Annotated in this window: 53 protein-coding genes, 1 tRNA gene and 1 pseudogene (2 of these 55 running past the window's edge); 21 read left to right on the forward strand and 34 right to left on the reverse strand. The window is 59.7% G+C overall.

Annotated elements, in window-relative coordinates; genetic code table 11:
* Both GGE33_RS22455 and hisC read right to left on the reverse strand, forming a co-directional pair.
* Window positions 1-904, reverse strand: partial view of a prephenate/arogenate dehydrogenase family protein gene (locus tag GGE33_RS22455; RefSeq protein ID WP_246436404.1) — the 5' portion only. Its footprint begins 26 nt before the window's first position; 904 of the gene's 930 nt are visible here — the first part of the coding sequence; it begins with the start codon at window positions 902-904; its stop codon lies beyond the left edge, outside the window.
* Complete coding sequence (gene hisC, locus GGE33_RS22460; protein WP_183828250.1) at window positions 904-2010, reverse strand: histidinol-phosphate transaminase; 1107 nt, start codon at window positions 2008-2010, stop codon at window positions 904-906. Before hisC ends, GGE33_RS22455 begins: the two co-directional genes overlap by 1 nt.
* 142 nt (window positions 2011-2152) lie before the next feature.
* Between hisC and GGE33_RS22465 the strand changes: the two genes are divergently transcribed.
* Entirely contained in the window at window positions 2153-2581 is a 429-nt protein-coding gene (locus GGE33_RS22465; RefSeq protein ID WP_183686324.1) for a YybH family protein, read from the forward strand.
* On the opposite strand, the gene GGE33_RS22470 is transcribed toward GGE33_RS22465, so the two are convergent.
* Entirely contained in the window at window positions 2572-3321 is a 750-nt protein-coding gene (locus GGE33_RS22470; protein ID WP_148148218.1) for a class I SAM-dependent methyltransferase, read from the reverse strand. The two genes, GGE33_RS22465 and GGE33_RS22470, sit on opposite strands and share 10 nt — an antisense overlap.
* An 89-nt stretch (window positions 3322-3410) precedes the next feature.
* Between GGE33_RS22470 and gloB the strand changes: the two genes are divergently transcribed.
* Both gloB and GGE33_RS22480 read left to right on the forward strand, forming a co-directional pair.
* The gene (gene gloB / locus GGE33_RS22475) at window positions 3411-4181 is read left to right on the forward strand and encodes a hydroxyacylglutathione hydrolase (RefSeq protein WP_183828253.1); all 771 of its coding nucleotides are present in this window, start codon (window positions 3411-3413) and stop codon (window positions 4179-4181) included.
* A 4-nt stretch (window positions 4182-4185) separates the two neighbouring features.
* Complete coding sequence (locus GGE33_RS22480) at window positions 4186-4626, forward strand: cupin domain-containing protein (RefSeq protein WP_183828256.1); 441 nt, start codon at window positions 4186-4188, stop codon at window positions 4624-4626.
* Here the strand turns inward: GGE33_RS22480 and yddG are convergent, their stop codons facing one another.
* Complete coding sequence (gene yddG / locus GGE33_RS22485; protein WP_183828259.1) at window positions 4627-5517, reverse strand: aromatic amino acid exporter YddG; 891 nt, start codon at window positions 5515-5517, stop codon at window positions 4627-4629.
* 51 nt (window positions 5518-5568) lie between these two features.
* Window positions 5569-6339: a DUF3108 domain-containing protein gene (locus GGE33_RS22490; RefSeq protein WP_183686326.1), complete on the reverse strand. Its 771-nt coding sequence runs from the start codon at window positions 6337-6339 to the stop codon at window positions 5569-5571.
* A gap of 243 nt (window positions 6340-6582) precedes the next feature.
* Here GGE33_RS22490 and rpmB point away from each other — a divergent pair, with 243 nt between their 5' ends.
* Window positions 6583-6873 carry a 50S ribosomal protein L28 gene (gene rpmB / locus GGE33_RS22495; RefSeq protein WP_148148213.1) on the forward strand — a complete coding sequence of 97 codons (291 nt, stop codon included), beginning with the start codon at window positions 6583-6585 and terminating at the stop codon, window positions 6871-6873.
* A gap of 109 nt (window positions 6874-6982) precedes the next feature.
* A complete protein-coding gene (locus tag GGE33_RS22500) occupies window positions 6983-7624 on the forward strand; it encodes a queuosine precursor transporter (protein WP_183828262.1) in 642 nt (213 codons plus the stop codon).
* A 29-nt stretch (window positions 7625-7653) separates the two neighbouring features.
* On the opposite strand, the gene GGE33_RS22505 is transcribed toward GGE33_RS22500, so the two are convergent.
* From GGE33_RS22505 to GGE33_RS22520, 4 genes are all read right to left on the reverse strand, one after another.
* Complete coding sequence (locus GGE33_RS22505) at window positions 7654-8598, reverse strand: esterase-like activity of phytase family protein (RefSeq protein WP_183828613.1); 945 nt, start codon at window positions 8596-8598, stop codon at window positions 7654-7656.
* A 49-nt stretch (window positions 8599-8647) separates the two neighbouring features.
* Window positions 8648-10558, reverse strand: a complete 1911-nt coding sequence (cobT, locus tag GGE33_RS22510; protein ID WP_183828265.1) for a cobaltochelatase subunit CobT — start codon at window positions 10556-10558, stop codon at window positions 8648-8650.
* Window positions 10559-10577: 19 nt separating this feature from the next.
* Complete coding sequence (gene cobS, locus GGE33_RS22515; protein WP_183828269.1) at window positions 10578-11570, reverse strand: cobaltochelatase subunit CobS; 993 nt, start codon at window positions 11568-11570, stop codon at window positions 10578-10580.
* Window positions 11571-11631: 61 nt separating this feature from the next.
* A complete protein-coding gene (locus GGE33_RS22520) occupies window positions 11632-12261 on the reverse strand; it encodes a J domain-containing protein (protein WP_183828272.1) in 630 nt (209 codons plus the stop codon).
* 105 nt (window positions 12262-12366) lie between these two features.
* Between GGE33_RS22520 and GGE33_RS22525 the strand changes: the two genes are divergently transcribed.
* The gene (locus GGE33_RS22525; RefSeq protein WP_183828275.1) at window positions 12367-12648 is read left to right on the forward strand and encodes a BolA family protein; all 282 of its coding nucleotides are present in this window, start codon (window positions 12367-12369) and stop codon (window positions 12646-12648) included.
* A 117-nt stretch (window positions 12649-12765) separates the two neighbouring features.
* Here the strand turns inward: GGE33_RS22525 and GGE33_RS22530 are convergent, their stop codons facing one another.
* From GGE33_RS22530 to GGE33_RS22545, 4 genes and pseudogenes are all read right to left on the reverse strand, one after another.
* Window positions 12766-13941, reverse strand: coding sequence for a GGDEF domain-containing protein (locus GGE33_RS22530; RefSeq protein WP_183828278.1), 1176 nt, complete (start codon window positions 13939-13941; stop codon window positions 12766-12768).
* Between the two features lie 107 nt (window positions 13942-14048).
* Window positions 14049-14921, reverse strand: a pseudogene (locus GGE33_RS22535) (CBS domain-containing protein); the annotation flags it as partial.
* Window positions 14922-14932: 11 nt separating this feature from the next.
* Window positions 14933-16063 (reverse strand): 3-dehydroquinate synthase, encoded by a 1131-nt coding sequence (gene aroB / locus GGE33_RS22540; RefSeq protein ID WP_183828286.1) that lies wholly within the window; start codon window positions 16061-16063, stop codon window positions 14933-14935.
* Entirely contained in the window at window positions 16060-16680 is a 621-nt protein-coding gene (locus tag GGE33_RS22545; protein WP_148148205.1) for a shikimate kinase, read from the reverse strand. Before GGE33_RS22545 ends, aroB begins: the two co-directional genes overlap by 4 nt.
* A gap of 156 nt (window positions 16681-16836) precedes the next feature.
* Between GGE33_RS22545 and GGE33_RS22550 the strand changes: the two genes are divergently transcribed.
* The 5 genes from GGE33_RS22550 to GGE33_RS22570 all read left to right on the forward strand — a co-directional run bounded on the left by GGE33_RS22550 (window position 16837) and on the right by GGE33_RS22570 (window position 20714).
* The gene (locus tag GGE33_RS22550; protein WP_183828289.1) at window positions 16837-16992 is read left to right on the forward strand and encodes a hypothetical protein; all 156 of its coding nucleotides are present in this window, start codon (window positions 16837-16839) and stop codon (window positions 16990-16992) included.
* Window positions 16993-17006: 14 nt separating this feature from the next.
* Window positions 17007-17951 carry a site-specific tyrosine recombinase XerD gene (xerD, locus tag GGE33_RS22555; protein ID WP_183828293.1) on the forward strand — a complete coding sequence of 315 codons (945 nt, stop codon included), beginning with the start codon at window positions 17007-17009 and terminating at the stop codon, window positions 17949-17951.
* Between the two features lie 63 nt (window positions 17952-18014).
* A complete protein-coding gene (locus GGE33_RS22560; protein ID WP_183828296.1) occupies window positions 18015-18968 on the forward strand; it encodes an acetyl-CoA carboxylase carboxyltransferase subunit alpha in 954 nt (317 codons plus the stop codon).
* A 178-nt stretch (window positions 18969-19146) separates the two neighbouring features.
* On the forward strand, window positions 19147-20469 hold the full coding sequence (locus tag GGE33_RS22565; RefSeq protein ID WP_183828299.1) for a L,D-transpeptidase family protein: 1323 nt from the start codon (window positions 19147-19149) through the stop codon (window positions 20467-20469).
* A complete protein-coding gene (locus GGE33_RS22570; RefSeq protein WP_183828303.1) occupies window positions 20466-20714 on the forward strand; it encodes a sulfurtransferase TusA family protein in 249 nt (82 codons plus the stop codon). Before GGE33_RS22565 ends, GGE33_RS22570 begins: the two co-directional genes overlap by 4 nt.
* Here GGE33_RS22570 and GGE33_RS22575 read toward each other — a convergent pair.
* Window positions 20704-21894, reverse strand: a complete 1191-nt coding sequence (locus GGE33_RS22575) for a CobW family GTP-binding protein (RefSeq protein WP_183828305.1) — start codon at window positions 21892-21894, stop codon at window positions 20704-20706. The genes GGE33_RS22570 and GGE33_RS22575 overlap by 11 nt on opposite strands.
* A gap of 12 nt (window positions 21895-21906) precedes the next feature.
* The gene (locus tag GGE33_RS22580; protein ID WP_281388871.1) at window positions 21907-23004 is read right to left on the reverse strand and encodes a D-alanyl-D-alanine carboxypeptidase family protein; all 1098 of its coding nucleotides are present in this window, start codon (window positions 23002-23004) and stop codon (window positions 21907-21909) included.
* A gap of 259 nt (window positions 23005-23263) precedes the next feature.
* On the opposite strand from GGE33_RS22580, the gene GGE33_RS22585 reads away from it, so the two are divergent.
* Window positions 23264-24427: a M20 aminoacylase family protein gene (locus GGE33_RS22585; RefSeq protein ID WP_183828311.1), complete on the forward strand. Its 1164-nt coding sequence runs from the start codon at window positions 23264-23266 to the stop codon at window positions 24425-24427.
* 55 nt (window positions 24428-24482) lie between these two features.
* Window positions 24483-24559 (forward strand) — tRNA-Arg (locus GGE33_RS22590).
* A 33-nt stretch (window positions 24560-24592) separates the two neighbouring features.
* On the opposite strand, the gene GGE33_RS22595 is transcribed toward GGE33_RS22590, so the two are convergent.
* From GGE33_RS22595 to GGE33_RS22605, 3 genes are all read right to left on the reverse strand, one after another.
* Window positions 24593-24751: a hypothetical protein gene (locus GGE33_RS22595; RefSeq protein WP_183686332.1), complete on the reverse strand. Its 159-nt coding sequence runs from the start codon at window positions 24749-24751 to the stop codon at window positions 24593-24595.
* A gap of 226 nt (window positions 24752-24977) precedes the next feature.
* The gene (locus GGE33_RS22600) at window positions 24978-26900 is read right to left on the reverse strand and encodes a hybrid sensor histidine kinase/response regulator (protein ID WP_183828314.1); all 1923 of its coding nucleotides are present in this window, start codon (window positions 26898-26900) and stop codon (window positions 24978-24980) included.
* 24 nt (window positions 26901-26924) lie between these two features.
* Entirely contained in the window at window positions 26925-27665 is a 741-nt protein-coding gene (locus tag GGE33_RS22605; protein WP_148148197.1) for a helix-turn-helix domain-containing protein, read from the reverse strand.
* 117 nt (window positions 27666-27782) lie between these two features.
* Here GGE33_RS22605 and GGE33_RS22610 point away from each other — a divergent pair, with 117 nt between their 5' ends.
* Window positions 27783-28511: a response regulator gene (locus tag GGE33_RS22610; RefSeq protein ID WP_148148196.1), complete on the forward strand. Its 729-nt coding sequence runs from the start codon at window positions 27783-27785 to the stop codon at window positions 28509-28511.
* Here GGE33_RS22610 and GGE33_RS22615 read toward each other — a convergent pair.
* The 3 genes from GGE33_RS22615 to GGE33_RS22625 all read right to left on the reverse strand — a co-directional run bounded on the left by GGE33_RS22615 (window position 28484) and on the right by GGE33_RS22625 (window position 30949).
* Complete coding sequence (locus tag GGE33_RS22615) at window positions 28484-28948, reverse strand: hypothetical protein (protein WP_183828317.1); 465 nt, start codon at window positions 28946-28948, stop codon at window positions 28484-28486. The two genes, GGE33_RS22610 and GGE33_RS22615, sit on opposite strands and share 28 nt — an antisense overlap.
* A gap of 131 nt (window positions 28949-29079) precedes the next feature.
* The gene (locus GGE33_RS22620) at window positions 29080-29628 is read right to left on the reverse strand and encodes a DUF2937 family protein (RefSeq protein WP_343062632.1); all 549 of its coding nucleotides are present in this window, start codon (window positions 29626-29628) and stop codon (window positions 29080-29082) included.
* A 91-nt stretch (window positions 29629-29719) separates the two neighbouring features.
* The gene (locus tag GGE33_RS22625) at window positions 29720-30949 is read right to left on the reverse strand and encodes an FAD-dependent oxidoreductase (protein ID WP_183828323.1); all 1230 of its coding nucleotides are present in this window, start codon (window positions 30947-30949) and stop codon (window positions 29720-29722) included.
* A 127-nt stretch (window positions 30950-31076) separates the two neighbouring features.
* On the opposite strand from GGE33_RS22625, the gene dxr reads away from it, so the two are divergent.
* Complete coding sequence (gene dxr / locus GGE33_RS22630) at window positions 31077-32264, forward strand: 1-deoxy-D-xylulose-5-phosphate reductoisomerase (RefSeq protein WP_183828326.1); 1188 nt, start codon at window positions 31077-31079, stop codon at window positions 32262-32264.
* Between the two features lie 33 nt (window positions 32265-32297).
* Here dxr and hemA read toward each other — a convergent pair whose 3' ends face one another.
* Window positions 32298-33512 (reverse strand): 5-aminolevulinate synthase, encoded by a 1215-nt coding sequence (hemA, locus tag GGE33_RS22635; RefSeq protein WP_148148191.1) that lies wholly within the window; start codon window positions 33510-33512, stop codon window positions 32298-32300.
* 391 nt (window positions 33513-33903) lie between these two features.
* Between hemA and GGE33_RS22640 the strand changes: the two genes are divergently transcribed.
* The 5 genes from GGE33_RS22640 to GGE33_RS22660 all read left to right on the forward strand — a co-directional run bounded on the left by GGE33_RS22640 (window position 33904) and on the right by GGE33_RS22660 (window position 43439).
* Window positions 33904-34167 (forward strand): glycine zipper domain-containing protein, encoded by a 264-nt coding sequence (locus GGE33_RS22640; RefSeq protein ID WP_148148190.1) that lies wholly within the window; start codon window positions 33904-33906, stop codon window positions 34165-34167.
* Window positions 34168-34354: 187 nt separating this feature from the next.
* Complete coding sequence (locus tag GGE33_RS22645) at window positions 34355-36283, forward strand: autotransporter assembly complex protein TamA (protein ID WP_183686343.1); 1929 nt, start codon at window positions 34355-34357, stop codon at window positions 36281-36283.
* A gap of 18 nt (window positions 36284-36301) precedes the next feature.
* On the forward strand, window positions 36302-40798 hold the full coding sequence (locus GGE33_RS22650) for a translocation/assembly module TamB domain-containing protein (RefSeq protein WP_183828329.1): 4497 nt from the start codon (window positions 36302-36304) through the stop codon (window positions 40796-40798).
* A gap of 192 nt (window positions 40799-40990) precedes the next feature.
* On the forward strand, window positions 40991-41470 hold the full coding sequence (locus GGE33_RS22655; protein WP_148148187.1) for a chemotaxis protein CheW: 480 nt from the start codon (window positions 40991-40993) through the stop codon (window positions 41468-41470).
* A 205-nt stretch (window positions 41471-41675) separates the two neighbouring features.
* A complete protein-coding gene (locus tag GGE33_RS22660; protein ID WP_183828332.1) occupies window positions 41676-43439 on the forward strand; it encodes a methyl-accepting chemotaxis protein in 1764 nt (587 codons plus the stop codon).
* A gap of 44 nt (window positions 43440-43483) precedes the next feature.
* Here the strand turns inward: GGE33_RS22660 and GGE33_RS22665 are convergent, their stop codons facing one another.
* The 8 genes from GGE33_RS22665 to GGE33_RS22700 all read right to left on the reverse strand — a co-directional run bounded on the left by GGE33_RS22665 (window position 43484) and on the right by GGE33_RS22700 (window position 52487).
* The gene (locus GGE33_RS22665) at window positions 43484-44533 is read right to left on the reverse strand and encodes an aldo/keto reductase (protein WP_183828335.1); all 1050 of its coding nucleotides are present in this window, start codon (window positions 44531-44533) and stop codon (window positions 43484-43486) included.
* A 176-nt stretch (window positions 44534-44709) separates the two neighbouring features.
* Window positions 44710-45537: a formate dehydrogenase accessory sulfurtransferase FdhD gene (gene fdhD, locus GGE33_RS22670; RefSeq protein ID WP_183828338.1), complete on the reverse strand. Its 828-nt coding sequence runs from the start codon at window positions 45535-45537 to the stop codon at window positions 44710-44712.
* 108 nt (window positions 45538-45645) lie between these two features.
* Complete coding sequence (locus GGE33_RS22675) at window positions 45646-46542, reverse strand: LysR family transcriptional regulator (protein WP_148148183.1); 897 nt, start codon at window positions 46540-46542, stop codon at window positions 45646-45648.
* Window positions 46539-47345: a phosphate/phosphite/phosphonate ABC transporter substrate-binding protein gene (locus GGE33_RS22680; protein WP_183828341.1), complete on the reverse strand. Its 807-nt coding sequence runs from the start codon at window positions 47343-47345 to the stop codon at window positions 46539-46541. The genes GGE33_RS22675 and GGE33_RS22680 overlap by 4 nt, the downstream gene beginning before the upstream one ends.
* Window positions 47346-47448: 103 nt before the next feature.
* Window positions 47449-48381 carry an L-lactate dehydrogenase gene (locus tag GGE33_RS22685; RefSeq protein WP_183828344.1) on the reverse strand — a complete coding sequence of 311 codons (933 nt, stop codon included), beginning with the start codon at window positions 48379-48381 and terminating at the stop codon, window positions 47449-47451.
* 61 nt (window positions 48382-48442) lie between these two features.
* Window positions 48443-49567 carry a mandelate racemase/muconate lactonizing enzyme family protein gene (locus tag GGE33_RS22690; RefSeq protein WP_183828347.1) on the reverse strand — a complete coding sequence of 375 codons (1125 nt, stop codon included), beginning with the start codon at window positions 49565-49567 and terminating at the stop codon, window positions 48443-48445.
* Between the two features lie 250 nt (window positions 49568-49817).
* Entirely contained in the window at window positions 49818-51317 is a 1500-nt protein-coding gene (locus GGE33_RS22695; RefSeq protein WP_183828350.1) for an aldehyde dehydrogenase family protein, read from the reverse strand.
* Between the two features lie 12 nt (window positions 51318-51329).
* On the reverse strand, window positions 51330-52487 hold the full coding sequence (locus GGE33_RS22700; protein ID WP_183828353.1) for an iron-containing alcohol dehydrogenase: 1158 nt from the start codon (window positions 52485-52487) through the stop codon (window positions 51330-51332).
* Window positions 52488-52596: 109 nt separating this feature from the next.
* Between GGE33_RS22700 and GGE33_RS22705 the strand changes: the two genes are divergently transcribed.
* Window positions 52597-53493, forward strand: coding sequence for a LysR substrate-binding domain-containing protein (locus GGE33_RS22705; protein WP_183828356.1), 897 nt, complete (start codon window positions 52597-52599; stop codon window positions 53491-53493).
* Window positions 53494-53705: 212 nt separating this feature from the next.
* On the opposite strand, the gene GGE33_RS22710 is transcribed toward GGE33_RS22705, so the two are convergent.
* From GGE33_RS22710 to atpA, 4 genes are all read right to left on the reverse strand, one after another.
* Window positions 53706-54113, reverse strand: coding sequence for a F0F1 ATP synthase subunit epsilon (locus GGE33_RS22710; RefSeq protein WP_183828359.1), 408 nt, complete (start codon window positions 54111-54113; stop codon window positions 53706-53708).
* A 110-nt stretch (window positions 54114-54223) separates the two neighbouring features.
* On the reverse strand, window positions 54224-55654 hold the full coding sequence (atpD, locus tag GGE33_RS22715; protein ID WP_148148175.1) for a F0F1 ATP synthase subunit beta: 1431 nt from the start codon (window positions 55652-55654) through the stop codon (window positions 54224-54226).
* 23 nt (window positions 55655-55677) lie between these two features.
* The gene (locus GGE33_RS22720) at window positions 55678-56556 is read right to left on the reverse strand and encodes a F0F1 ATP synthase subunit gamma (RefSeq protein WP_183828362.1); all 879 of its coding nucleotides are present in this window, start codon (window positions 56554-56556) and stop codon (window positions 55678-55680) included.
* A 32-nt stretch (window positions 56557-56588) separates the two neighbouring features.
* On the reverse strand, window positions 56589-57671 hold the 3' portion of the coding sequence (gene atpA, locus GGE33_RS22725) for a F0F1 ATP synthase subunit alpha (RefSeq protein ID WP_183828365.1). 447 nt of this gene lie beyond the right edge of the window; only the last 1083 of its 1530 coding nucleotides appear in the window; its start codon lies beyond the right edge, outside the window — the gene reads right to left on this strand; it ends in the stop codon at window positions 56589-56591.

The raw sequence follows: 57671 nt of genomic DNA on the forward strand, positions 1-57671 counted from the left end.
GACCGAAGTCCGGCGCATCCACGTCCTGACCGGCCTGGATGATCGAGCGGCGGACGGCACGCGTACGGGTGAAGAGTTCAAACAGCTTGTCGCCCTCGCCCCAGCGGATCGCCCGCTGGAGATAAGCGAGATCTTCCGAAAACCGCGCCAGCATTTCGAGGATCGCATCCTTGTTATGCAGGCAGATATCGCGCCACATGGTCGGATCGGATGCGGCCAGACGGGTGAAATCGCGGAAACCTGAGGCGGAATATTTGATCACTTCCGATTCCGTCACCGTCTCCAGATCGTCAGCCGTACCAACGATATTGTAGGCGATGATATGCGGAAGATGCGACACGATCGCCAGCACCTTGTCATGGTGCTGCGGATCCATGTCGTCCACCCGCGAGCCGAGCGCCATCCAGAAGGCTTTCAGCCTGTCCAGTGCGTCAGCATCGGTATCCGGCAGCGGCGTGAAGATGCACCAGCGATCACGAAACAGACCGGCAAAACCGGCATCCGGGCCTGACTTCTCCGTGCCTGCCAGCGGATGGCCCGGAATGAAATGCACGTTGTCCGGCATATGCGGCGCCATCTGCGCGATGACGGATGCCTTGGTCGAGCCAACATCGGTCACGATCACACCCGGCTTTAGCGAGCCGGCAATCTGCTTGGCAACGACCTCAGATGCGCCAACGGGAACCGAAACGATGACGAGATCAGCATCCTTGACCGCATCGGCGGCCGACACCGTGTATTCGGTGCCGAGCTCCAGTTCTTCGGCGCGGCGCAGCGTTTCCTCACTGCGCGTCGAAACCACCACATGTTTTGCAAGCCCGAGCTGCTTGACGTCGCGGGCGATCGACGAGCCGATCAGGCCGATACCGATCAGCGCGATCCGCTCGAAATGCACGTCACTCATCATTTCCGTCCCATGAATTCGCCGAGCGCTTCGATGACGCCGCGATTGGCTTCTTCCGAGCCGACCGTCATGCGCAGTGCATTCGGCAGGCCGTAACCCTTCACCATGCGCAGGATGTAACCGCGGCTGGTGAGGAATTCGTCGGCATCCGGTGCACGCTTGCCGTCGACATCCGGAAAATGGATCAGCACGAAGTTGGTGACGGAAGGCGTAACCGTAAGACCGATAGTCTCGAAGGCATGGGTCAGCTTGTCCTTCCAGAGCAGATTGTGCTCGACGGCTTCCCCGACGAAGTTCTGGTCGCGGATGGCTGCGGCACCGGCGGCGATTGCCGGGGCATTCATGTTGAACGGACCACGCACGCGGTTCAGCGCATCGAGAATGCCGGCCGGGCCATACATCCAGCCGATACGAAGTGCGGCAAGGCCATAGACCTTCGAGAACGTGCGGCACATGACGACGTTCCTGTTCTGCGAAACCAGTTCGACGCCCGCCTCGTAGTCATTCTTGCGCACATATTCCGCATAGGCCGCATCGAGCACGAGAATGACATTCTTCGGCAGGCCGGCATGCAGGCGGCGGATATCGGCGACCGGAACATAGGTGCCGGTCGGATTGCCTGGATTGGCGATGAAGACGAGCTTGGTCTTGTCCGTAACGGCTGCAAGGATCGCGTCGACGTCGACCGTGTAATCCTTCTCCGGCACTTCGATGGCCGTCGCACCGGCGCCCATGATCTGGATCTTGTAGACGAGGAAGCCGTGCTGAGTGATGATCGCCTCGTCACCGGCACCGAGATAGACGTGACACAGCAGGCCAAGAAGTTCGTCCGACCCATTGCCGCACATGATATTTGCGACGTTCAACCCATGTACGGAGGCGATTGCATCGCGCAGCGCCAGCGCCTGACCATCCGGATAAAGCTCGAGATGCCCGGCGGACTGACGGAATGCCTCGATTGCCTTGGGGCTGGCACCAAGCGGCGTTTCATTGGAGGAAAGCTTGAAGACGCGCGCAACGCCAGGAGCATGTTCCTTGCCGGGTACATAGGCAGCGATATCCAGAATGCCTGGACGCGGAACGGGCTCACTCACAACGATGCTCATCGGATCAACCTTCTTGGAAATGCCTGCAATGGCAGGGAATGTGAGACGGATTAAAGCCGAAAACGATGCTTGTCGAGAGTAACTGTCGGAACGATCGGCCCCAAAACGTCTTGAAGATGACTGGACTGCGATGGAGGAGACGATGAGCACCGGTGACCATGATGACATTAAGGCCCTGCTGCGGGACTGGATGGCCGCCTTGCGGGCAAAGGATGCGGACGGGATTATCCGCTGCCAATCGGTTACGGTCCGCCAATTTTCGCTTGCCCCGCCGCTGCAGGAGACAGGCAATGACACGTCCTCCCTGCAAGCCTGGCTCGACAGCTGGGATGGACCACTCGAATTCGATATCCGCGACACAGACCTGAGGCTTGGCGGCGACATTGCCTGGTGCTCGGCATTGGCCTGGCTGAGCGGCATCAAGAACGACGGACAGAAGATCGGTTTCTGGTTTCGCCTGACCATTGCCTTTGCCCGCGAGGACGGACGCTGGCTGATCGTCCATATCCATGAGTCCGTACCCTTAGCCATGGAAGGCCAGCCCCTGGCGATCTTCGACCTTCAGCCCTGATTTCGCTCGCGCGTGGTTCTGACGCCTTGCGGCGCCAACACAGGCACAAAGACGCGGCGTGATGCACGCGCGGCAACCGGCAACCCCTGATAGAGCCGCTTCTGTGCCTCAATCACGATGACGCCGGAAAAGACCGGCCAGAATCGCCGACCCAGCCGCTCGAAAACATTCCTGGCCTTGAGCACTGCGCGCACCTTCGAGGGCGGAAAGAACAGCGCCTCGGCCGCAGCTCCGGGCGTGAAATTCGCCTCGCGCAGAAGCGTCGTCAGCTGGCTGCGGGAATAGGGCCGCCCGGAACCGAAGGGCGTATGTTCCATTCGCGCCCAGACGCCGCGCCGGTTGGGAACGACGATGACCAGCCTTCCGCCAGGGGCAAGCACACGCCAGATTTCCTTCAGGCTCTCCCGCGGGTTTTCGGTAAATTCCAGGGAATGGACCATCAGCACGCGATCGACGGAACTGTCCGGCAAAGGCAGTTCCTCATCGAAAACCAGCGCTGTCGAGGATTTTTCCCCGACCGGCCAGTTCACTGCCCCCTGCCCGGCCGGCATGAAGGCGAAGGTCCGTTCCGTATCGGTCCGGAACCGATCGAGATAGGGAACCGCATAGCCCAGCCCCACCAGGCGCTCCTCCGGCAGCCGCGCCCACAGCGAGGAAAGCGCCATGGCGATCGACTGCTCCGCCAGACGGCCGAGCGCGGAATGATAGAACTCACGGAGGTCAACAATATCGACAGACAAAACGCAAATGCTCGTGTTCAGTGGTTGGACTTGGACATGCCTCCCTCTACATTGTTCCGCAAGAAGCATTGAGCAATAGGTCTATTCTGATGAAGCCTTTGGAAATCGAAGTTTTTTCCTGCAGGAGCGATAATTACGGCGTTCTGGTACATGAACCGGAAAGCGGATTGACCGTATCGATCGATGCGCCGGAGGAAAAACCCATCGTCGAGGCAGCAAACCGCCGCGGCTGGCAACTCACCCATATCTTCACCACCCACCACCATACCGACCATGTGGAGGCCAATCTGGCGTTGAAGGAGCGTTATGGGCTGGAGATTATCGGACCGGTCAACGAGGCGGTCGCTATCCCCGGGCTCGACAGGAGTGTCGAGGACGGTGAGGAATTCCAGTTCGGTGGACATCTTGTGCGGGTGATCGAAACGCCCGGCCACACCGCCGGCCATATCTGCTTCCATTTCCCTGACGACAAAATCCTGTTTGCCGCCGATACGCTGTTTGCGCTCGGCTGCGGACGACTGTTCGAGCGCCCCGCCGCCGACATGTGGCACTCGCTGCAGAAACTGGCAGGCCTCCCGGACGAGACCGCGATTTATTTCGGCCACGAATACACGTTGTCCAACGCGAGATTTGCGCTGACGATCGATCCCGACAACGAGCCGTTGCAGCGTCGCGCCGCCCAGATCGAGGAACTGCGCAAAGAGGGCAAGTTCACCATTCCGACCATGATGGGGCTGGAGAAGGAAACCAACCCCTTCCTGCGTGCCAAGGATCCAAAAATCCGCCGCAACCTGATCATGGAAGGCAAGACGAACGAGGAAGTGTTTGCAGAAATCCGCAAGCGCAAGGACAATTTCTAAATCGATGACACCCAACCCCGTCAGGCAGACAGCAAAAGAAATCATTGCCACGCTGAACATGCAGCGCCACCCGGAAGGCGGCTGGTTTGCCGAGACCTTTCGGGATGGCGACGGCAAGACCCGTGGCGCCTCGACGGCGATATATTATCTGCTGCAGGCGGGTGAACGCTCCCATTGGCATCGCGTCCGTGATGCGGTCGAGGTCTGGCACTACTATGCCGGAGATCCGCTGCTTCTGAAGATCTCGGATGGAACCGCGGTCGAGGAAATCCGCCTGGGTACGGATCTAGCCGCCGGTGAGCGTCCGCAGGCGGTGGTGCCGGCAAACGCATGGCAATCGGCCGAGCCGCTGGGCAACTTCACGCTCGTCGGCTGCACGGTGGCACCAGCATTCGAATTTTCGAGTTTTGAGATGGCAGAGCCCGGCTGGGAGCCGGGCCGATAACTATTCCGCGGGTGCCTCTGCCGCTTTCCGCTTGGGCTTGATCATCTCCTTCGCGGCCAGCACCGCCCCGCCAGTAATCAGCACGCAGGCGATCAGAATCCGCCAGCTCGGTTCGGCAAAGCCGCTGGCGAGCAGGATCAACGTCGAAAGCAGTGGCGCGGCATAGCTTGCAGCCCCGATCACCTGGATGTCGCCGTTCTTGACGCCGTAATCCCAGGCATAGAAGGCAGCACCCACCGGCAACAGGCCAAGGCCGACCACGGCCGCCCATTCGCCACCGCTCGCCGGCCAGACCGTCGTTTCCAGCGCCAGATGGCAGACGAGCGACAGAAGCGCCGTTGCCAGGCAGAAGCCCGTCACCACGTCCGTCGACACCCGATCGAAACTACGTGTCAGCAGCGAATAACCCGACCACGTGAAGGCGCAAAGCAGAGCCGCGCCATAACCCAGGAGATAGGACTGGTCGAAGGATACGCCATTGCGCGAGACGATAGCGACAGTGCCGCATAGTCCGGCAAGTGCCCCGGCGACATGATACCAGCGCAGCCTTTCCCCTGGCAGAAGCGCCGAACCGACAACGATCAATAGCGGCCAGAGATAGGCGATCAATCCGGCCTCAACAGCCGGCGCGTTACGAAGCGCGGTAAAATAGAGGAAATGATAGCCAAAGAGACCGGCGATCCCGATGATCCACACCTTCGCCGGCTGCTTGAGCAGCCTGATACGATCCGGCTTGATGGACAGTAAAACCAGTCCCGGCAGGCTACCGATCGCGAATGTCATCGCATTCATCTGGAACGGCGGAACGCTTCCGGAAGCCGCCGTCATGAGAGCCAGCAGCGACCACATCAGGATCGCGGTAAAACCGATCAAGGTACCCCGTAACTTCAACCTCAGTTCCCCTCTTTATTGGCCACGTTGCCGCGAGTACGACACACGCTCTCAGCCGCCGTATCGGGCGGCCGTTATATAGAGCGGTCCCATCCTCGTTGGGATACGGGCATAGATCGGGGCATATACATTGGACCCGTCTGCCTTGGCAAACCACACTTCCATCGGGGTCTTCTGCAGATACTCGATGTCATCGCGTCCCTTACGGTAACCGGATTTCGGCTGGTAGCGGACAGTGCAGACGATGGCTTCGCCCTTGAAGCCCTTGGTCTCATAGGGCTTGGTCCCTTCCCGCTTGAGCAGCAGGTCCATCCGCGATTCCCCGTCATAAACCGGCACGCGGCTCGGGCAAACGGTCGCCCCCTCCGGGAAGATCAGCCCGCTCAACGGATCCAGCACCGAACGCAGGTCCTGTGGCGTGACAGGCACCCAGTTTTCCGCCTTGCGGCGCGGTGGCGGCGTAATCGTCGTGTCCGTCACATTGCCGTTGGTATAGACGACATCATAGATCCGCGTCCGTTTCCCCAACTTGTAGACCAGATTGTATCGGTTGGCCTGCAGGCGATCCCCCTCGATCCGTCCTGCCACGTTCGTCTCGGCCGACACCTTCTTGATCACGTTGACGATGCCGCCTGACTTGAAGATGCCGTTGATCTTGTAGCCGTTACCGTCGAATTCACTCGAAAAGCTCGCCGTACCGATCGGCAGGATACCAAGAGTGATATCGTAATCGGTGACATGTTTATCGGCAGACCATGCCGATGAGGTGCCTGCAACAAAGAGGAAGACAGCTCCCGCAAGCGGGCGGATGAATGAGAACATGGTTTGCCTGCGACCGGTTTGAGAATTCCAAGAATCCGATATAAGAGGCACATCATGGCAAGAAAATAGCCATGGCTGCAGTTAGTCGCGGTGCAAAGACGTACGAAAGCCGAGGTTTTGGCTTGACGCGCGAAGCCTCACTGACTATAGAACCGCAACTTTCCAATCAGGACCAGTTGGATCGGCGTGCCGGACATTGTCCGGATGAGCCTCCGATTGCAGAAGAAAACAAAGGTGAATGCCATGTCTCGTGTATGCGAACTGACCGGCAAGGGCGTAATGACCGGCAACAACGTCAGCCATGCCAACAACAAGACCCGTCGTCGGTTCCTCCCGAACCTGTGCCAGGTCACTCTGATCTCCGACGCTCTCGGCCAGCGCTTCCGCCTGCGCGTTTCCGCGCACGCTCTGCGTTCGGTTGAACACCGCGGCGGCCTCGATGCCTTCCTCCTGAAGTCCGACGAGACCGAACTGTCGATGCGCGCTCGTCTGCTGCGTCGCCAGATCGCCAAGAAGACTGCAGAAGCCGCTTAATAGCGACTTCAACACTTCACCGGCTTTGGAGAAGGCTTGACCGGATAATACCGGGCAAGCCTTTTCTCTTGGCCTATCCGCAACTGGTGGCATACCCCAGGATAAAAAAATGCAAGTAGCACGCTATACTCTTATCTATTCGCTCGCGATGGCAGCCATCGTGGTCGCCTCCAATATCCTCGTCCAGTTTCACCTGACCGGAACTCTGTGGGGCATCGCTCTCGGCGATATCCTCACCTGGGGCGCATTCACCTATCCCGTCGCTTTCCTCGTGACCGACCTTGCCAACCGCCAGTTCGGTCCGGCGATTGCCCGTCGCATCGTGTTCGTTGGCTTTGTCGTCGGCGTGGCGCTTTCCTTCTGGCTATCCGAACCGCGCATCGCGATCGCGTCGGGCACTGCTTTCCTGATTGGCCAGCTTCTCGATATCTCGGTCTTCAACGAACTCCGCCGCCAGACCTGGTGGAAGGCACCGCTTGCCGCATCGATGATCGGCACGGTGATCGACACGGTCCTGTTCTTCTCGCTGGCCTTTGCCCCGGTCTTCGCCTTCATCGGCCCGAACTTCGACTTCGCGACTGCATCCGCCCCGATCCTCGGCGTCATGTCCACGGAAGCGCCGCGCTGGATCTCCTGGGCACTTGGCGACCTCGTGGTCAAGGTCGTCGTCGGTGTCGTCCTACTCCTGCCCTATGGCGCGCTGATGAACGTGCTGAAGCCGATGCCGCCAGCGGCGGCAAAGACGGCCTGAAACATCAAAGGGAGCCTCGGCTCCCTTTTTTATTGGCTGAGCTTGAATTCCAGCATCAGGTTGCGCTGGAGAAAAAGCCCGTTGTCATCCGAGATGATAATGACATGTGAGCTGCCATCCGGCCCTGCCACCACGTCGATGCCTTCCATGTTGTCGATCGAATGATCTGCCCCGACATCGATCAACACCTCGCCATCGACCACGGCGCCCGGACGGATATCCGCGCCCTTGATCCGCCTGATTTTCATTCCCATCCCGCCAATGAAGCTGAAGCGGCGCTCCAGCAGCAGAAGATCGCCGTTTGGCAGGAAGGCACCGTCCGTCGCGTCATAGGGGTCGTGGCGCACGACGGTGAATTGCCCCTTCAGCGGCCCGTCTACGATCGCCGCAAGCAGATTGCCCGCCGCATCCCGGCTGCTCTCCGCAATCGCCACAAGCCCGCCGGCAAGCGGACTGGAAGCCGGAGACGCAACCAGTGTTTCGATCCCGGCATTGCGCCGAAGCTCCTGCCGCGGAATGAGGAAATTGACGTTGCGCGAGGGCTTCGAGGTCTCGAAACCGGGATCCGGATAAGCATCGACCCGATGCTGCTGTTCGAAGCTGACAAATGCATCGCCATCCCGCAGCGCCAGCCCTTCGGCATCCGATGCGGATTTCGAACCAGCGCGACCATCGCGCATCAGGATCGGACTGACGGCCACATCGGAGAGCCCGGACAACCTGCCCGATGCATCCCGCAAGATCTGCCCGGTTAGCCACTCGCCCGTATCGAGAACGGAAACGAAATGCGCGCCATCCGGCCGGAAGCGTATGCTGGACAGCGACTGGACGCGGCCATCATCAGAGCTGAACTCGATACCGCCAAGAAACTCCAGCGGTCCGAACCGTGTCTGATCGGATCCAGGCTTGAACTGCGAGATCGGCTTTGCCGTCACCCGCGCAGCATCCTGCGCAAATGACATGGCCGGCATCATCGCAAGGACGACACCGGCCAGAAGAGCGTGCGACAGTTTTGACAATGGGTCAGCCAGCCCGGCGCATACGGCCGCCACGAGCCGGGCGGCCACCCGCCGACTTGTCGGCAAACAGTTCCGCCAGCTGCTCGGTCATCGCACCGGCAAGCTCGTCGGCATCGACGATCGTCACGGCATTGCGATAATAGCGCGTCACATCATGGCCGATACCGATCGCCAGCAGCTCCACCGGAGACTTGGTTTCGACCTGTTCGATGACGGCGCGCAGATGCCGCTCCAGATAATTGCCCGGATTGACCGACAGCGTAGAATCGTCGACCGGCGCACCGTCCGAGATCATCATCAGGATCTTGCGCTGTTCCGGCCGGTTGATCAGGCGCTGATGCGCCCACATCAAGGCTTCGCCGTCGATGTTTTCCTTGAGCAGACCCTCACGCATCATCAGGCCGAGATTGCGGCGCGAACGGCGCCACGGCGCATCAGCCGATTTGTAGATGATGTGACGCAGGTCGTTGAGACGTCCCGGCGAGGCGGGCTTGCCGCTGGCCAGCCAGTTCTCGCGGCTCTGGCCGCCCTTCCACGCCTTGGTGGTAAAGCCCAAAATCTCGACCTTGACGCCGCAACGCTCCAGCGTCCGCGCCAGAATATCGGCGCAGGACGCCGCAACCGTGATCGGCCGCCCACGCATCGAGCCGGAATTGTCGATCACCAGAGTGACAACAGTATCGCGGAACTGCGTGTCGCGCTCCTTCTTGAAGGAAAGCGGCTGCATCGGGTCGATGATCAGGCGCACAAGACGGGCCGGATCGAGATAGCCCTCTTCCAGATCGAAATCCCAAGAGCGGTTCTGCTGCGCCATCAGGCGGCGCTGCAGTCGGTTTGCCAGGCGACCGACCGCACCTTGAAGATGCGCTAGCTGCTTGTCGAGGAAAGCGCGCAAACGATCGAGTTCCGCCTCGTCGCAAAGCTCTTCGGCCGTGATCTCCTCGTCGAATTCCTGCGTGAAGATGTGATAATCCACCTTCTCGTTGAAATCGTCGAACGGGCTGTTCGGCCGGCGGGTTTCGCCGGGCGTTTCGGAATGGTCGTCGGCTTCGTCGGACATTTCGTCGTCCGACATCTCCGCGCCGTCCATCTCGCCTTCGTCCATCTCCTCGTCAGCCGCTTCGCTCTGCTCGGCAGGGGCGGCATCGGATCCGGCTTCTTCTTCAACCTCTTCGTTTTCGGTCTCGCCGCTGCTCGGCTGATCCTCTTCCGACTGGTTCTCGATCTCTTCCGGCTCCTGCTCGTCGCCGTCGAGATCCTCGGCCATCTGCATGGAGGAAAGCATGTGGCGAACAACCTTGGCGAAAGCCTGCTGGTCCTCGATCACATTCTTCAGATTATCGAGATCGGCAGACGTGTTCTGCTCGATGAATGGGCGCCAGAGGTCCAGCACCTTGCCGGCGCTTTCCGGTGGCTTCTGGCCAGTCAGCTTTTCGCGCACCAGCATGGCGACCGCCTCGCCGATCGGCGCTTCTTCCTGACGCTCGATACCGGAAAAATTCGCCTTGGCGTATTTCTCTTCCTGCATCGAATTGAGGTTGGCGGCGACACCGGCCATGCGCAGCGCACCGATCGATTCGACGCGCGCCTGCTCGACGGCATCGAAAATCGCACGGGCATCCGACCCTTGCGGCGAAAGCGTCGCGTGGACATTGCTATCATGGCAGGCGATGCGCAAGGCCATGGAATCGCCAAGGCCACGCGTCACCGCAAGTTCATGCGCCGTCGGTCGCTTGGAAATTTCCGGCAAGCGAATGCGCTCGCCGGCCAGCCCCGGACGCTCATTGGCGAAGGAAACCTCCACCTCCTGGCTACCGGCAATCGACCGCACGCAGCCGGTTATCGCCCGCCGCATCGGTTCGGTATCGACCGGACCGGCGGGCTTGCCTTTGGAATTGTCTCCGCGACCTGCCATAGGCTTCGCTTCCTCTGCGTTATGCTCCCAGAACGATGTTGGCGGCGCTTTCCTTCAGCTCGACGCCGAAGGCGCGCTGGTACTGTTCGGCCACCAGGGTCCGCTCCAGTTCATCGCACTTGTTGAGGAAGGTAATGCGGAAGGCGAATGCCACGTCACCGAAGATCTCGGCATTTTCAGCCCAGGTGATGACGGTACGCGGGCTCATCACGGTCGACAGGTCGCCGTTGATGAAGGCCGAACGGGTGAGATCGGCAACGCGAACCATCTTGGAAACCGTCTCGCGGCCTTCCTTGGTGGCGCCGAAAGACTTCACCTTGGCGGCGACGATATCGACTTCCTTCTCATGCGGCAGGTAGTTCAACGTCGTGACGATAGACCAGCGGTCCATCTGCGCCTGGTTGATCTGCTGCGTGCCATGATAGAGGCCGGTCGTATCACCGAGGCCAACGGTGTTGGCAGTCGCAAAAATGCGGAAGGCGGGGTGAGGACGGATGACGCGGCTCTGGTCGAGCAGCGTCAGGCGGCCGGAGCTTTCCAGAACGCGCTGGATGACGAACATCACGTCCGGGCGACCGGCATCGTATTCGTCGAACACGAGCGCGACATTGTGCTGGTAGGCCCAGGGCAGGATGCCGTCCTTGAATTCGGTGATCTGCTTGCCGTCCTTCAGAACGATCGCGTCCTTGCCGACGAGATCGATACGGCTGACATGGCTGTCGAGATTGATACGCACGCACGGCCAGTTGAGGCGGGCCGCAACCTGCTCGATATGGGTCGATTTACCCGTACCGTGGAAGCCGGAGACCATCACGCGTCGGTTATGGGCAAAACCTGCAAGAATGGCGAGCGTCGTGTCGCGATCGAAGAGGTAGTCCGGGTCGAGGTCCGGAACATAGGGGTCGCCGCTGCTGTAGGCCGGAACCCTCAGATCCGTGTCGATGCCGAATACTTCCCGAACGGAAACAGTGGTGTCGGGGAGGTTTGTAATATCCAAGTCAATCTTGCTCATCATAACTCCAGGGCACGGGCAACCGCCCGGCCGTCATCCTCGCTGCCTTGATTTTTGAGGCTTAGCAGAAACCCGCCTGCTTCAACAACTGATATGCTTGCACCACAGCACGAAAACGTTCCTCCGACCCGCGGTCGCCACCATTGGCGTCCGGATGGTGCTTTTTCACCAGCTCCTTGTAGCGGGTCTTGATCTCGCTCGACGTGGCGTTGGCGCCAAGCTCCATTGTATTGAAGGCCTTGGCCTCCAGCGTCTTCAGCTTTCGCCCCTGCGTTTCATATCGCCCGCCGCCGCCAGCGCGCGCCTGCGCGACGAAGCCGAACGGATCCTTGAAACGCTGCTGCGTATAGGCGGAACCCGATCGTGCAGACGAATGGATGGGTGTGTCCTTGGCGTCCTTGTTGACGCCGACCTTCCATGTCGGGCGGTGGCCGGTAATCGCTTCCTTCTGGTAACGCGCGATCTCGCCATCCGACAGGCCGGAGAAATAATTGTAGCCCTTGTTGTATTCCTTCACATGCTCGAAGCAGAAGATGAAGAACTGGCCTTCGGCATTGCGCCCGACCGGTGCCTTGTGCACACCCGGCCTGTCGCATCCGTCCCATTGGCAGGTCGGCGCTTGCGGCGGGGCATCTTGCTGCCTTTTCCGGCGCGTCCGGATCCGGTCGAAATATTTGGAGTCGAGTTTCATGAGGCACACATTATGGGGCCCAAAACGAGGCCAAACAAGAATTGACAAAGCGGTTTGTTGCTGGTTTCTGGATCACCCTCTTGCGCCGACCACCGGAGCTTAAACATGTCTGTCAAATCCCGTATCGAAGCTGCGCTTCGCGATAATCTCGCACCCGAAAGGCTCGATGTGATCAACGAGAGCCATCAACACGCCGGCCACCAGCCGGGCATGGATGGAGATGGCGAAACACATATGCGGGTGCGTATCGTCGCAGCGGCATTTTCGGGCATGAGCCGGATCGACCGGCACCGGGCGGTCAACGCTCTTTTGAAACCTGAACTGGACGCCGGTCTTCACGCGCTCGCGGTGGAAGCCGCAGCGCCGGGAGAACCGACACGCTGGTGATGGGGTCTAGATGGGGATTGGCTGGGCAAAGGCCAAGAGCCGGGATCGCGAACAGGCCCGCATCGATTTCTCCTGAGACGACCCTGAAGCTCCAAAAGACGTGATGTAGTATCTGATTTAGGCTGCGATCTGTGGCTCTTCGGCGATAACCACCGTATTGCGTCCGCGGTGTTTGGCCTCGTAAAGCGCTTCATCGGCTCGCTGGAGAAGCTTTTCGATCGCCATCTGCGCAGGCATGGCCGAAGCGACGCCTAGACTTGCGGTCACGACACCATGATCCGACTTGCCATGTGGGATAGCAAGCCCCTCAACCGCTCTGCGGATCTTTTCAGCCGTCGCCAGAGCCTGCAGAGACGTCTGACCCGGCAATAGGACCAGTATCTCTTCTCCACCAAAACGGAAGACGCAATTCGCCTTGCCCACGGTCGCACAGATGTGCTGCGAAACCGTGCGGATGCAGGCATCTCCATCGATATGGCCGTAGAGATCGTTGAATCGCTTGAAGTGGTCGATGTCGAGCAGGATGGCGGAAACGACCGGCGTCTCCGCTTCCGCGCTCCAGCTCTCACGCCCGATACGCGCCAGCGATCGGCGGTTCAAAAGCCCGGTCAGCTCGTCTCGCTCGGAGTTTACCTCCAGCTGTCGATACAGAAGTGCGGCACGCAACTGGTTAAGAAAATTGCGTCGGTCAGTGCGCTCCAGAAAATAGGCGGCAGCGGCAAGGAATATCGACAGCATCAGGTAAAACGTGACGATGCCGCCAAAGGTAACGGCGTCGAACGCGCCCGTCAGATAGGCCGCGGAAAGATGCGAGACACACATCAGCACCAGCCCTGCCAACATGGCGGGAAACAGGGGCCGCAGGGCGATAACGAAAAACAGGAACGCCGCGGCATTGTAGTTCTGATAGATCAGAAGATAGGAACTCTGGCTACCGACAGCAGCCGCCATCGGCAGGCTGACGCCGAGCACGGCAACAAGCACGCTCAAGGCATCATAAAGACGTGAACTCGGCCAACGGCGCACCACGAGAGCACATGCGATGACGGCGGGCGTGAACACGAGAAGTCTGAGCGCCGTCACTTCGGTCAATACGTCGGGGATCATGGCCCGATCGCCGAAATAGACCAGATCATAGATAAAAAGACCGATCACGGCCCAGATGCCGATGAGGCGATTGCGCTCCGCGACATAATCCTGCCTGAACAGCAATTCGATTTCCGGCTCGAAACGCAGAAGCGCGAAACGATGCGCGATCTGGGCCTCTACCTGCTCCAATGTCACGATACTCATGGCAATACCTTAAACATACGGTAGTGCCGGCGTTAGGTTACAAAACTAAAGATTGAGCTAAGCTTTTGTGATCATTTGTCGGCATTGCACACGCCGCCCGAGCCGGACTACTCCGCGACCGGCACCGCATCGTCCGCCGGCCTGATCCTCAGCCGGGTGATCCGGTTCTTCTCCCGCTTCATCACGATGAAGCGCTTGCCGTAGAAGGTAAACGCCTGCCGTTCTTCGGGAATGAGCATGGATGAGTTGATGACGAGGCCCGCGATCGTCGTCGCATCGCCATCCGGCAAATCCCACCCGAGCGCGCGGTTGAGGTCGCGGATCGGCACCGAGCCTTCGACCACAATCGAACCGTTGGCTTCCTTGCGCACGCCCTGGATCTCGACATCGTGTTCATCGGCAATGTCGCCGACGATCTCTTCCATGATGTCTTCCAGCGTGACGATGCCCTGCACCTCGCCATATTCGTCGACGACGACGGCGAAATGCACCTTTCGCTTCAGGAAGGCCGCAAGCTGGTCCTTGAGGCTGGTGCTGTCGGGCACGAACCACGGCTTCTGCATGATTTTCAAAATATCGACATCGGCAGGCGTCGTATCCGGCTCCAGGAGCGCGCGCAGCAGGTCCTTGGCATGCACCACGCCGATGATGTTTTCCGTCGAATTGCGCCACACCGGCATGCGGGTATAGGGGCTTTCGAGCACCGTGCGCACGATTACGTCCGCCGGGTCATCCGCATTGACGGCGACCATGGCCATGCGGTGGCGCATCACGTCGGAAACTTCAAGTTCGGTAAGATCGAACAATTCGCTCAGCCGGTCGCGGTCCTCGGCGCCGAAATTGCCCTCCCGATGCATGGCATCGAGCGCGGCATGCAGTTCGTCATGACCACAGAGTGTCAGCGTTTGGCCGTTGAGCGACGTCCCGGTCGCACGCATCAGCCCACGGATGACCGCGTTTATGCTGCGCGAAAGGAGGCCGCCTGACGCTGTCATTTTGCGAGCTTTTCTTTCAGGAAGCTCAGGACTTCCGAAGATGGAACATCGTCAGCGACAAACGACTGGCCGATGCCGCGGGTAAGGATGAAGGTCAGCTTGCCGCCCTTCACCTTCTTATCCTGCATGATCGCACCGAGAAGCACGTCCGCACCCGGCAGATCACCCGGAATCTCACTCATCCTGGTCGGCAGGCCGACAGCCTTCAGATGCGCCTCGACGCGCTTTGCGTCATCCGGGCTTGCGAGATTGAGGCGGGTGGAGAATTCATGCGCCAGAACCATGCCGATCGCCACACCTTCGCCATGCACCAGCCTTGCGCTGTCATACTGCGTGGCCGCTTCCAGCGCATGCCCGAATGTATGGCCGAGATTGAGCAGCGCGCGACGGCCCATCTCGCGTTCGTCCTCGACAACGACATCGGCCTTCGACTGGCAGCTGACGGCAATTGCCTCGATCCGCTCCGGGCCGCCCTCGAACACTTGTTTCCAGTTCTTTTCCAGCCATTCGAAAAAGGCCGGGTTGTCGATCAGCCCGTATTTCGCAACTTCCGCATAACCGGCGCGGAATTCGCGCGGCGACAGCGTATCGAGAATGGATGTATCGGCCAGAACCAGATCCGGCTGGTGGAATACACCGAGCAGGTTCTTGCCATGGCGCGAGTTGACGCCGGTCTTGCCGCCAACGGAACTGTCGACCTGCGACAGAAGAGAGGTCGGGATCTGCACAAAGCGCACGCCGCGGCGCACGATACCGGCTGCAAAACCGGCAAGGTCGCCGATCACGCCGCCGCCGAGCGCGATCACCGCGTCATTGCGCTCGATGCGGGCCGCGAGCACCATGTCGCAGACGGTTGCCAGATGATCGAAGCTCTTGGTCTTCTCCCCGGCAGGCAGCGTCAGCGACACGGCTTCGATACCGTCGGTCTGCAGCGCATCCATCAGGGCTTCGAGATAGAGCGGGGCGACATGTTCGTCGGTGATGATCGCAGCCTTGCGTCCCTTGAGCCGCGAGGTGATCTCGCCGCCGGCACGGGCCAGCAATCCCGGACCGATCAGGATATCGTAGGCCCGGTCTCCGAGCGGCACATGCACAAGGCGTTCGGGGGATCGGGACTGCACTGTCATTCTGTATCACCTTGTTGGGCCGGATCGGACTGGACCACACCGGATTGAGCCAAACCGGTAATTGCCTCCAGAACCGCGTTGGCCATCAATTCCTTGCGAATATTCACCGACATCACCGTCAGATCGGCCTCGGCATAAATCGGGTAACGCTGGATCATCAGGTTCTCCAGCGTCTGTCTTGGATTTTCGGTTTTAAGCAGCGGACGGTGGTCTCGCCGGCTCACCCGGTCCCACAATGTATCGAGATCGGCATTCAGCCAGATCGACAGGCCGCCCTGTTTGATCTGGGCGCGGGTCGCTTCATTGATGAAGGCGCCACCGCCTGTGGATACGACCCGCGGCCCCTGTTTCAGCAGCCGTTCAACCACCCGCGTTTCCAGCGCCCGGAACTCCGTCTCACCATATTGTGAAAACAGTTCCGCGATCGTCATCCTGGAAACGGACTCGATTTCCGCGTCGGTATCGACAAACGGAATTCCGAGCGTCTGGGCGACCAGCCGGCCGATAACCGACTTGCCCGCACCCATCAGGCCGACAAAAATCAGGTTGCGGTCGCCGAGCGCTTCGCGAGCCTGGTCCCGTAATGTCTGTCGCTCGACTGTTAGTTCTTCACTCATGATGCCGTCCGTTCGCAAAAACGGTATCAACAAATGTTCATTCAGCGTCAAGCCACGCACGCGACCAGATCCCTCAAGATCACGCCGCAGATGCAGTTCTTGTCGATCTGTAAACCATTCGGGCTATAGTGCGCCGTAACGATACGGAGCCTTTTCATGCCCACTCTCTTCCGCTTCCTGTTCATCCTGGCTGCCATTGCCGGCGCGATCTATGGCAGCATGGTCGCGCTCGTGGTGCTGGTCGAGCCGAAAGACCGCGAAATCACCATCAGGGTCCCCTCCGAACGGCTCAACCCGCCCGCGCAGCAATAGGCGAGGCCATTCTCATGCGAGATCTGTCCGCTGCCCATATAGAAGCTTTTCTGGAAATGCTGAGCGCAGAACGGGGCGCTGCCGAAAACACGCTTCAAAGCTACCGACGGGATCTGGACGACCTCTATGATTTCCTGATTTCCCACAAGACCACGCCGCTTCTGGCCGAAAGCAAAAACCTGTCAGCCTATCTTGCCAATCTGGGAAAACGCGCCTTTGCGCCCTCCTCCCAGGCGCGCCGGCTTTCCGCCATGCGCCAGTTCTACAAGTTTCTGTACGCCGAAGGCCTGCGCGGCGACGATCCGACCGCAGTGCTCGATGCACCGAAGAAACAGCGCGCCCTGCCGAAAAACCTGAGCGAGGCGGATGTCACCCGGCTTCTGGAACGCGCAGCACTGGAAGCGGCCGAACCCGCAAAGGATCGCCTCAACCGCCTGCGCATGCTGGCGCTGCTGGAACTGCTCTACGCAACCGGCATGCGCGTCAGCGAACTCGTCTCCTTGCCGCTGAAAGTGCTCGAACAGGACGGGCGTTTTCTGATGATCCGCGGAAAGGGCAACAAGGAACGGCTCGTTCCGCTGTCGCGATCTTCGATCGCAGCACTGAAATCCTACGGCGAAGCGAAGAAGGCGGCGGAAACCGATGGCGAGCCCAGCCCGTGGCTGTTCCCCTCGCATGGCAGCGCGGGTTACTTACCGCGCCAGGTCTTTGCCCGCGACCTCAAGGGATTGGCGGCAAGGGCCGGCATAAAGGCCGCGTCCATATCGCCGCATGTCATGCGCCACGCCTTTGCCAGCCATCTTTTGGCGCATGGCGCAGACCTGCGCGTGGTACAGGAACTGCTTGGACATTCAGACATTTCGACCACTCAGATATATACGCATGTGCTGGAAGAAAGGCTTCGTCAACTGGTGGAAACACATCACCCCCTTGCAAAAGAAGCCAAAAACCGGGATTAGAAGCCCCAAATGAAAAATGGGAGCTCTACGTTCCCATGGGAAAACAACGGGAAACCGGATCTGATGCAGACTTATCTCGATTTCGAAAAGCCTATCTCGGACCTCGAGGGCAAGATTCACGAGCTGAAGAAGCTCGCGACCGAAGACGAGAGCATCGACACGTCGGACGAAATCACCAGGCTCGAGGCGCGCGTCAAGGAAGCAACCCGCGAGATCTATTCCAAGCTCGGCGCCTGGGAAAAGACTCAAGTTGCACGTCATCCGCAGCGCCCGCATTTCGTCGATTACGCGGCGCATCTGTTCACCGAGTTCACGCCGCTCGCCGGTGACCGCAATTTCGGCGAGGACGCCGCCATCCAGGCAGGCCTTGCTCGCTTCAACGGCATTCCGGTCGCCCTGATCGGCCAGGAAAAAGGCAGCGACACCAAGACTCGCCTGAAGCACAATTTCGGCAGCCCGCGTCCCGAAGGATACCGCAAGGCGATCCGTATCATGGAAATGGCCGACCGTTTCGGCCTTCCCGTTATCAGCCTTGTCGACACGGCCGGTGCCTATCCGGGCGTTGGCGCGGAAGAGCGCGGCCAGGCGGAAGCTATCGCCCGTTCGACGGAAATGTGCCTTGGCCTGAAAGTTCCGATGATCTCGATCGTCATCGGCGAAGGCGGCTCGGGCGGCGCAATCGCGATCGCTACCGGCAACCGCGTCTACATGCTCGAACATTCGATCTATTCGGTCATTTCGCCAGAAGGTGCAGCCTCAATTCTCTGGCGTGATTCGACCCGCGCCCGCGAAGCGGCCACCAATATGAAGATCACCGCGCAGGACTTGAAGGGCCTCGGCATCATCGACGAGATCATTCCGGAGCCGAATGGCGGCGCGCATCGCGAGCCGAAGACGGTCATGGATGCAGCCGGCAAGGTCATTTCGTCGGCTCTGACAGACCTTTCGAAGCTCTCGGGCGAAGAAGTACGCAACGCACGCCGCCAGAAATTCCTGGAAATCGGCCGGAACCTCTGATTGCCGCCTTCTTTATGGAAGGTTGCCAATTTCGGCCACATTGATCATAACAGTGGTGCGCTGAGGGTTTTGCTGGACAGGCGATTTTGAGCGGTTAAGAAAATGTAAAGCTTACCGTATTATTATCGCACGCCTCTGCCCCCGGTTTGATGCCGAACTAGATATGTGGTCCGTTCCGATGCGTTTGAAGCACATCGCCCTCGCTCTTCTGGTTGCAACAGCTCTCACAGGCTGCAACGACACCCTTGATTCCGCGACCAGCGTCGATATTTCCAAGGTCAAGAATAAGGTCGAGCAGCCCTTGCCGGCAAAGATCGTCGCCGACATGCAGGCGAAGAACATGCCGCGCAATTCGCCGATCATGATCCGCATCCTCAAGGAAGAGGGTAAGCTGGAGATCTGGAAGGCGAAGGCGGACAACCGCTTCGACATCATCAAGAGCTACGACATCTGCGCGTGGTCGGGAAAGCTCGGCCCGAAGATCAAGGAAGGCGACCGGCAGGCGCCCGAAGGCTTCTACAGCCTGACGCCGGCGCACCTGAACCCGAATTCGCAATATTATCTCGCGATCAACACCGGCTTCCCGAACCGCTATGACGCAGCCAACGGACGCAACGGTACGAACCTGATGATCCACGGCGCCTGTTCGTCGTCGGGTTGTTATTCGATGACCGACGAGCAGATCCTCGAAATCTACGCCTTTGCCCGCGACGCCTTCAAGGGCGGCCAGACCTCCGTGCAGCTGCAGGCCCTCCCCTTCCGCATGACGGCGGAAAACATGGCGCGCCATCGCGATAGCGAGCACAGCGACTTCTGGAAGATGGTCAAGGTCGGCTACGACAATTTCGAAGTCACCAAACGCCCGCCGGAAGTGGCGGTCTGCGGCAAGAAATACGTCTTCAACCAGGAGGCCAAGGGCCCGCTCAGCGCAGCCGCTGCCTGCCCGGACATGTCGACGCCGCCAGCACTGGTTTCAGCTCTTTCCTCCTACAACAAGACCTACGATCTTGCCTTCGAAAAGGCCGTCGACAAGCTTGGAAAGAAGGTCTGGTACGAACCGAGCGAAGCCGAACGCAAGGCAGTGGTTGCTGAAAAGCGCAAGGGCCGCGAACTTGCCTACGCGCCGACCGGAACCTCGCTCGAAGCCGGCAAGCTGATGAGCCAGTCCGAATTCCAGGAAATGATGCAGAAGCGCATGGCTGCCGGCCAGCCGAAGCCTGCATCGACGCAGCTTGCTTCGCTTTCTGCCGCTCCGCAGCCGGCAACCGTTGCCGAGCGCATGAAGCAGGATCGCCTGCCGGCAGCAACCGGCGCCATTCCGGCTGCGACAGGTGCAACCGTCGCCAGCACGGGCGCACCGACGATCCAGACCGCAGAAGGCCGCACGGCAGCTGTTCCGGTTCCCGAACAGAACCCGATGAACCCGCTCGCCTATGCAGCGCCCGCGGCACCGGTCAGCGAAGCCAAGAAGCCTTTCTGGAAGTTCTGGGACAAGCAGTGACCTCGCCGACAGACGTGATCTATGACCTCAGGGGGCTGAAATGCCCTCTGCCGGTGCTGAAGACCCGTCGCAGGCTGAAAGCTCTTTATGACGGCGACCGTCTCATCGTGGAGACCACCGATCCGCTCGCAGGCATCGATATCCCGCATTTCTGCAGCCAGGAAGGTCACGAACTCCTAGACAGCGAGAAGACGGCGGAAGGCCACCGCTTCATCATTCGCAAGGGTGTTTCTGCTATCGGCTGAAGCCGGGCACGGCCAGCGGATTGTCTTCCAGCGCCGCCCGGTCCGGGCGGTCGAGCCGCGGCTCGCCGGTAAACGCCGCGAAAAGATCTGCGACGAATTCCTCCGTCAGCCCCTTGGTGATCAACACCATCCGGGTTTTCTGGTCGGAACCGTCCGGCCAGCGCGGCAGACGCTGCGGTGGATGGAAGATCGCCTGCACGCCATGCAGAACCAGCGGCCGCTCCGGATTGTCCGACAGCTTCACCACCGCCTTCATCCGCAGAAGCTTCTCGCCATGGGCGGATCTTAAGAGATCTATGAACATGTCGATCGCCATCGGATCGATCGGCCGGTCATGCACGATCGAAAACGACCTTATATCGTCGCCATGACGGCTCACATCATGATGATGGTGGTGGTGCCCATGGTCGTGTGTGTGGTGATGACCGTGATCATGGGCATGCCCGCAATCGCATTCATCATCATGATCGTGGTGATCATGGTGATCATGGTGATGATCGGCAGCTATCTCGTCGCGCAACCAGCGATCCACATCGGCAATTTTCGACGATGGATCATAAAGCCCGTTTGCCAGCATCGACAGGCTGCTGACCGAAGCATCGTCACCATCGGACACCGGCGCACGCGGATTGAGCGAGGCAAGCCGAGCACGCAAGGCCGAGAGCTGTCCGGCATCCGCCAGCGTCTGCTTGGAAACGATTAGCCGGTCGGCAACCGCCACCTGCTTCACCGCTTCCGGATGCGCATTAAGCGTCGCAAGCCCATTGACCGCATCAACGACCGTTACCACGCTTTCGAGTTCGAAATTCTGGGCGATCACCGGATTGCCCATTACCGACTGCATCACCGGCGCTGGATCGGCAAGGCCGGTGGTTTCAATAACGACCCGCGTGATCGGCTTGGTGCGGCCGGTCTGTATCGCATCCATCATCGAAGCCAGCGTATCGACCAGCTCGCCGCGCACCGTGCAGCACAGGCAGCCGTTCGACAGTTCGATCATCGAATCGCCGGAGGCTTCGACGAGCAGGTTGTCGATCCCGACCTCGCCGAACTCGTTGATGATGACGGCGATATCCTTGGCCGCAGGATCGCGAAGCATCCTGTTGAGCAAGGTCGATTTTCCGGCACCGAGAAAGCCGGTGATGATGGAGACCGGGATGCGGTCCTGACCGAGGGCCATATGCTGTTCCAATCAGAATGTCGGACGCGGTACCGGGATCGGGATATTGGCGTAGGTTTTTTCGCCGATCTTCGTTTCGACCGGTTCGGTTCCCGGGATCAGGCCGGCAAACACATAGGCAGGCGGATGCGTCATTTCGTGAAGATAGGGCGAGTGCATGATCGTCCGGCCTGCATCGTCGCGCGTTTCGCTGCGAACCTTTGCTGCTTTCGGATTGCAGATGTCCTGGGTGAGGTCGGTGACCACGGCCGTATCGCCGTAAGGCGCGAGCGACGCCAGCGGTGTGCCCTGACTGCCCGTCGTGGTCAGGCCCTGCTGCAGCAGATTGGCGGAATCATCTGCACGGCCCGCAAGGCTGTCCGCCCCGAGCACGACCGAGATCACCGTGCGCCCGTTGCGGGTGGCCGAAGACACCTGGTTGAAACCGGCCGCACAGATGAAACCGGTCTTCATCCCGTCGGCACCGTCGAAACGGCCGATCAGCGTGTTGAAGTTCGGATACTGCTTCTTGCCGGTATCGATGCCTTCGATGGTGAAATAGGTCGAATATTGCGGGAATTCCCGCTTTATCTGCATCGCAAGGATGCCGAGGTCACGGGCCGTCGTATATTGTCCCTTGCCCGGCAATCCGTGCGGATTGATGAAATGAGACGAGGACATGCCGAGCCGCTGCGCCTCGGCATTCATCATCGCCACGAACTGGTCGGTGGAGCCGCCGACGGTCTCCGCAACGGCAACAGCCATATCATTGGCGGACTTCACCAGCATGATCTTCAGCGCATTGTCCATGGTCAGCTGCGAGCCGGGCCGGAAATACATCTTGCTGGCCGGCTGGTCAGTGGCGAATTTGCTCATCGTCACCGTGCTGTCCAGCGACAGGCGACCGCTCTTCAGCGCCCGGAACGTGACATAGGCCGTCATCAGCTTTGTCAGCGAAGCCGGGTACCATTTCCGGAAAGCATCCTGATGCGCGATCACGCGGCCCGTATTGGCATCGATGATCATGCGCGGGTTGGCGAGCGCAGCATTGGCGGAGGCGAGAACTCCGAATGCCGTCACGAGGCAGGCAAGCCGTCTGGCGGTGCGGTGGCGAATATTTAGGTGCGGCAAGATCGTCCTCGTCCGAATGTTAACGAGTAGGGCCATTAGATGGCCTATATGTCGAAGCAATGGCAAAGAAGATTGATTACGTCAATCACCCGGCGCACTATGCACGACGGAGGGTGAACATAACCACGTGAAGCCGGATCGCATCGGGCAGGAATGCGAGTAGGCTTTGCGGCCGCGACTTGCGGAAAACGAAAGGAGGAGCATTGACGGCACCAGCATCTTCGCCGGAAATGCTCTGGACGTTCAGGAAAGAGATACTATGCCCATATTGAACCGCGCAGCCGAGCTTCAGGGCGAAGTGACCGGCTGGCGACGATTTCTGCACCAGCATCCCGAAATTCTCTATGATGTTTACAATACAGCGGCCTTCGTGGCGGAAAAGCTGCGCGAATTCGGCGTCGACGAGGTCGCAACCGGCATCGGCCGCACCGGCGTCGTCGGCATCATCCGCGGCAAGGGAGAGGGCAGCCGCACGATCGGCATGCGCGCCGACATGGATGCTCTTCCGCTGACGGAAATGACGGCCAAGGACTACGCCTCGACAACCCCTGGCAAGATGCATGCCTGCGGCCATGACGGCCACACGTCGATGCTTTTGGGTGCCGCAAAATATCTCTCCGAGACCCGTAATTTCAACGGCAGCGTTGCCGTCATCTTCCAGCCGGCCGAAGAGGGCGGCGCCGGTGCGCTGGCGATGGTCGAAGACGGCCTCATGGACCGTTTCGGCATCGAGGAAGTCTATGGCATGCACAACATGCCGGGAATTCCCGTCGGCCAGTTCGCCATCCGCAAGGGCGGCATCATGGCAGCCCCCGACCGCTTCACCATCACCATTACCGGACGCGGCGGCCACGCCGCCCAGCCGCACAAGACGATCGACCCGATCTTCATCGGCTCCCAGCTTGTCGGCAGCCTGCAGGCAATTGCCGCCCGCAATGCCGACCCGGTCCAGTCGGTGGTGATTTCGGTGACGCGTTTCGACGCCGGAACCTCCCATAACATCATCCCCGACACGGCAACGATCAGGGGCACGGTCCGCACCCTGAGCGAGGATACACGCGATCTGGCGCAGAACCGGATAAAGCAGATCGTCGACGGACTGGTGAGCGCCCATGGCGCAACGGCAGATATCGAATATTACCGGCAGTGCCCGGTCACCTTCAATCACGACCTGGAAACCGACCACGCGATAGAGGTGGCGACCGGCGTGGTGGGGGCCGCCAATGTCAATGCGAACGTCGATCCGACCATGGCCGGCGAGGACTTTGCCTTCATGCTGAAACAGCGCCCCGGCGCCTTCATCTTCATCGGCAACGGCGACACCGCCCCGCTTCACAACCCGAAATATGATTTCGACGACGAATCGATCGCCTACGGCATTTCCTATTGGGTAAAACTCGCGGAGAAACGGCTATCGGAATGATCGCCGGAAAAAGGCTTGGCTAATCCGGACGGCTTTTGTATGGATGAGCGCAAGTGGTCCCATAGCTCAGTAGGATAGAGCGCAGGATTCCTAATCCTGAGGCCGATGGTTCGAATCCATCTGGGATCACCACTTCCCCACAAAATCTTATCGACAACGCCGCCCTCAAGGCCGCGCCGGCTGCGGCATGTCGCTTTGCGGACCGATCGAACTTGTAAACGTCCGGTCGACCGATTGAAGACGCGTCCAGGAGACGGACACGCCGAAAAGCAGGATCGCGATGATCGGGATAACAAGAAGCACAACGCCGCCACTGATGCGCATGACCAACTCCAAAACTACATAGTCATGGGTGGGACCTTGTGCGCAGCAGCTTAACGGTTCGTTAATTTGCGCCGGTTTTACACAAGAGCAAGGCTTGTTCCTGTCTCCTTTTGAAACAAAGGCGGCCAGGCACAAAATGGCCGAAAAATGGCCTCAATCGCCACCGCGGACGCAGCTAAACCGGATCAACTGGACTCGAGCCGGCAAACTTACGATCAGCTGATCATCAGTCCAGTAGCTCGCGGATCCGAACGGCAAGCTCTCGCGCGGTATAGGGCTTCTTCAGCCAGCTTCCCGACAGAGCAAGTTCCCGGCCCGCAATTGCCGGCTCTGCGTAACCCGAGGTGAACAAAACCGGGATATGCGGCTTTTCCGAGCGGACGCGGTTGGCCAGTTCATCACCCGTCATGCCACCCGGCATCACCACGTCGGTAAACAGAAGCGCGATATCCTGATGGCGATCGAGCTGGGAAAGCGCCTGACTGCCGTTCTCTGCCTCGATGACCTCGTAGCCGAAGCTCGTCAGACGTGAGACCGTGACACGGCGCACTCGCGGATCATCCTCGACAACCAGAATTTTCTCCGGTCCACCGGGAAGCGGGCTTTGCGCCTGATGCACCACGGCATGAAGATTTTCTCGATCGACTTTCTTCTTTGCGGCGGGCAGGAACATCCTAACCGACGTCCCCTGCCCCGGCTCGCTGTAGAGCTGGATATTGCCGCCCGACTGCTTGACGAAGCCATAGACCATGCTGAGGCCAAGCCCCGTGCCGGCGCTCACACCCTTTGTGGTGAAGAACGGCTCGAAGGCTTTTTCCTTCACCTCCGGCGTCATGCCCGTCCCGGTATCTGTAACGGCAACCAGAATGAACTCGCCTGTCCGCATGTTGGAATACATCTGCGCATAATCGACATCGAGCTTGATCCGGGAAATCTCGACCGTCAGCTTGCCGCCACGCGGCATCGCATCACGCGCATTGATGACGAGATTGAGGATGGCGTTCTGCAGTTGCGAAGCATCGACAAGCGCCTCGTTCGGCGCCCCCGCAATGATCGTCCTGAATTCGATCGCCTCGCCCAGCGTGCGGCGCATCAGCTCGGAGAAGCTCGAGACGAGCTGCCCGACATCCACCAGCTTGTTGTTGAGCGGCTGGCGTCGCCCGAAGGCCAGCAATTGGCCGGTCAGCTTCGCGCCGTCATCCGCAGCCGCCTGGGCCTCCTGCAACAGGACACGAAGATTGGGATCTTCGAGCTTGTATTCCATCATCTCAAGATTGCCGCTGATGACTGTCAGGAGATTGTTGAAGTCATGCGCAAGACCGCCGGTCAGCTGGCCGATCGCTTCCATCTTCTGCGATTGGCGAAGCTCCTCCTCGATCTTCTGGCGGCTGGTGAGGTCGCGGATGAAACCGGTAAAGATGCGCTTGCCGCCAGTGCGCGCTTCGCCAACCGCCAGTTCCATCGGGAAGGTCGTGCCGTCCTTGCGAAGCCCGGTTACCACACGGCCGTAACCGATGATACGCCGCTCCCCCGTTTCCATATAGTTGGAAATGTAACCGTCATGAGCATCGCGATCGGGATTGGGCATCAGCATTCTGACATTCTGGCCACAGACTTCCGAAGCGCTGTAACCGAACAGCCGTTCTGCGGCGGCGCTGAACGAAGTGACCGTCCCTCTATCGTCGATGACGATCGTGGATTCCGGAACGGTGTCGAGGATCGAGCGCAGATGCGCTTCCCTTTCTGCCAGATCGGTCTGTACCCTTTTCATCGCGGTCACATCGTTGTTGGTCTGGATGATTATGGGCGCTCCGTCGACCGACAGCGAGACAGCAACCAGACGGGTCGCAACGAAAACCGCAAGGCCGTCGCGTGTGCGGTGCTCCAGCTCTCCCTGCCAGGAATACTCCGATGCCAGCTGCTGCCTGATTTCATCGAGCGGCTTGGGAAAGCGCGTCTGCAGCAACTGGTGAACGGACTGGCCGACCGCCTCCTCACGCGACCAGCCATAGAGCGCCTCACAGCCCGAGCTCCACCGGGTGATGATACCGTCACTCCCGTGGACGATGACATTGGCATCGTCCAGAAGGTGAAGAACCGCATCCAGTTCAGCCTGGGTCGTGAGAGTGTTTCTTATCTTGTGTGGCATCAAATATCCTGGCTGCGCTGCGGCTTAGTGGTGGCGCCGATCTTCGGCTGCACCTGCATCTCCCCAGCCGTATTCATCGTCGTCTCCAGCCAATTGTGCAAGCAACATCGGCTTGATGACCTTCACCGAATGACGGCCCACGCAGCCCAGAACACCCTTGGTGCTAAGTTTGGTGATCGTGCGCGAGACGGTCTCGATCGTCAGGCCGAGATAGTCCGCCATGTCCTGGCGTGTCATCGGCAGCTGCACCATCGACTGGACGTCGCTCTTGGCCGCCGCCCTGCGAAGGTGCTTCAGCAGGAATGTGCAGAGGCGTTCCTCAGCGCTCTTGCACGAAAGCAATACCATCTGGTCCTGGGCAGCGGCCATTTCATCACAAACCCGTTCGAACACCTGCGGGCGCAGTTCTTCCGAATCTTGTACGGCTGCTTCGAAATTCTTTCTGGTCAGCCGGCGAACCTTTGTCCCGACAATCGCTTCGGCGCTGTAGAGGTAATTGCGCTTCAGCGACACCCCGAGAAGATCACCGTCGAAAACAAAACCGGTGATGACCCGGCGACCGTCCGAAATGATCCGGAAGATGCGCAATGCGCCTTCGACGACCTCGAAGACGTGCTTCGCTTCGTCGCCCTCGAAGAAGATCGACTGGCCGGGGTGAATAAACTCGACCGGCTGCCGCGAGAACAGGCCATTGAGCGTTTCCGGCTCTGCTTCATGAAGAAGAGTTGCTGCTGTGCGTTCGCGATTATAGCTGGTGAGAAGCATGGTATTAACCCCGTCGTTTGATAGGGGTAGTTGACCTGTCGGCAGTAACACGCGAATGCTACAGCCGTAAAAGACGGTTCGAATTGGTAACAGTTTGTAACAGCCCGGCTAGTTTTAATGTCTATTGACCCAGCCCATGCGGCACACATCCTCGTCGTCGATGACGATCCTCGTATCCGCCAGATGCTTTCCCGATATTTCGAAGGTGAAGGCTATCGGGTTACGACCGTACCCGATGGCGTCGAGATGAACGTTGCGATGCGTCAAAATAGTATCGACGCCGTGCTGCTCGATCTCTCGCTTCCGGGTGGACGCGACGGCCTCGACCTTGCGCGCGATATCCGTGCGAAATCCGACGTGCCGATCATGATGCTGACGGGCCGCGACGACGTTGTCGATCGCATCATCGGCATCGAGATCGGCGCCGATGATTATATCGCAAAACCTTTTCATTTGAGAGAAGTCCATGCCCGCCTAAAATCCATATTGAGGCGGCGGCAGCCAGCCACACCGCGGGTTGTGCAGGAAGAGGATCAGGTTATCCGCTTCGAAGGCTGGGCCCTTAACATCTCTCGGCGGCAGCTGCTCGATCCTGCTGGGGCCGAAATTGAACTGACGACCGGCGAATTCGACATGCTCGCAGCGTTCCTCAACCACGCAGGACGTGTGCTGACGCGTGACTTTCTCATGGACATGACACGCGGCCGACAGCTTGAGGCGTTCGACCGCACGATCGACGCCCAGATTGTCAGGCTTCGACGAAAGATCGAGGCGGATGTCAAACATCCCCAGTTCATCAAAGCGATCCGCGGCGTGGGCTACATTTTCACCGGCAAGATAGGATAATCCAGCGGGACGTCGTCATCGACCCCGCAAATCAGCCCATGGTCCCACGGTCCGCGCTCCAGAAAGCCGGTCAGTACGGACCAATCCGGAGGCAGGGCAGTCCATATGTGGATCGTTCGGCACTTTTCCTTGATCGCAAAATTTCTGACAGCTGAAAAAAGCAGGCCCAGCACCTGTCTGTTGTCGACAAGGCTCACCGATACAAAGAGCGGGACTTCGACCTGGCGTCGCAGGTCCCCGTCACCTCTAACCGCGACATAGGCGATGCCCCGGATATAGCCCATGCTGTCCTTGACGATGAACCAGCAGCGGCACAACAATGTCGTGGCCGTGAGCGCCGTCCACTGCTCCAGATCGACTCCCGGCATGGCTCGCTCAATCAGTGCATAGGCACGCAACACGTCTCTGGGGCTAAGTGTGCCGATCTTGTAGCCCATTCGCTTCGTCCGCACCGTCTGCACGTTCATTATTGATCAGATGACAGCCGAGCTATTTTGACGCACCCAAAGGATGTCACCTTGATACTAATCAACCGCAGGCTGGAATGATGAAGGCACAGAAGCGCGGATTACTGCAGCGCTTTACCCCTGATGCGGGAAAAGGCTTTCGACCGGGCCTCACGACGAAACCGTGCCGCCGTGCCAAACAGCGCACTGACGCTCGCCGCACAGAACATGCCGATCAAGACACCGGCTCCGCACCATATCACTCCGGCTAAACTGACTGGCAAAGACGGCATGAAGCCCCGCCAGGCATCGCTTAAAATTCTGTGATCTGGCTGCCTTGCGATCACCACAGGCCTCAAGACAGAAGAGGCAGCGGCAAGATCTTCAAGTTGGTCCGAAAGCAACTGATATCGCGCTACGCTTCGCCGCATTGCATCAACCTGCTGATGCAGAGAGCTCTCGTTCGAGGAGGCGTAAATATTCAGTGCCGTTTGCCGGTCGAGGCCGGCATGATTCGCCTGTTCGTCGAAAATCTGGATGGCGGTTGTAAGCTCGTCTATCGCACTGGCGAGACGGTATCGATATTGCTGGGCGAATTCCGGCACCTGAGAAAACAGCAGGGCGCAGCCTCCAACAATCAGAACTACCAGCACCCGGCGAACAAGAAACACGGCCAACCCTCGGCTTCGTCATAGTCGTCAACGAATCCGGATCGCAAAGGTTGCAATTCGAAATAAGCCCGATACCCGCCAGGGATAAGCCTTATCGTATGGGACGCGGCTCCCTGACCCGCTCCATCCTGAAGCCGAGGCCGATCAACCGACCGGAAAGATGCGCAAGCACCGGCCATCGGGCGATCCCGCGAATGAAGCCGGGTGAGCCTTTGCGCTTGTGCTCATTCGCCTGATCCGCCCGCCGGCTGCTGCGCATCATTAACTGCAACTTCTGTGTCGCTCGGGTGGGAAAGCTGCGGCGTTTTTCGACGGCCGCGAGATCAGCATCGGCAAGCCTGCCTTCGCGAAGCGGGCGCGAGAGGATATTTGCCGCCGCGACGGCATCCTGGATGGCAAGGTTCACGCCCACCCCGCCGATCGGAGACATGGCATGTGCCGCATCGCCAATGCAGATCAATCCCGACCGCCACCACTGCCTGAGGCGATCGATCCGCACCGTCAGAAGGCTTGTATCGGAAAATGACCGTATTTCATCCATGCGCGATGCCGGAAGCGGCGAGACATCCGCCACCATCTTTCGGAAAGCCTCGATGCCATGATCGCAGATTTGAGCGAATGTCGTCCGACGGACGACATAACCGCATTGCCAGTAGTCACCGCGATCGATCAGGACGAATCCCTGCCTTGGGCCTGCATGGCCCATGACCTCGTTGGGATCGCCATCCTGTTTTGAAAGCTTCATCCAGACGACTTCACTCGGCACGCCGAAATTTTCGACACGCAGCCCAGCTTTGGCGCGAACGACGGAATTACGGCCATCCGCACCGACGACAAGATCACTCTCAATTTGAATGTCGCCTTCTGCCGTTCGGGCAACAACGCCCGAGACCCTGCTGCCATCTTCGACGACCCGGGTAATCTCGGCATTCATGATCAACCGGAAATTGGGAAGCCCTTGCGCGGATGCCACCAGGAAATTCAGAAAGTCCCATTGCGGCATGAAGGCGATGAAACGGTTCTTAACCGGCAGGCGGGAAAAATCCGCGATCGTGATCGTCTTCCCACCCATCTCGGCCGAAAGCTTTTCTGCCCGCGTATGCGGCAGGGCGAGGAACTGGTCGATCAGGCCGAGCTGGTCGATCACTTCAAGCGTCGAGGGATGGATCGTGTCGCCGCGAAAATCCCGCAGGAAATCCGCATGTTTTTCGACGACGGTGACATCGACACCCGCCCGCGCCAGAAGGAAGCCGAGCATCAGCCCGGCAGGGCCGGCACCGGCGATGACACAGGTCGTCTTGATCTTTTCGATTTCGCTCATCGCTCCATTTCGCTCCGATCAGCCGTCCGATCAAGCGCTATCCAATCACATCTGCCACGTCCCGAGCGCTCTTGTGGCAGCCATCGTTCACTTGTAGACCAACGGCAACAGCGAATATGGAAACGGCATGGCAGACATGAATAGACGCCGCATCAGCATTCTCGGGTCGACCGGCTCGATCGGTGTCAACACGCTCGACGTGGTAGCGCAACTGGGCGGACGGAACGCGTTCGACATCGCCGCAATCACGGGCAACAGCAATGTCGCGCTGCTCGCAGAACAGGCCGTGACGTTCGGCGCCCGCCTCGCAGTCACCGCCGACGACAAGCAATATGCGACGTTGAAGGATGCGCTTGCCGGAACCGGCATCGAGGTTGCTGCCGGCCGCGCAGCACTCGTGGAAGCAGGCCAGCGCCCGTCCGATTGGGTCATGGCTGCGATCGTCGGCACCGCCGGCCTCGCGCCGACGGTCGCTGCCGCCGAACGCGGCGCAGATATCGCGCTTGCCAACAAGGAATGTCTGGTTTCAGCCGGCGAACTCTTCGTCAAGGCAGTCGCGGATGGCGGCGGCAAGCTCATTCCAGTCGACAGCGAACATAGCGCGATCTTCCAGTCGCTGGAGGATGACCAGCGCCACGCAGTCGAGCGGATCGTGCTCACCGCATCCGGCGGGCCTTTCCGCACCTGGAGCCGCGAGCAGATGGCGAATGTGACCGCCGATGTTGCGCGCGCCCATCCCAACTGGTCGATGGGCCTGAAGATCTCGATCGGCAGCGCCTCGATGTTCAACAAGGCGCTGGAGATGATCGAGGCCAAACACCTCTTCAATGTCCGCCCTGACCAGATCGAGGTGATCGTTCATCCGCAGTCGATCATTCATTCCATGGTCGGCTACACCGATGGATCCGTGCTTGCCCAACTCGGTTGCCCCGACATGCGCACCGCAATCGGTTATGCTCTCACCTATCCGGATCGCCCGAAGCTCGATGTCGAACGGCTGGACTTCGCCAAACTGGCGCGGCTGGACTTCGAAGCACCGGACGAGACGCGTTTTCCGGCATTGCGGCTTGCGCGCACCGCCATGGATCGCGGCGGCGTGCAAGGTGCGGTGATGAATGCGGCGGAAGAAACCGCCTTCAACGCCTTCCTGGAAAAGCGCATCGGCTTCCTGCACATGGCGGATATTGCCGAGGACGTGATGGAAGACATGGTCGGCTACGGTTCTGCCATCACCATGGACGACGTCTTTGCTGCCGACGCGGAAGCCCGACGGCGTGCTGCTGAAGCAATTGCCCAAAAGGAAATGGCCGCGTAAGCGGCCATTTTTCTTTAACTCTGGATTTTTGGATCAAGCCACATGCCGCGCCAGCGCGCAGCGTGACCAGAGTTGATGCAGCGAGCCGACCAGATGCTCGAGATCGGCATCCGAATGTAGCGGCGTCGGCGTGATGCGCAAACGCTCGGTCTTGCGCGGCACGGTTGGATAGTTGATCGGCTGCACATAGATATTGCAGTTATCCATCAACAGGTCCGAAATCCACTTGCACTTGGCGGCATCGCCGACCATGACCGGCACGATATGGCTGGGGTTCGGCATATGCGGAATGCCCTTGGCGTCGAGCATGCTGCGCAGCTTGCGGACACGCTCCTGATGGCGCGCGCGCTCCATCTGGCTGACCTTCAGATGCTTGATCGAGGCGATCGCGCCGGCAGCAAGAGCCGGCGGCAAGGATGTCGTGAAGATGAAGCCGGAAGCGAACGAACGGACAAAATCGCAAAGTGCCGCCGACGCCGTGATATAACCGCCCATCACGCCGAACGCCTTGGCAAGTGTGCCCTCGATGATCGTCACACGATCCATCAGGCCTTCGCGCTCGGCAATACCGCCGCCGCGCGGGCCGTACATGCCCACCGCATGAACTTCATCCAGATAGGTCATCGCGCCGTATTTGTCGGCGAGATCGCAGATCTCCTTGATCGGCGCGATATCGCCGTCCATCGAATAGACGCTTTCGAACGCGATCATCTTCGGCGCCTTCGGATCGGCCGCCGCAAGCTTGGCTTCAAGGTCGACGAGATCGTTATGCTTCCAGATCACCCGCTCACACTTGCCGTGGCGGATGCCTTCGATCATCGAAGCGTGGTTCAGCGCGTCGGAGAAAATGATGAGACCGGGGATTTTCTGGCCAAGGACGCCGAGCGTCGCCCAGTTCGACATGTAGCCGGAATTGAAGATCAGGCCGGCTTCCTTGCCATGCAGATCTGCGAGCTCGCGCTCGAGAAGAACGTGGTAGTGGGTGGTGCCAGAAATATTCCGGGTGCCTCCCGCACCCGCGCCACAGTGATCGATGGCTTCATGCATGGCCGCGATCACGGCCGGATGCTGGCCCATACCGAGGTAGTCGTTGGAACACCAGACGGTCACATCCTTGGTGCCATCAGGCGTGTGGTGCGTCGCTCGCGGGAAACTTCCACGCTGTCGTTCGAGATCGGCGAACACGCGGTAACGGCCTTCCTGATGCAGTCCGTCCAGTTCGCTTTTGAAAAATGCCTCGAAATCCATGCTTACGCTCCAAAACCTGCGTCAGGCCTTTTTTTGATTTTTGCCATCTTCTTCGTCAACCCGAAAGAGGCTGCTTGCGCTTGCCTGCGGCAATAGGCCCATTTTAGATTTATTCCAATCCGAATCTTAGCGGTAGCCGAAATGTGAAGATTGACCCACATCAAGCATCTGGCGAATAAATTTGCCCCAACTGGACACAAGCAACGTTGCCAGACAGTGATTGAAGAACCGGCCTCGCCACTATCCTGGGCAGCATTCTTGCATCGTTTTCGGCAATCCGAACAATAAAATACATTGCTCATATGGACTCTTTACAAGCGAGACCTATTGTTCCAACGGAAACGTAGCGCCGTCAGGGAATGGTTGCGACGAAACGGAACTGGAGGAAGCCATGAAGAAGGCTCTGATTATGTTGATGGTGGGCGCATCGCTCGCAAGTTGCACGGCGACCGAGCAGGGAGCTGGCATTGGAGCTGCATCAGGCGCCATTATCGGTGGCGTTGCCACCGGCAACGTTCGCGGCGCGGCAGTCGGCGCAGCCGTTGGCGGCGTGGCCGGTGCGCTGATCGGCAATGTCTCCGAGCAGCCGGGCCAGTGCTACTATCGCGACCGCTATGGTCGCCGCTACATCGACGATTGCCCGCGCCGTTATTAAAGCGCAGGAACCGACATAACGTCAGATATTTCAAATATGTGGCCCCGAAGCCAGCTTCGGGGCCTTTTATTTCATCAAATCATCATGCAGCCGAGATCAAGGGTACCCCTTTTAGGATTTTCCGGGTACAGAGGTTTCAAGCGACCATGAGGGTCTTCACCGACAGCTGCGATACTTAAGTCTGCGTATGGAAAAGAGAAAAGCTGGGAGGATGAGCGACTGGAGCAGCCGGCGGAGAAGCCTGGCCTGCTTGCTGGCTGGTAGCCTGGCTCTTTCGCCCGTCTTTGCGCCGGAGGCATACGCATTCAAGATATTCGGCATCACGTTGTTCGGCAGCGACGAGGAAACCGTCGAAGTCATCGATCCGGTTCGTTATGAAGCAACGATCGAAACAGGCGACGCGGACGGCGACCTGGCTGACCGGTTGAAATCGGCCGCCGCACTTGTGAATGACGACGAAAAGCCGGTTTCCGGTGATCTCGGCATCATCGTCAAGGCGCGCGAAGACCGGGACCGCCTGGTGGCCGTTCTTTACGAAGAAGCCCGATACGGCGGTATCGTCAACATATCGATCGCCGGAACCGATATCGACCAGCTCCCCCCTAATCCGACATTCGACCATTCCAAGCCTGTTCCGGTAACCGTGAATGTGACGCCCGGTCCCGAATTCAAGCTCGGCGCAGTGCGCTTCGAGGGAGACGCGGCGGGTAGAAACCCTGCTGATTACGATCTGGAACCGGGCGGACCGGCCGGCTCGCTGATCATCCTGAAAGCCGGCGAAAAGATCGTTGTCGATTTGAAAGAAGAGGGGCGCCCGCTTGCCCACCCTCTTCAGCGACAGATCACGGCAGATCATGCAAAGCGGACAGTCGATGTGGTGCTTGGCGCCATCGGCGGACCTGTGGCGCCGTTCGGCACAGTAACGGTCAAGGGCGCTCGGGCCGTCAATCCTGACTTCATCCAGAGTTACTCCCGTCTCGACCGGCGCGAACGCTACTCCCCGGAACAGCTCAAAAAAGCCTCGGAACGTCTACGCCAGCTTGGCGTATTCTCCAGCATCACCATCCATGAGGCCGACAGCTTGGCTCCCGATGGTTCCCTGCCGCTTGCGATCGAGGTATCCGAAGGCAAGTTTCGCTATTTCGGCTTCGGTCTTGAATACGCGTCGACTGATGGCGCAGGGGTTCAGGGATATTGGGGACATCGCAACCTGTTCGGCCAGGCGGAATCGCTGCGGCTTGAGGGGGCTGTTTCCGGCATCGGCGCCACGACAGACGTGACGACATTCGATTACTCCGCCGGCATCACCTTCACCAAACCCGGTTTCTACGTCCCGGAAGCGACCTTCGTCTCCAAGCTCGAAGCCAAGAGCGAAAATCCCGAAGACATCTACGAAGCCCAGTCGATCACCTATTCCGCCGGCATCGCTTACGAACTTAACGCCACCGACAAGGTCACTGGTGGCGGCGAGATCTCCTACATCCGCGCCGACGACGCGTTTGATCGCAATGACTACCTGACCTTCAGCCTGCCGGTATCCTTCGAGCGCGACACGCGAGACAACAAGCTTGATCCGACCGAGGGCTATTACGGAACAGTCTCCGCCAAACCGAGTTATGAGGCACTTAAGGGCAATGTCTTCTCGTCATTCGAAGGCTCCATCGCAGGTTATTATGGGCTTGGCGCCGAAGACAAGGTGGTTCTCGCAGCCCGGCTGGGTGCTGGCACATTGGTCGGAACAGGCGACTTGCAGGATATTCCGGTAACCCGTCGCTTCTACCAGGGCGGGGGCGGATCGGTGCGTGGTTACAGCTATCGCGAGATATCGCCCTATAATGACGATGACGATGCGGTAGGTGGCCGCTCTTACGTTTTGGCGTCTTTCGAAACGCGCGTAAAAGTGTCAGAGAATATCGGCATCGTTCCGTTTATAGACGTCGGAACGGTAGCAACCGAAATCGTGCCTGATTTCTCTGATATTCGTGCGGGTGCAGGACTGGGTCTGCGTTATGCAACGCCCTTTGGCCCCATTCGCTTGGATTTCGCAGTTCCGCTCAGGCGCTATGACGGTGGAAATTCGTTCGGTATCTATGCTGGCATCGGCCAGGCTTTCTAAAGAGGCAGCAATACAATTATGACATTCATCGTCCGCCTTCTGAAATGGACATTGAGAGCCGCAATCGCGGCTGTCGGCGTTCTTTTCGTCATGGCGCTCGGCGTTGTTCTTTTCGTCGCCTTCACGCCCGTGGGCGGCGATATCGCTGCCAGCCGCATATCGTCACTTGTGTCCACTCCCGATCGTTCGATCACCTTCTCGCGGCCGGAAGGCCTTCTGACCGGTGACCTTCGCGTCGGCGCACTGACGTTGTCCGACAGCAAGGGCCCTTACGCCCAGATCAACGGCATCGAGATCGACTGGTCGCCGACAGCGCTGATCACCGGCGAGTTCCGTGCCGACCGCATCACCGCAGGCGCGATCGACGTCTATCGTCCACCGGAACCAACCGCCGCAAAGCCTGCCACAACCACGACTTCGTCGGGGGGCACGACATTGCCCGTCGGCATCAGGGTCGCACAGCTCGACCTGCCGGACATCAATCTCGCTCAAGCGCTATCGGGCCGTGACTTCGCACTTTCGCTGAAAGGCTCGATCGATGCGACGGGGCCGAATATCGCGCTAGATCTTCAGGCGACCCGCAAGGATGAGCCGGATGCCAGAGCGCTTGCCGACATCGTTTATGCTCCCTCCGAAAATCGGCTGACACTTAAGGCATCGGTATCCGAGCCACAGGGCGGGCTTCTTGCACGCCTGCTGCGGCTACCCGGCGCTCCGGCCGTGCAACTCGCCCTCGACGGCGAAGGCCCCTTGTCCAACTGGGCTGGCAAGCTTTCCGGGAATGTCGACGGCCAGCCGGTTATCTCGGTCGATGGTCGGCATGTAATGGTCGATAATGGCGGGCACCGCGTCGAGGTCAAAGGCGGCGGCCAGCTTGCCACTCTGATGCCGCCTGCACTTCGCGACTTGTTCGACGGCACGACCGATATCGATATCGCGGCAACCTATTCGAAATCGGGCCGCGTCGATTTCCAGCGCGGCCAGCTGACCTCGGGTGCCGTACGCATTTCCGCCAAGGGCGCGTGGGACCCCAAGGGTGACAACAGCCTGACTGCAAGCCTTGCTGGCACCAAGGGACCGGTCGAAGTGGCATGGCCGATCAACGGGCAGCCAAGCCGTTTTTCGCTCGAAACCCTGAATTTCACCCTGACCGGAGCCGCCGCGGCCGCGCGCTTCAACGCGACCGCATCCCTCCCCTATGCCGAGCTTCCGCAAGGGCGTTTCCGCCAGATCAGGCTTCAGGCGGAAAGCGAAGACCTTGATCTGATTGCTCGTGCAGGCAGCATCCGCAGCCGCTTCACCGTCGGCGAACTGAACTTCGCCAACGCCGATATTGGCCGTATGGTCCGGGGACCGGTAACGCTCGATGCACCGCTGCGCCTTGCGCCACCCGCCATCGGGCTTGATGCCGCCACCTTCGAAAGCGCAGGCTTCAACGGCACCGTCAGCGGTGCCTACGACACATCCAAGCAGGCGGTGACCGGCAATTTCCGCCTTTCAGCCAATCCGAGCATCCTGCCGCCGGCACTAGCGCCACGCTTCGAAGGTGCCATCGCGGCAGAAGGATATGTGGACGTCGTTCAGGGCGGCCGCATGAGCCTGGAAAACCTCGTTATCAAGTCGAACGCGCTCGAAGCCCATGGCAACGTGCTGATGGAAAACGGCAACGTTTCCGGCCGGCTTGCCGGTCGCCTGCCGGATATCAAACGCTGGCTGGGTGACGCAGAAGGCGCCGCAGGCTTCGACATTTCCGCGAAGGGCCTGCTGACCGGCGCGAATGTAAGGGCCGTCATCAATTCAGCCGAAGCCCGGCTTGCCGGCCGCAGGCTGGAAGACCTGAGCCTCATCCTCGAAGGCACGGCAAATCCCGATGCGCCGCAGGGCCGCCTTACCGTCAACGGCTCGATCGACAGCAAGCCGATCCGCATCAGCAGCGACCTGGCATCGGCGAACGGCGAAACCCAGGCACCGGCGATCAATGCCGAAATCGGCCCGAACAAGCTGACCGGTGCCTTGACCTTCTCGCCGGAATTCATGCCGTCCGGCCAGCTCCAGTTCGATTTCCCCGACGTATCGCTGCTTGCAGCGCTGGCCGCTCAGCAGGCCCAGGGTGATCTCAAGGGTTCGGTCACCCTCAATCGCGAAGGCCAGACAACCGGTGCCGTCATCAAGGCGAACGGTTCGGCAATTCGACGCGGTAATGCAGGCCTGGTGCAGCCGGCAATCGACCTGACCATACCGGACATCAAGACGATCGCCGCACAGGGCTCTATCCGTGCCGCGCGTCTTGGAACCGACAGCATTTTCCTTGAAGGCCTGAATGTCGGATTGGATCACTCCGGCACGACGACCTCGATCGACCTGTCAGCCAATTACGACGGCGCGCCTTTGACCACCAAGGCGACGATCGAAACCGCAAATGGTCTTGCCATCGGCTTGCAGAATTTCGAGGCGACACCGCGCAAGATCCCGGTACGTCTGGAAAATCCGACACGCATCGTCATCGAGAATGGCGGTGCACGCCTGTCGAACCTCACCCTTGCGACCGGCACCGGCAGCGTTTCTGTAAACGGCACGGCCGGCTCGACGCTCGATGTGGCCGCAACGATCAATGCGCTGCCGGCAAGCCTGCTCAACACCTTCCTGCCCACCATCCACGCGGCAGGCAACATTTCGGGCACGATCAATGCAACGGGCACAAGCTCTGCTCCCGCAATACGATATGATTTAGAATGGAGTGATGCCCAGCTTCGCCAGATGCGCGACGCTGGCATCAGTCCGTTTCGCATCTCTGCGACCGGCACCTTTGCAGATGGCGCAGTCACACTAGACGAAACACGCATTGCCGGCAGCGGCGGCATGGAAATCACCGCCGACGGCAAGGTACTTCTCAACGCGAACGGTGGCCCGGCACTGAATATCAATGCCCGCGCCAAGGCTATTCCCGCCAGCATCGCCAATGCCTTCGTTCCCAGTCTCGGCGCCGAGGGCATGATTTCCGGCACTGTCACAGCCACCGGCACACCTCAGGCACCTGCAGTCCGTTACAATCTCCGCTGGGACAATGCAGCCGTCAGCCAGACCTCGACTGCCGGCGTTGCAGCAGTCGACATAACCGCTGAAGGCACATTTCAGGATGGCCGCGTTACCGTCGACACTCGCCTTTCCGGCGGAGGAGGCATCGCGCTCTCGGGCGGGGGCACAGCCGTGATTACCGGTGACCGGCCGCTCGATCTCAAATTCTCCGGCAGCCTTCCCTTCTCCATTCTTGCAGGCCAGCTTTCCGCCCAGGGCTTCATTCTGGAAGGCACCGGCAATGTCGATATCGCAGTCCGAGGCAATGCAGCGTCTCCGGCGATTACCGGCACGCTTGTCACATCCGGCTCGCGCTTCATCGATGTCCGCCGAAACCTCGCGATCAATTCGCTTACCGCCAATATCGCATTGGACGGCAAGACCGCGCGTCTCTCGGGCATCTCGGGTTCGCTATCAGGGGGCGGCACCGTCACAGTTGATGGCACCGTCGGCATCGAACCCGCATCCGGCTTCCCCGCAGATCTGACGATCAGGCTGGCCCAGGCGAGTTATGCCGATGGCACCCTTTTTGCGATCACGGCAGACGGCACTCTCACATTCAAGGGTCCGGTGATGTCCGGCCCCATACTGGGCGGCGACATCGCGCTGACCAAGGCTTCGATCACCGTTCCGGCCAAGCTCCCGACCTCGCTCCGTTCGATCGATATTAGGCACCGCAACGCACCAGCTGCAGTTCTGCGACAGATGGAAGAGATCAGGCCGAAACAGGCATCGGGCAGCTCTAACCCCATCAGGCTCGAACTCAAGGTACGCGCACCAAACGGCATCTTCGTCCGTGGCCGCGGCATCGATGCGGAGCTCGGCGGGGAACTGACCGTCGCAGGCACGGCGATCGAACCGCAGGTATCGGGCGGCTTCGAAATGCGCCGCGGCCGTATCATCATTCTGACCAAACGTCTCGATTTCACCGAGGGCGATATCACTTTCGGCGGCGGCCTGATCCCGGTCCTCAACATGTCGGCCGACACGACATCCGGCTCCACGACGATCACAGTCGGTGTAACCGGAATGGCCGACGACCCGACGATCGCCTTCTCGTCCTCCCCGGCCTTGCCGCAGGATGAAGTTCTGGCACAGCTGATCTTCGGCCAATCCATGTCGCGGTTGTCGCCGCTGCAGATCGCCCAGCTGGCGGACGCCGTGAGCCAGCTTGCCGGCGGCGGCTCGACCTCGCTTCTGCAGACGTTGCGCAGCAATCTCGGCGTCGATGATCTGGACGTCAACACCGATGCAACCGGCCAGACAACCGTTTCGGTTGGCCGTTACATCAACAACCGCACCTATCTTCAGGTAGAACAGGGCGGCGAAGGTGGGGCGCAGGCGACGATCAATCTCGATGTCGGCCGCGGCGTGAAGCTCAAAGCAGGAGCCGGCACCGAGGGCGGCAAGGCCGGTATCTTCTACGAGAAAGAATATTAAGGCCTTAGCCTCTAGACCGCGATTTTGCGTTCTATGATTTATGTTTGAGAAATAATCCTCGATTAAAGTCGGCATCGCGCAATCTGAGATTCGCCGTGCTTCGGCGCCGGATTGCGACGTGATGGGATTTGCACCTGAATTCGTCAGGCGCGGTGACCACCATGCGGGCAACGGACAGCTGGGGCATTTCTGATGGCGACCACGATCAATTCCACCATGTATAACGGCGAAATGCTTGAGATCATCGCCTTCCGTCTTCACGATCAGGAATTCTGCGTCAAGACGACGACGATCCGCGAAATCCGCGGCTGGGCACCGTCCACGCCCCTCCCACATGCACCGAAGGACGTCATCGGCGTCATGAACCTGCGCGGCTCGGTCATTCCGATCATCGATCTCGCCTACAAGCTCGGCATGAAGAGCACTGTTGCCAACGAGCGCAGCGCGATCGTCGTCGCCGAAGTACACAACATGGTCATCGGCATGCTCGTTGACCGCGTCTCCGACATCCTCACCATTCCCTCGAGCCAGGTTCAGCCGGTTCCGGAAGTCTCCGCCTCCTTCGATAAGTCCTTCTCCGAAGGGATCATCGCCAACGAGCACGGCATGATCTGCTTCCTGAACCTCGCCAAGATGTTCAAGGGCACCGAGATGGAAGATATTGCCGCCTGAGGCAAGCTTTCACAGCAAAACCAAGTCAAAGAGCCGCGAAAATGCGGCTCTTATTTTTCCTGGCTAATAATTGTAGTTTTAATAAAGGTCGCATTAATTTTTTGATGTCCTAATATAAGTGGAAGTTCAGCGCGTTGTCTGAAAGCGCAACCTCCATTGACTATATGGCAGTAGCCGCCACAAGGTTACGTCTGAGGGACACTCAATGCTGGGACTGGGCAAGACGGCAGGTGCGCTGGACACTCTCGCCGCGATATCGCGATCGCAAGCAGTCATCGAATTCGATCTTGGCGGAAACATCCTAAACGCCAATCCCAATTTCTGCGAAGCGCTGGGTTATTCGCTTGCAGAGATCAAGGGAAAACACCACCGCATCTTCTGCGAAGCGGACTATGTGACGTCGGCCGAATACAAGGCTTTCTGGGCCAATCTTGCAGCCGGAAATTTCGACGCTAAAGAATATAAGCGGATCACCAAGTCCGGCCGCGAGATCTGGATCCAGGCCTCCTACAACCCTGTTTCGCGCGGCGGCAAGCCCTACAAGGTCATCAAGCTCGCAACCGACATAACCGCAGCGAAGATCAAGGCAACCGAAGACGCCGCCAAGCTTTCCGCCATCAGCCGCTCGCAGGCTGTCATCGAATTTCTCCCAGATGGCACGATCCTGGAGGCAAACGAAAACTTCTGCGCCGGCCTCGGTTACGACCTGTCGGAGATCAAGGGCAAGCATCACCGGATGTTCTGCGAACCCGGCTACGCCGCATCACAGGACTACGCGGAATTCTGGCCGCGCCTCGCCAATGGAGAATTCATTGCCGATGAATTCGTCCGTTACGGCAAGGGTGGTAAGGAGATCTGGATCCAGGCGGCCTATAATCCTATCACCGACCTGAACGGCAAGGTGTGCAAGGTGGTGAAATTCGCCACCGACGTGACCCCACGCATGAGCGCGATCGGCATGCTCGGCACGGGTCTTCGCGATCTGGCTGACGGCAAGCTCGATCAATCGATCGAAACCCGCTTCGTGCCCAGCATGGAATCGACCCGCCAGGATTTCAACTCGGTCGCCGCCAAGCTGCGCGACGCGATGAAGGTCGTCTCGCAGAACGCTTCCGGCATCGCCTCTGCATCGAGTGAAATCCGCGACGCGTCTCAAGAACTGGCAAAACGCACCGAGCAGCAGGCCGCATCGCTGGAGGAAGCTGCAGCGGCGCTGGAAGAAATCACCCGCACGGTCGGCGATTCCAGTCATCGCGCCGAAGAAGCCGGGCGGCTTGTCACCAACACCCGCCAGAATGCCGAACAGTCCGGCCTTGTCGTCCAGCAGGCAATCGCCGCCATGGATGAGATTGCCAAGTCATCCAATGAGATCACCAACATTATCGGTGTCATCGACGACATCGCCTTCCAGACCAATCTCCTGGCGCTCAATGCCGGCGTCGAGGCCGCCCGCGCAGGCGAGGCCGGCAAGGGATTTGCGGTCGTCGCCCAGGAAGTCCGTGAGCTGGCGCAACGCTCCGCCAAGGCCGCCAAGGAAATCAAGACGCTGATCAACACCTCCAGCCATCAGGTCTCCGGCGGTGTCGAGCTTGTCGGACGTACGGGAGGCTCATTGCGCGATATTCTCGGTCAGGTCGCGAGCATCCACGACAACGTCTCTGCCATTGTCGAAGCCTCCCGCGAACAGGCATCGAGCCTCCGCGAGATCAGTCAGGCGGTGAACCATATGGATCAAGCGACGCAGCAGAATGCCGCCATGGTGGAAGAGACGACCGCGGCCAGCCACTCGCTGGCAAGCGAGGCTAAGAGCCTGCGCGAACTTCTGATGCAGTTCGATATCGGTGAAGGCACGCGGCTCGCATCCCGACCGGCCGCCCATAGCGCTCCTCAAACCTCACATTTCGGCACGGCCCCGTTGCGAATGGCGCATGCCAATCTCAAGAAGGCAGCCGGCTGGGAAGATTTCTGAGCAGAAACGGAAAAAGGGAGGCCGATCCGGCCTCCCTCACGATCTCAGCCCTTCGGCTCGAAAGGAGCCGGACGCCGGCCCACACCCTGCCGCTCCAGCATCCAGCCCGGATATTCCGGCATCAGCGCGCTGACTTCGTCGAGCTTTTTCATGTCTTCGGCATCGAGCTTGACCGAAACGGCCTTCAGGTTTTCATCCAGTTGCTCGATCCTCTTCGCACCGATGATGACGCTGGTGACGAAAGGCTTGGCAAGGATATAGGCAAGCGCCACCGCGGCCACGCTCGTTTCATGCCTGGCCGCAATCTCCCGCATGGCCGCAACGCAGGCCCAGGCACGGTAATTGTCCACCGGCGGGAAATCGAATTCCTGACGCCGCCCCTCGCCATTGCCGGGCGCCCCGGGACCGTATTTGCCTGAAAGCAGACCACCGGCGAGCGGCGACCATACCATGAGGCCGAGCTTTTCCTCCTGCATCAACGGCACGATCTCACGCTCCAGGTCACGGCCGGCAATCGAATAATAGGCCTGCACCGTTTCGAACCGGGAGAAACCTCGCCGTTCCGAAATGCCGAGCGCCTTGGCAATCCGCCACGCTGCCCAGTTGGAAAGCCCGATATAGCGAACGAGCCCGCGTGAAACGAGATCGTCGAGCGCTCTCAACGTCTCGTCAATCGGCGTGACAGTATCCGTGCCATGGATCTGGTAGAGATCGATATGATCGACCTGCAGCCGCTCGAGGCTTTTCTCGACCGAATCCATGATATGCCCGCGCGAGGCCCCACGGTCGTTGGGCTTGTCGCCCATCTGGCCTAGAAATTTGGTTGCGATCACGATGTCCTTGCGGGCAACGCCCACATTGCGGATGGCCTGACCGAGAATCCGTTCCGAAGTGCCGAAGGAATAGACATCCGCCGTATCAACGAAATTGACCCCAGCTTTGATCGAACGGTCGAGAATCTGGTCGGCCGCATCCTGATCGACGCCGGCGATCTTGCCCCACAGGGCTGCATTGTCGGCCTCGCCGAAGGTCATCGTGCCGAGGCACAGTTCGGATACGAACAGCCCTGTATTGCCCAATTGATTGTATCGCATGAACGGCTCCATCTGGGAGATATGCTATGTGAAATGAGAAGATGCCCCGGCCGCAGGACTGCGCAATCCGCGAAAGGCACGGCGCATCAATAACCGACATTGATCGGTTTGGCAAGATAAACGGAGGCATCTCCGTTTATAAAAATTGCCCTGCCGCTGACATCAGGCCAGAGGCATCACGCGACGTCGGCGACAGATCCCGTGCCGATGCGCTCCGCACCGGCAAATATCTCGAAATCCTCACCGCGCGTCAGCGCCACGAGCGTCATGCCGGCTTCTTCCGCGGTACGAATGGCAAGCGCTGTCGGTGCCGAGATCGCCACGAGCGTCGAGCTTCCAAGGATTGCCGTCTTCTGCACCATCTCCACGGAGATACGGCTGGTGACGACGACGATGCCCTGACCACCCTCTCGCCCAGCGCGGATCACCGCTCCGGCAAGCTTGTCGAGCGCATTATGCCGGCCGACATCCTCGCGCACAGCGATCAATCCCTCGCCGGGAATGAAAAAACCTGCTCCGTGAACCGCATGTGTCTCGGCATGCAAAGGCTGCGCGCCGTTCAAAGCTGCCATCGCTGCAGTAATGTCTTCAGGCGTCAGTACCACCCCAACATCACGGACATCCGGAACGACCCGCATGGCCTGCTCGATCGACTCGATGCCGCAGAGCCCGCAGCCAACAGGCCCGGCCATATGCCGCCGCCGGGCGCGCAGCGCGTCCTCCTTGTTTTCCGCAAGCCGCACCTGCACGTCGAGGCCCTGGCCCTCGTCCAGAACCGCGACCTCCTCGATCTCGGCCATTGAAGCGATGATACCTTCCGTCAGGCTGAAACCGATGGCGAAGTCTTCCAGATCCGCCGGTGTGCCCATCATGACGGCATGGGTGGAGCCACCATAGGAAAAGGCGATCGGCACTTCCGCAGGCACCACACGCGAGCCTGCACGGACCACGCCATTCCGGCGAATGATCTCCTGCGCCACGATCGTCGTCCTGAAGCCGGTCATGACCTCTCCTCGATTGCCTCATCTATTTACGTTCGGTGCCACCACTACCACGTAGTGCTTCCGTAATCGATCGCCAGTCGCATACTGCCGATCGTGGATCCTCGAAAACTATATCTCTGCCATGTCCCTGCCGAGGCCCCTCGCCTCATGCAGCAGAGCGGAGACTAGGGGAGTAAACGGCTCCCGATACGGCGCGACCAGCCCCACCATGTGTTTCGCTTCCGGCTCCACAATTGGGATCATGCGGAGGCTCTGCGTGAAGCCGAAGGATTTTGCGACATTGCGCGGCATGATGCTGGCCCAGCGCCCGGTCGCCACATGCGATAGCAGCACCACCATCGAATTCGATTCCAGCATCGGCGTGATCGACACGCCTGCATTGGAAAGATGCTGGTTGATAATCCGCCGGTTCTGCATGTCCGGCGTCAGCAGGCACAGCCGCAGATCCGCCATCTCGGCCCACCTCACACTCTCCCGGTCCGCGAGAGGCGTCCCTTCAGCCGTAACAAGCGTATAATTTTCCGAATAGAGCGGAACGCTGGTCACGCGCCCGAGCGGCTCGTTGTCCAGATAGGTAATCCCGGCATCGATCTCGAAATCGTCGAGCTGCGACAGAACCTGCAGCGAATTGCGCGAAACGATCGAAAAGGTCACGTTCGGATGTTTCTGCTGAAACGGCTCCGTCAGCCGCGGCACCATGGCAAGCGCGGTGGGAATGACGGCAAGCCGGATATGTCCCGCCAGCCCCTTCTTCGCCGCCCGCATTTCCTCGCGCATCGTCCGGGCATCGCCGACGATACGTTTGGCCCATTCAAGAACCCGCTGCCCTTCAGGCGTCAGCCCCTGAAAGCGGGACCCGCGCACCACGAGCTGAACACCGAGCTGTTCCTCCAGCTGGCGAATGGCGGCCGACAACGAAGGCTGGGCAATGCCGCACTCCTCGGCAGCCCGCCCGAAATGACCTTCCCGCGCCAGAACGATGAAGAATTCCAGCTTGTCGATCATCGCGGCACCGCAAAAGATTTGAGGGAATAGGCGGCATCTGATGGCAGCTGGCCCTCGATGGAACGCCACGCTTCGGCAACGCCGACGTAATCTTCGGCATTTCGGCGCAGGAAACCGATGAGCAGAAGTTCGCGGCGAAGCGAAGGGGAAAGCATTTTAACTGCCTCTTCGAACGCACTGGCAAGACCGTCGGTCGCCACATCCGGCAACGCGCTGATCAACGCCATTCCCGGCGTCGGGCGCGTGCAACCAATCACTTCTACGGCATCAGCTTCCGGCATGTAGCGCTTCGCCAGGGTGAAGGAGACGACATCGATCGCCGCAAGCTCCGCCTCACCGTTCGCCACGGCCTTGATCGAGGCGCGATGCGCACCGGATGCGCGAACATTCACCTCGTTCATATCCACGCCGGCCGCCACGAGCGACAGCATCAGCGTTGCAAAGCCGGACTGGGAACTGAACTCGTTGATCACGACAGGCCCGCGAAACCTCTCAAGTTCCGTGGACCTGCCCTTCGGCACGATCAGCACGCTGTAATAACAGCCGGGCGCGCAGCCGATATCGTAGGTGGGAGATCCGATCAGCCGGACATGGCGATTAAGATCCATGGCAAAGGGAAGCGCACATGTCTGTCCGAAGACAAGATCGGGAGAATGCCACATCCCGGCCAGATCATCCTGCCGCGTCAAAGCTTCAGGCGCATCAATGCCCCGGCGCAACAGACAGCCCCTGAGCAAAGTCCAGAACTCGTCCGTGGCCGCCGAAATTTCCGGCCAGTCATACATGGGTAGGCCTGCAAGCATCTCGTCCTCGACATCGTCAGGACAAGTTCTATCTCTTCCTGCTCGAACCTGCCAACAGGCAAATCCGGCAGTACCTGCAGGCCACACCTGTTTCGACAAAGCCTCAGATATGCAGGGAGTCGGAAAGCTCCTTGAGCATCTGAGCGCTGCGTGTCAGCGCCTGCTGCTCGGACGGTTCGAGATCCGGCAACAAATCAGCCGTGACGCCACGGGCGCCAACGACACGCGGCAGGGAGAGCGTCACATTGTCGACGCCAGCGACATGGTCCGTATGGATCGAGACGGAAAGCACCGACCCCTCGTCCCGCGTGATCGCTCGGACGATCCGGGCAATGCCGGCCCCGATGCCGTAATAGGTTGCCCCCTTGCCTTCGATGATCTTGTAGGCGGCATTGCGCACGTCGTGGTCGATCGCCTTGCGGACATCCTCGGTGATCGGCTTGCCGAGTTGCGCGGCAAACGAGATGAGATCGGCCGAACCGGCAACCGCACCGGACCATGCGAGCACTTCGCTGTCCCCATGTTCGCCGATCACAAAGGCCGGAATGGACTGCGGCGAGATTTCGATATGACGGGCAAGCAGGCTGCGGAACCGCGCCGTATCGAGGATCGTGCCCGACCCGATCACCCGGTTGCGCGGCAGGCCGGAAATCTTTGCCGCGATGTGGGTGATGACATCGACGGGATTGGCCGCGACCAGCAGGATAGGATCGGGCACGACCGCCAGAATCTCGCTGACGATACTGCGAATGACGACGGCATTGCGTTCCAGAAGCTCGAGCCGTCCCTCGCCCGGACGCTGCCCGACCCCGGCGGAAAGAACCACGATCCCGGCCCCGGCGAGATCCGCATAACCGCCAGCCCTCACCCGCGTGGCAGACATGAACGGTACGGCATGGGAAATATCCTCGGCCTGCGCCACCGCAAGCGCCTCGTTCTTGTCCACGAAAACGATCTCATTGGCATAACCGGCAATCGCAAGCGCGAAGCCCGCCGAACTGCCCACCATGCCCGCACCGACAATACCGATCTTCATCGCAATCACTCCATGAAATGCACCAACCATAGCAGGTCGGCATCACGGCGCCATGGCGAAATCAGCCGATCCGTGTGGCGCAAAGACGCTCCTCGTCCAGCACCACGCCAAGGCCCGGCGCATCGCCCAGCTCCAGCCAGCCGTCGTGGTGCCTGAGCGGCGAGACCATCGGATAATCCCGCCGCGCCTCGCTCCACTCGGGATTGTCGTAAGGGTATTCGAGAAACGGCGCATCGCCCGCACCTGCCGTCAGATGCGCATTGGCGAGGACTCCGATCCCGTTCGTCCAGCTATGGGGCGTGAACATCACGCCCGCCTCGCGCGCCTGGTAGACCAGCCGCCGGCAACCGGTAATGCCGCCCACCAGTGCCACATCCGGCTGGATCACATCGAAGGCGCGTTCCTCGATGATGTCGCGAAACTCGTAAAGCTCACGAGTCATCTCGCCACCTGCGATCCTGACAGACGTCGCCTCCTTCAAAGCCTGCATCCCCTTTCTGTCGGAACGGAACAGCGGTTCCTCCATCCAGTAGACGCCGAGCCTTTCCAGTTCCTTCGCCACGGCGAGCGCATCCTTGAAGCTCCAGGGCAAGGTCGTATCCCAGGGCATCCGCCAGCCTTGGTTACAGTCGACCATCAGCTCCAGCCTTGTCGCCACGCGTGCCCTTATCGCCTCCAGCGCCTTGACGTCATCACGCCAACTGCTCCGCCCACCCGCCGAAGACGAAAAGCGCACCTTCATCGCCGGAAACCCTTCGTCGATATAACGCTCCGCCTGATCGGCCATCGCTGCAGGGTCGCGCAGCACGCCGGATGACGCATAAAGCCTCACCCTGTCCGCCCGTCCGCCAAGCATCCGCCAAACAGGCTCACCGGTGATCTTGCCGGAAAGATCCCACAGCGCCAGATCCAGTGGCCAGCAGCGGCCATAATGAAAGTTGATATGCGACAGCACCTCGTAATGCCGCTCCAGATGCCTTGGATCCTGACCGATAAACAGGTCTTCATGCCCCTCGAACCCTTTCATCAGGTCGCCCGAACCGATCCCCTCACGACCCTCATCATCCCTCACCCTGACGATCGTCGCATCGAAATGCCCTCGCGCGCGCCCATCCCAGCTCGCCTTGAATGGCGGATCGAGAGGGAGACGGTGATGGGTGATCTCGATGGATGTGATGCGGGGCATATGGTCCTCTCTCACTTCAGACTAGGCGTCTCTCGGCTGCTTGTGTTTGGATCCTCGGGTCAAGCCCGAGGATGACGAGTTTGTGGTTGGCGGCAAATCTCAAACGCTACCATTGCGGTTTGTGGAGCGTTTTATTTGGTGACCCATGGCACTCACTTTCAGCCGTCATCCTCGGGCTTGACCCGAGGATTCGCACACAAGCCGGTCGCCCTTCACCATCAGCATGTACCCACAGGCGATCGAGAAAACCTCACCCGAACTGCTGCCAGATCGTCTTGTAGTCGCAATACTTGTCAACCGCATGCACCGAGCGATCCCGCCCGAAACCGGACTGTTTGAAGCCGCCGAACGGTGTCGAGAAATTCGACATGTCATAGCTATTGATCCAAATCGTACCGGCATGCAGCGCCTCGGAAAAACGATGTGCCCGGTCCATGTCTTTCGTGAACACGGCGCCTGCCAGCCCGTAGATCGTATCATTGGCAAGTCTTAGCGCCTCTTCCTCCGTATCGAAGGGGATCGCCGCCAGAACCGGCCCAAAAATCTCCTGCCGCGCAAGGCTCATGTCGTTGGTCATATCGACGAACACGCCGGGCGAAACATAATAACCGCCGGTTTCCGACATCACCTGCTCGGCCCCGAAGGCACGTCGTGCACCGTCCTTCTCGCCATCGGCGATCATGCCGAGCACTTTCCGCATATGGGCTTCCTCGATCAGCGCGCCGATCTGCGCCGACGGCTCGAACGGATGTGCCAGCGCGATATCGCTCTTCGTCACCGCCTCGATCTTCTCGATCAGTCTCTCCTGTACCGAACGCTGCACCAGAAGCCGTGTCGAGGCATGGCAGGTCTCGCCTGAATTGTAGAAACAGCCCCAGGCGACGGCCGAGGCCGCCGCATCGAGATCAGCATCTTCAAACACGACGAGTGGCGACTTGCCGCCGAGCTCCAGCGCCACGCGCTTGACGTTGGATTGCGCCGCATAGCCCATGATCAGCTTGCCCACCTCCGTCGAGCCGGTAAAGGCGATCATGTCGACATCCATATGCAGCGCCAGCGGCTTGCCCGCCTCCTCGCCGTAGCCGGTCACGACATTGAAGACACCGGCTGGAAGCCCCGCTTCAAGCGCCAGCGCCGCCAGCCGGATGGCCGAAAGCGACGATTGCTCTGCCGGCTTCAGTACCACCGAATTGCCGGCAGCAATCGCCGGCCCGAGCTTCCACGCATCGATGATCATCGGATAGTTCCACGGTGTAATCACCCCGATCACCCCGAGCGGCACCTTGCGCACCAGAGCCCGGGCATTCGGCCCTGTCGGCGCGATCTCGTCATAGAGCTTGTCGATCATTTCCGCATAGAACTGGATGCCGCCGGCGCAGAGCCGGACGTCGACATTGAGCGACGCCAGCACCGGCTTGCCGACATCCAGCGTCTCCAGCATCGCCAGTTCTTGCGCATGAGCGCGGATCAACTCCGCCCATTTCAGCATGATTCGCTTCTTCTCCAGCGGCTCCTGTCTCCGCCAGATACCACTCTCGAAGGCAGCTCGCGCGGAAGCCACGGCAAGATTGATATCACCCACTCCACCGCGTGCCAAAACCGCACCCGGTTTGCCGTCCATCGGCCGCTTACGGATGAATGTCTCACCAGACAGCGCATCGCGACACTCACCGTCGATGAAATGCCGGCCCTCCAGCTTGAGATCGGAGAGAGCGTTTTCCCAGTATTCACGGCTGTAGGTCTTTGTCATCGCAGCACCTCGTCAAAGCGTTTTCGGCAGCGTCATGATCTTCGCCGCAAAGGCATCGATATCGACATCCGTGACCTCTCGAATGGTAGAGCGCCGCATCGGCTGGTTTTCGGGCGCCCGCATCTCCGCAGCCAAGTCTTGCGCAGAGAAAGCATCGAACGCCTTCGGCAAGGCGCGCTCGATACCACAGCGATCCATCAGCCCGGAGACAAAGGCCGAAAGTTGGGTAGCACCGGATAGCCCGATGGCCCGCGCTGCATCGTTGAGATCGGCCGTATCTTTTGCGACCAACCACGGCAGCGTCGCCTCGAAGCCAAGCGCGGTCGCCAGCCCATGATGCACGGCGCCAAGCCCCGCCAGTGCATGGCTGATGTTGTGAGCGATCGCCGTGCCGCAATTGTCGATGGCGATGCCGGCATAACAGGACCCGAGCAGCACCTTGCCCCGCGCCTCCAGATTGCCAGGCGCTTTGACCGCCGCTTCCAGCGAGCCTGCAACCAGCCGCAACGCCTCGTGCGCATAGAGCTTTGCTCCGGCATGGCCCCATGCGGGAGAGTTGCGGTTGGTCGCGGCCTCGAAAGCGTGAATGAAGGCATCCATGCCGCACCATGCAGTCAGGTTCGGCGGCAGCGAGATCGTCAGTTCGGGATCGAGCAGCACCAGATCCGCCTTGGTTTCCGGCCCCCAGATCCAGAGTTTTCTCCCCTCCGGCCCGGCAAAGATATTGGTGGCGGATGTCTCCGATCCTGTCCCGGCCGTTGTCGGCACCATGATCTTCTTCAGCGGCTTCTTCGGCAAGGGATTGGCAGCCAGCGCATAAAACATCGGGTCCTCGCCCGAGGCGGCACAACAGGCCGCCACCTTGGCAATATCGAGCGCCGAACCACCACCGACGCCGATCACCATGTCGGCTCCCCTCGCCATCTCGCTGGCGGCTCTGAGATGCTGAAGCTTCGGTTCACCGGAGAAATCGGAATAAAGCCGCGGCTCGATTCCGGCCTCCAGCAGTCCCCTTGCAAGGTCCTTCGCCTGACCTCTCGCAGCGAGAAAGCCGTCCATGACGATAAGGGCAGCACGTGTGCCCTCGAAGTTTTTGACCATATCCGCCAGGCTGCCGAAAATGCCGGCCCCGAAGCGGATATCGGGAATGAAGGAGGTGGAGAACTGCATGGCGGCCCGCGATGGTGAAACGAACGTCAATACTCTGCATCACAATCTCAGCTATTCAAATCCGTCGAAATCTCGGCATATTTGATGATCTGGGATCATGGAGGAATAGATGCTGGACCGCATACCGCTGGAGGCTTTCCGGGTTTATGACGCCGCCTGCCGGTTCATGAACTTTTCCCGAGCCGGCCGTGAACTGCACATAACCCAGGCCGCAGTCAGTCGCCGTATTCAGGGTCTTGAGGAACAGCTCGGAGCAAAGCTCTTCACCCGCCGCGGCCGCAACCTTGCCCTCACGTCGGAAGGCGAACGGTTGGCCCAGCGGGTTCGCGCCACGCTTGAATATCTGGAAGAAAGCCTCGAGCCCTTTCGCGGCGGTGGCTTTGAGACCATCTCGATTGCCGCAAGTGGCTCGGTCTCGCATCTCTGGCTCGCCAAGCGTCTCAAGGATTTCGACAACGGCAATCCGTCCGTTTCCGTAAGGCTGCTGACCACGGACGCCCCTTCCGAACTTGCCTCGGAGGCCAACGATCTCGTCATTCTCTATTCCACCGGCGAGCACCCACGCTGGAACCTGACGCCGCTGATGAAGGAAGTGCTGGTGCCGGTCGCCTCGCCGGATTTTATTCAAAGAAATGGCCTCAACCCGGCCTTGATCCGGCCCGACGAGATCGCCCGTCTCGACCTGATCGATTACGAGCGCTTCAACGCACACTGGATTTCCTTCCGCCAATGGTTTGCGCGGCTCGCCATTCCGCCCAAGGCGCGTATTGCGCCCCGACTTTCCTTTTCCACCTATTCGCTTGCGGTTGATGCGGCTTTGCGAGGAGAAGGCATCACGCTCGGCAGCACCGGCCTCATTGCCGATGAATTGGCTTCAGCTACACTCATCGAGCTTGGAACGCATCGCCTCGACACTGGCTACGGCTACCACCTCGGCACCCCGCGTTATCGCTCGCTGACGCCAGGCGCGATACGGCTGCATCAGCATCTGTTATCGGGAATATAGACAGAAAGTGGCTATAGTTGACGAGCGGCCCCGCTCCACGTCGTCATCCTCGGGCTTGTCCCGAGGATCTACTGTCGCTTCAGCTCCCGTTAGGTTTCGGATTTGGCGATCTGGTTAGATCCTCGGGACGAGCCCGGGCATGACGGCGAGAGACCTTAAAACGCAAAAAGCGGCCCGCAAGGACCGCCTTTCAAACTGCGATGTCGCGCAAATTACGCGGCGACAACGATACCGTTCAGCTGCGTCAGGTCCGTCAGGAACTGCTCGAGACGGGTCTTGTGCTCATCGCCCGTCGCTTTGCCGATCTCGGCCTGCGTGGTTTCGATGCGGCTCTGCAGCGTGTCGACCGTCAGTTCGGCAGCAGGGATGGCGCCATCTGCCAGCAGCGTGCAGCTATCCGGCAGGATGTCGGCAAAACCGCCAAACACGACGTATTTGTTGACCTGTCCCGAAGCGAGTTTCACCGAAACCACGCCCGGCTTGATGGTCGTCATCGTCGGCGCGTGGCTTGCAAGCACCGTCATTTCGCCAAGCGTCGCCGGGATCACCACTTCGGATACTTTTTCCGAAACGAGCAGGCGCTCGGGCGAAACCAGTTCAAAATTGAAAGCGTCGGCCATGAAGGTCCACTTCCCCTAATTCCCACGTCGATGAATATCTTTACGTGGGCTTGCGTGTCTTATGCAGGAATGACGCGCCGAAATATCCGGCGCGCCGTTACAATTTCCAATTAAGCGGCTTCAGCCAGCTTCTTGGCCTTTTCGATCGCTTCTTCGATCGAGCCAACCATGTAGAATGCAGCTTCCGGCAGGTGGTCGTAGTCGCCGTTGACGAGCCCCTTGAAGCCCTTGATCGTGTCTTCGAGAGCAACCAGCTTGCCCGGCGAACCGGTGAAGACTTCGGCAACGAAGAACGGCTGGCTCAAGAAGCGCTCGATCTTGCGGGCGCGGGCAACGGTCATCTTGTCCTCTTCGGACAGTTCGTCCATGCCGAGGATGGCGATGATGTCCTGCAGCGACTTGTAGCGCTGCAGCGTCGTCTGAACCTTACGGGCGATCTCGTAATGCTCTTCGCCCACAACCAGCGGGTCGAGCATGCGCGAGGTCGAGTCGAGCGGGTCGACGGCCGGGTAGATACCCTTTTCAGCGATCGAACGCGACAGAACCGTCGTTGCGTCCAGGTGGGCGAACGAGGTTGCCGGTGCCGGGTCGGTCAAGTCGTCGGCGGGAACGTAGATGGCCTGAACCGAGGTAATAGAACCGGTCGTTGTCGTGGTGATGCGTTCCTGCATCTGACCCATGTCGGTAGCAAGCGTCGGCTGATAACCAACGGCCGAAGGAATACGGCCGAGAAGAGCCGACACTTCCGAACCAGCCTGGGTGAAGCGGAAGATGTTGTCCACGAAGAACAGAACGTCCTGGCCCTTGTCGCGGAAATCTTCAGCGATCGTCAGACCGGTCAGAGCAACGCGTGCACGTGCGCCCGGCGGTTCGTTCATCTGGCCGTACACCAGCGCAGCCTTGGAGCCTTCGCCGCCGCCGTGCTTGTTGACGCCCGATTCGATCATTTCGTGGTAAAGGTCGTTACCTTCACGGGTACGCTCGCCAACGCCGGCGAATACGGAGTAACCGCCGTGAGCCTTGGCCACGTTGTTGATCAGTTCCATGATGAGAACGGTCTTGCCAACGCCGGCGCCGCCGAACAGGCCGATCTTACCGCCCTTTGCGTAAGGAGCGAGAAGGTCGACGACCTTGATGCCGGTGACCAGGATCTGGCCTTCTGTCGACTGCTCGACATAGGAAGGAGCTTCCTGGTGGATGGCGCGCAGCGTAGAGCGGTCCAGCGGACCAGCTTCGTCAACCGGCTCGCCGATGACGTTCATGATACGGCCGAGCGTCTGATCGCCAACCGGAACCGAGATCGGAGCGCCCGTGTCGGTAACCTTCTGGCCGCGGACGAGACCTTCGGTCGAGTCCATCGCGATAGTGCGGACCTGGTTTTCACCAAGGTGCTGCGCGACTTCGAGAACCAGGCGGTTGCCGTTGTTCTCGGTCTCGAGTGCGTTGAGGATCGCCGGCAGTTCGCCGTCGAACGCGACGTCTACGACAGCGCCGATAACCTGGGTCACTTTGCCGAGGGACGAGCCCGTTGCGGTAGCCATGATTCTTACCCTCTTCTTTTCGGTCAGAGCGCTTCCGCGCCCGAAATGATTTCGATGAGTTCCTTGGTGATCTGTGCCTGGCGCTGACGGTTGTAGGACAGCGTCAGCTTGTTGATCATGTCACCAGCGTTGCGCGTTGCGTTGTCCATAGCGGACATCTGCGCACCGTAGAAGGAAGCGTTGTTTTCGAGCAGTGCCCGGAAAATCTGGACTGCGATGTTCTTCGGCAGCAGTTCTTCAAGGATCTCTTCTTCGCTCGGTTCGTATTCGTAGAACACAGGCGAAGCAGCGTCCGTAGCAGCCGCCTCGAACTTCGCGGGAATGATCTGCTGTGCGGTCGCGACCTGCGAGATCACCGACTGGAAGCGTGCAAAGAACAGCGTCGCAACGTCGAATTCACCAGCATTGAACATGTCCAGCACCTTGCCCGCGACTTCATCAGCCTGGACGAAACCGAGCTGCTTCACTTCGCGGAAGGTGATGTAGTGAACGATGTTGTCCTTGAACGAACGACGCAGAACGTCATTGCCCTTGCGGCCGACCGTCAGGATCTTGACTGTCTTGCCCTGCGCGATGAGCTTCAAGGCATGATCGCGCGCCAGACGAATGATCGAGGAGTTGAAACCGCCGGCAAGGCCGCGCTCGCCGGTGGCAACGACCAGGAGATGAACCTGATCCTTGCCTGTGCCGGAAAGCAGAAGCGGTGCACCCGCATTGCTGGCGTTGGCAGCCGAAAGGCTGGCCAATACCTTGTTCATCCGCTCTGCGTAAGGACGGGCGGCTTCGGCCGCTTCCTGCGCACGACGCAGCTTCGCCGCGGCGACCATTTTCATCGCCTTGGTGATCTTCTGCGTCGCCTTGACGGAGGCGATCCGGTTTTTCAGATCCTTAAGTGAAGGCATCCGTTATCGGTCCTTAAGCTAGATCCGTACGTTTAAGCGAAAGACTTCGAATAGGCGTCGAGCGCCGACTTGAGCTTCGCCTTCGTGTCGTCCGAGATCTGCTTCTCGGTGCGGATCGTGTCGAGAACTGCCTTGCCTTCCGAACGGAGGTAGGAGAGCAGACCCTGTTCGAACTTGCCGACATCGGAAACCGCGATCTTGTCGAGGTAACCGTTGACGCCTGCGAAGATCACGGCAACCTGTTCTTCCGTCTTGAGCGGCGAGAACTGCGGCTGCTTCAGGAGTTCCGTCAGACGTGCACCGCGGTTCAAGAGGCGCTGCGTCGAGGCATCGAGGTCGGAACCGAACTGCGCGAACGCGGCCATTTCACGATACTGGGCAAGCTCGCCCTTGATCGAACCGGCAACCTGCTTCATCGCCTTGACCTGAGCGGCCGAGCCAACACGGGAGACCGACAGACCGACGTTAACGGCCGGACGGATGCCCTGGTAGAACAGGTCGGTTTCGAGGAAGATCTGGCCGTCGGTGATCGAGATCACGTTGGTCGGAATGAAGGCCGAAACGTCGTTACCCTGGGTTTCGATGACCGGCAGAGCCGTCAACGAACCGGCGCCGCGCTCGTCGGAGAGCTTTGCTGCGCGCTCGAGGAGACGCGAGTGCAGATAGAAGACGTCGCCCGGATAAGCTTCGCGGCCCGGAGGACGACGCAGAAGCAGAGACATCTGACGGTAGGCGACGGCCTGCTTTGAAAGATCGTCATATGCGATCAGCGCGTGCTGGCTGTTGTCGCGGAAATATTCGCCCATGGCAGCACCGGCAAACGGTGCGAGATACTGCATCGGAGCCGGGTCCGAAGCGGTAGCAGCGATAACGATCGAGTAAGCCAGTGCGCCGCGCTCTTCGAGAACCTTGACGAACTGGGCAACAGTCGAACGCTTCTGGCCGATAGCAACGTACACGCAGAACAGCTTGTCGTTTTCCGGGCCGTTGTCGTGGATCGGCTTCTGGTTCAGGAACGCATCGAGAATGATGGCGGTCTTGCCGGTCTGGCGGTCGCCGATGACGAGCTCGCGCTGGCCGCGGCCAACCGGGATCAGGGCATCGATGGCCTTGAG

The sequence above is a fragment of the Aliirhizobium cellulosilyticum genome, assembly GCF_014198105.1.
GTDB classification, from domain to species: Bacteria; Pseudomonadota; Alphaproteobacteria; order Rhizobiales; family Rhizobiaceae; genus Neorhizobium; species Neorhizobium cellulosilyticum.

Coding starts and splice junctions, on each gene's coding strand:
- hisC (WP_183828250.1), bottom strand. CDS start 2,010: ATGAGCATCGTTGTGAGTGAGCCCGTTCCGCGTCCAGGCATTCTGGAT.
- GGE33_RS22465 (WP_183686324.1), top strand. CDS start 2,153: ATGAGCACCGGTGACCATGATGACATTAAGGCCCTGCTGCGGGACTGG.
- gloB (WP_183828253.1), top strand. CDS start 3,411: ATGAAGCCTTTGGAAATCGAAGTTTTTTCCTGCAGGAGCGATAATTAC.
- GGE33_RS22480 (WP_183828256.1), top strand. CDS start 4,186: ATGACACCCAACCCCGTCAGGCAGACAGCAAAAGAAATCATTGCCACG.
- GGE33_RS22490 (WP_183686326.1), bottom strand. CDS start 6,339: ATGTTCTCATTCATCCGCCCGCTTGCGGGAGCTGTCTTCCTCTTTGTT.
- rpmB (WP_148148213.1), top strand. CDS start 6,583: ATGTCTCGTGTATGCGAACTGACCGGCAAGGGCGTAATGACCGGCAAC.
- GGE33_RS22500 (WP_183828262.1), top strand. CDS start 6,983: ATGCAAGTAGCACGCTATACTCTTATCTATTCGCTCGCGATGGCAGCC.
- GGE33_RS22505 (WP_183828613.1), bottom strand. CDS start 8,598: ATGATGCCGGCCATGTCATTTGCGCAGGATGCTGCGCGGGTGACGGCA.
- cobT (WP_183828265.1), bottom strand. CDS start 10,558: ATGGCAGGTCGCGGAGACAATTCCAAAGGCAAGCCCGCCGGTCCGGTC.
- cobS (WP_183828269.1), bottom strand. CDS start 11,570: ATGAGCAAGATTGACTTGGATATTACAAACCTCCCCGACACCACTGTT.
- GGE33_RS22520 (WP_183828272.1), bottom strand. CDS start 12,261: ATGAAACTCGACTCCAAATATTTCGACCGGATCCGGACGCGCCGGAAA.
- GGE33_RS22525 (WP_183828275.1), top strand. CDS start 12,367: ATGTCTGTCAAATCCCGTATCGAAGCTGCGCTTCGCGATAATCTCGCA.
- GGE33_RS22530 (WP_183828278.1), bottom strand. CDS start 13,941: ATGAGTATCGTGACATTGGAGCAGGTAGAGGCCCAGATCGCGCATCGT.
- aroB (WP_183828286.1), bottom strand. CDS start 16,063: ATGACAGTGCAGTCCCGATCCCCCGAACGCCTTGTGCATGTGCCGCTC.
- GGE33_RS22545 (WP_148148205.1), bottom strand. CDS start 16,680: ATGAGTGAAGAACTAACAGTCGAGCGACAGACATTACGGGACCAGGCT.
- GGE33_RS22550 (WP_183828289.1), top strand. CDS start 16,837: ATGCCCACTCTCTTCCGCTTCCTGTTCATCCTGGCTGCCATTGCCGGC.
- xerD (WP_183828293.1), top strand. CDS start 17,007: ATGCGAGATCTGTCCGCTGCCCATATAGAAGCTTTTCTGGAAATGCTG.
- GGE33_RS22560 (WP_183828296.1), top strand. CDS start 18,015: ATGCAGACTTATCTCGATTTCGAAAAGCCTATCTCGGACCTCGAGGGC.
- GGE33_RS22565 (WP_183828299.1), top strand. CDS start 19,147: ATGCGTTTGAAGCACATCGCCCTCGCTCTTCTGGTTGCAACAGCTCTC.
- GGE33_RS22575 (WP_183828305.1), bottom strand. CDS start 21,894: ATGGCCCTCGGTCAGGACCGCATCCCGGTCTCCATCATCACCGGCTTT.
- GGE33_RS22585 (WP_183828311.1), top strand. CDS start 23,264: ATGCCCATATTGAACCGCGCAGCCGAGCTTCAGGGCGAAGTGACCGGC.
- GGE33_RS22595 (WP_183686332.1), bottom strand. CDS start 24,751: ATGCGCATCAGTGGCGGCGTTGTGCTTCTTGTTATCCCGATCATCGCG.
- GGE33_RS22600 (WP_183828314.1), bottom strand. CDS start 26,900: ATGCCACACAAGATAAGAAACACTCTCACGACCCAGGCTGAACTGGAT.
- GGE33_RS22605 (WP_148148197.1), bottom strand. CDS start 27,665: ATGCTTCTCACCAGCTATAATCGCGAACGCACAGCAGCAACTCTTCTT.
- GGE33_RS22610 (WP_148148196.1), top strand. CDS start 27,783: ATGTCTATTGACCCAGCCCATGCGGCACACATCCTCGTCGTCGATGAC.
- GGE33_RS22615 (WP_183828317.1), bottom strand. CDS start 28,948: ATGGGCTACAAGATCGGCACACTTAGCCCCAGAGACGTGTTGCGTGCC.
- GGE33_RS22625 (WP_183828323.1), bottom strand. CDS start 30,949: ATGAGCGAAATCGAAAAGATCAAGACGACCTGTGTCATCGCCGGTGCC.
- dxr (WP_183828326.1), top strand. CDS start 31,077: ATGGCAGACATGAATAGACGCCGCATCAGCATTCTCGGGTCGACCGGC.
- hemA (WP_148148191.1), bottom strand. CDS start 33,512: ATGGATTTCGAGGCATTTTTCAAAAGCGAACTGGACGGACTGCATCAG.
- GGE33_RS22640 (WP_148148190.1), top strand. CDS start 33,904: ATGAAGAAGGCTCTGATTATGTTGATGGTGGGCGCATCGCTCGCAAGT.
- GGE33_RS22645 (WP_183686343.1), top strand. CDS start 34,355: ATGGAAAAGAGAAAAGCTGGGAGGATGAGCGACTGGAGCAGCCGGCGG.
- GGE33_RS22650 (WP_183828329.1), top strand. CDS start 36,302: ATGACATTCATCGTCCGCCTTCTGAAATGGACATTGAGAGCCGCAATC.
- GGE33_RS22655 (WP_148148187.1), top strand. CDS start 40,991: ATGGCGACCACGATCAATTCCACCATGTATAACGGCGAAATGCTTGAG.
- GGE33_RS22660 (WP_183828332.1), top strand. CDS start 41,676: ATGCTGGGACTGGGCAAGACGGCAGGTGCGCTGGACACTCTCGCCGCG.
- GGE33_RS22665 (WP_183828335.1), bottom strand. CDS start 44,533: ATGCGATACAATCAATTGGGCAATACAGGGCTGTTCGTATCCGAACTG.
- fdhD (WP_183828338.1), bottom strand. CDS start 45,537: ATGACCGGCTTCAGGACGACGATCGTGGCGCAGGAGATCATTCGCCGG.
- GGE33_RS22675 (WP_148148183.1), bottom strand. CDS start 46,542: ATGATCGACAAGCTGGAATTCTTCATCGTTCTGGCGCGGGAAGGTCAT.
- GGE33_RS22680 (WP_183828341.1), bottom strand. CDS start 47,345: ATGCTTGCAGGCCTACCCATGTATGACTGGCCGGAAATTTCGGCGGCC.
- GGE33_RS22685 (WP_183828344.1), bottom strand. CDS start 48,381: ATGAAGATCGGTATTGTCGGTGCGGGCATGGTGGGCAGTTCGGCGGGC.
- GGE33_RS22690 (WP_183828347.1), bottom strand. CDS start 49,567: ATGCCCCGCATCACATCCATCGAGATCACCCATCACCGTCTCCCTCTC.
- GGE33_RS22695 (WP_183828350.1), bottom strand. CDS start 51,317: ATGACAAAGACCTACAGCCGTGAATACTGGGAAAACGCTCTCTCCGAT.
- GGE33_RS22700 (WP_183828353.1), bottom strand. CDS start 52,487: ATGCAGTTCTCCACCTCCTTCATTCCCGATATCCGCTTCGGGGCCGGC.
- GGE33_RS22705 (WP_183828356.1), top strand. CDS start 52,597: ATGCTGGACCGCATACCGCTGGAGGCTTTCCGGGTTTATGACGCCGCC.
- GGE33_RS22710 (WP_183828359.1), bottom strand. CDS start 54,113: ATGGCCGACGCTTTCAATTTTGAACTGGTTTCGCCCGAGCGCCTGCTC.
- atpD (WP_148148175.1), bottom strand. CDS start 55,654: ATGGCTACCGCAACGGGCTCGTCCCTCGGCAAAGTGACCCAGGTTATC.
- GGE33_RS22720 (WP_183828362.1), bottom strand. CDS start 56,556: ATGCCTTCACTTAAGGATCTGAAAAACCGGATCGCCTCCGTCAAGGCG.